This is a genomic window from Bradyrhizobium sp. CCBAU 45394, assembly GCF_028128655.1.
Taxonomy (GTDB): domain Bacteria; phylum Pseudomonadota; class Alphaproteobacteria; order Rhizobiales; family Xanthobacteraceae; genus Bradyrhizobium; species Bradyrhizobium diazoefficiens.
The window spans coordinates 1-57,671 of the sequence record NZ_LBIX01000156.1 but is presented as its reverse complement, the minus strand read 5'-3'; the positions used below and the strand labels follow the sequence as shown (position 1 = coordinate 57,671).

General features: G+C 64.0%; 48 protein-coding genes, 1 tRNA gene, 1 other RNA gene and 1 pseudogene (1 of these 51 running past the window's edge). 25 read left to right on the top strand and 26 right to left on the bottom strand.

The window, feature by feature from the left end; translation table 11 throughout:
- The 3 genes from WN73_RS17550 to WN73_RS17540 form a co-directional block, all read right to left on the bottom strand.
- On the bottom strand, window positions 1-805 hold the 5' portion of the coding sequence (locus WN73_RS17550) for a DUF2493 domain-containing protein (protein ID WP_271553983.1). It extends 125 nt beyond the left edge of the window; the window shows 805 of its 930 coding nt (coding positions 1-805); it begins with the start codon at window positions 803-805; the stop codon falls past the left edge of the window.
- A 327-nt stretch (window positions 806-1,132) separates the two neighbouring features.
- Window positions 1,133-2,197 carry a DUF7146 domain-containing protein gene (locus tag WN73_RS17545; RefSeq protein ID WP_271553982.1) on the bottom strand — a complete coding sequence of 355 codons (1,065 nt, stop codon included), beginning with the start codon at window positions 2,195-2,197 and terminating at the stop codon, window positions 1,133-1,135.
- Window positions 2,197-6,528, bottom strand: a complete 4,332-nt coding sequence (locus tag WN73_RS17540) for a strawberry notch family protein (RefSeq protein ID WP_271553981.1) — start codon at window positions 6,526-6,528, stop codon at window positions 2,197-2,199. The genes WN73_RS17545 and WN73_RS17540 overlap by 1 nt, the downstream gene beginning before the upstream one ends.
- A gap of 179 nt (window positions 6,529-6,707) precedes the next feature.
- Here WN73_RS17540 and WN73_RS17535 point away from each other — a divergent pair, with 179 nt between their 5' ends.
- On the top strand, window positions 6,708-7,196 hold the full coding sequence (locus WN73_RS17535) for a hypothetical protein (RefSeq protein ID WP_271553980.1): 489 nt from the start codon (window positions 6,708-6,710) through the stop codon (window positions 7,194-7,196).
- 40 nt (window positions 7,197-7,236) lie between these two features.
- Here the strand turns inward: WN73_RS17535 and WN73_RS17530 are convergent, their stop codons facing one another.
- The 9 genes and pseudogenes from WN73_RS17530 to WN73_RS17490 form a co-directional block, all read right to left on the bottom strand.
- Window positions 7,237-9,375: a ParB/RepB/Spo0J family partition protein gene (locus tag WN73_RS17530; protein WP_271553979.1), complete on the bottom strand. Its 2,139-nt coding sequence runs from the start codon at window positions 9,373-9,375 to the stop codon at window positions 7,237-7,239.
- Between the two features lie 174 nt (window positions 9,376-9,549).
- The gene (locus WN73_RS17525) at window positions 9,550-10,746 is read right to left on the bottom strand and encodes a DUF932 domain-containing protein (RefSeq protein WP_271553978.1); all 1,197 of its coding nucleotides are present in this window, start codon (window positions 10,744-10,746) and stop codon (window positions 9,550-9,552) included.
- Between the two features lie 973 nt (window positions 10,747-11,719).
- A complete protein-coding gene (locus WN73_RS17520) occupies window positions 11,720-12,436 on the bottom strand; it encodes a Fis family transcriptional regulator (protein ID WP_271553977.1) in 717 nt (238 codons plus the stop codon).
- Window positions 12,433-15,522: an N-6 DNA methylase gene (locus WN73_RS17515; protein ID WP_271553976.1), complete on the bottom strand. Its 3,090-nt coding sequence runs from the start codon at window positions 15,520-15,522 to the stop codon at window positions 12,433-12,435. The genes WN73_RS17520 and WN73_RS17515 overlap by 4 nt, the downstream gene beginning before the upstream one ends.
- A gap of 984 nt (window positions 15,523-16,506) precedes the next feature.
- Complete coding sequence (locus tag WN73_RS17510) at window positions 16,507-17,622, bottom strand: hypothetical protein (RefSeq protein ID WP_271553975.1); 1,116 nt, start codon at window positions 17,620-17,622, stop codon at window positions 16,507-16,509.
- Entirely contained in the window at window positions 17,606-19,033 is a 1,428-nt protein-coding gene (locus tag WN73_RS17505; RefSeq protein ID WP_271553974.1) for a DEAD/DEAH box helicase family protein, read from the bottom strand. Before WN73_RS17505 ends, WN73_RS17510 begins: the two co-directional genes overlap by 17 nt.
- Before the next feature lie 171 nt (window positions 19,034-19,204).
- Window positions 19,205-19,646 (bottom strand): annotated as a pseudogene (locus WN73_RS17500) (PIN domain-containing protein).
- A 173-nt stretch (window positions 19,647-19,819) separates the two neighbouring features.
- Window positions 19,820-20,620 carry a hypothetical protein gene (locus WN73_RS17495; RefSeq protein ID WP_271553973.1) on the bottom strand — a complete coding sequence of 267 codons (801 nt, stop codon included), beginning with the start codon at window positions 20,618-20,620 and terminating at the stop codon, window positions 19,820-19,822.
- Window positions 20,610-22,154, bottom strand: coding sequence for a hypothetical protein (locus WN73_RS17490; protein ID WP_271553972.1), 1,545 nt, complete (start codon window positions 22,152-22,154; stop codon window positions 20,610-20,612). Before WN73_RS17490 ends, WN73_RS17495 begins: the two co-directional genes overlap by 11 nt.
- A 265-nt stretch (window positions 22,155-22,419) precedes the next feature.
- On the opposite strand from WN73_RS17490, the gene WN73_RS17485 reads away from it, so the two are divergent.
- Window positions 22,420-22,557 carry a hypothetical protein gene (locus WN73_RS17485; RefSeq protein WP_271553971.1) on the top strand — a complete coding sequence of 46 codons (138 nt, stop codon included), beginning with the start codon at window positions 22,420-22,422 and terminating at the stop codon, window positions 22,555-22,557.
- Between the two features lie 281 nt (window positions 22,558-22,838).
- Here the strand turns inward: WN73_RS17485 and WN73_RS17480 are convergent.
- A tRNA-Arg gene (locus tag WN73_RS17480) sits at window positions 22,839-22,915 on the bottom strand.
- Between the two features lie 264 nt (window positions 22,916-23,179).
- The gene (locus WN73_RS17475) at window positions 23,180-24,679 is read right to left on the bottom strand and encodes a sensor histidine kinase (protein ID WP_028175987.1); all 1,500 of its coding nucleotides are present in this window, start codon (window positions 24,677-24,679) and stop codon (window positions 23,180-23,182) included.
- Between the two features lie 379 nt (window positions 24,680-25,058).
- On the opposite strand from WN73_RS17475, the gene rpmH reads away from it, so the two are divergent.
- The 11 genes from rpmH (at window position 25,059) to dapE (ending at window position 34,834) form a co-directional block, all read left to right on the top strand.
- Window positions 25,059-25,193: a 50S ribosomal protein L34 gene (gene rpmH / locus WN73_RS17470; RefSeq protein WP_008542748.1), complete on the top strand. Its 135-nt coding sequence runs from the start codon at window positions 25,059-25,061 to the stop codon at window positions 25,191-25,193.
- 27 nt (window positions 25,194-25,220) lie between these two features.
- On the top strand, window positions 25,221-25,619 hold the full coding sequence (gene rnpA, locus WN73_RS17465; RefSeq protein ID WP_271553970.1) for a ribonuclease P protein component: 399 nt from the start codon (window positions 25,221-25,223) through the stop codon (window positions 25,617-25,619).
- A gap of 17 nt (window positions 25,620-25,636) precedes the next feature.
- Window positions 25,637-27,484, top strand: coding sequence for a membrane protein insertase YidC (gene yidC / locus WN73_RS17460; protein WP_038966085.1), 1,848 nt, complete (start codon window positions 25,637-25,639; stop codon window positions 27,482-27,484).
- 112 nt (window positions 27,485-27,596) lie between these two features.
- Complete coding sequence (gene yihA / locus WN73_RS17455) at window positions 27,597-28,250, top strand: ribosome biogenesis GTP-binding protein YihA/YsxC (protein WP_011090821.1); 654 nt, start codon at window positions 27,597-27,599, stop codon at window positions 28,248-28,250.
- A complete protein-coding gene (locus tag WN73_RS17450; RefSeq protein WP_038966082.1) occupies window positions 28,250-28,615 on the top strand; it encodes a DUF423 domain-containing protein in 366 nt (121 codons plus the stop codon). Before yihA ends, WN73_RS17450 begins: the two co-directional genes overlap by 1 nt.
- Before the next feature lie 108 nt (window positions 28,616-28,723).
- Window positions 28,724-29,611 carry an acetylglutamate kinase gene (gene argB, locus WN73_RS17445; RefSeq protein ID WP_011090823.1) on the top strand — a complete coding sequence of 296 codons (888 nt, stop codon included), beginning with the start codon at window positions 28,724-28,726 and terminating at the stop codon, window positions 29,609-29,611.
- Window positions 29,612-29,793: 182 nt separating this feature from the next.
- Entirely contained in the window at window positions 29,794-30,780 is a 987-nt protein-coding gene (locus WN73_RS17440) for a DUF1036 domain-containing protein (protein WP_028175983.1), read from the top strand.
- A gap of 190 nt (window positions 30,781-30,970) precedes the next feature.
- Entirely contained in the window at window positions 30,971-31,663 is a 693-nt protein-coding gene (locus WN73_RS17435; protein ID WP_271553969.1) for a pyrimidine 5'-nucleotidase, read from the top strand.
- A gap of 254 nt (window positions 31,664-31,917) precedes the next feature.
- A complete protein-coding gene (gene dapD, locus WN73_RS17430) occupies window positions 31,918-32,763 on the top strand; it encodes a 2,3,4,5-tetrahydropyridine-2,6-dicarboxylate N-succinyltransferase (RefSeq protein ID WP_011090826.1) in 846 nt (281 codons plus the stop codon).
- A gap of 254 nt (window positions 32,764-33,017) precedes the next feature.
- Complete coding sequence (locus tag WN73_RS17425; protein WP_271553968.1) at window positions 33,018-33,671, top strand: DUF805 domain-containing protein; 654 nt, start codon at window positions 33,018-33,020, stop codon at window positions 33,669-33,671.
- Window positions 33,668-34,834 carry a succinyl-diaminopimelate desuccinylase gene (gene dapE, locus WN73_RS17420; RefSeq protein WP_028175979.1) on the top strand — a complete coding sequence of 389 codons (1,167 nt, stop codon included), beginning with the start codon at window positions 33,668-33,670 and terminating at the stop codon, window positions 34,832-34,834. Before WN73_RS17425 ends, dapE begins: the two co-directional genes overlap by 4 nt.
- 170 nt (window positions 34,835-35,004) lie before the next feature.
- Here dapE and truA read toward each other — a convergent pair whose 3' ends face one another.
- From truA to def, 3 genes are all read right to left on the bottom strand, one after another.
- Window positions 35,005-35,742 (bottom strand): tRNA pseudouridine(38-40) synthase TruA, encoded by a 738-nt coding sequence (gene truA, locus WN73_RS17415; protein ID WP_028175978.1) that lies wholly within the window; start codon window positions 35,740-35,742, stop codon window positions 35,005-35,007.
- 120 nt (window positions 35,743-35,862) lie between these two features.
- The gene (gene fmt, locus WN73_RS17410) at window positions 35,863-36,798 is read right to left on the bottom strand and encodes a methionyl-tRNA formyltransferase (protein ID WP_028175977.1); all 936 of its coding nucleotides are present in this window, start codon (window positions 36,796-36,798) and stop codon (window positions 35,863-35,865) included.
- A gap of 143 nt (window positions 36,799-36,941) precedes the next feature.
- The gene (def, locus tag WN73_RS17405; RefSeq protein ID WP_011090831.1) at window positions 36,942-37,466 is read right to left on the bottom strand and encodes a peptide deformylase; all 525 of its coding nucleotides are present in this window, start codon (window positions 37,464-37,466) and stop codon (window positions 36,942-36,944) included.
- A 171-nt stretch (window positions 37,467-37,637) separates the two neighbouring features.
- On the opposite strand from def, the gene WN73_RS17400 reads away from it, so the two are divergent.
- The 3 genes from WN73_RS17400 to WN73_RS17390 all read left to right on the top strand — a co-directional run bounded on the left by WN73_RS17400 (window position 37,638) and on the right by WN73_RS17390 (window position 40,847).
- The gene (locus WN73_RS17400) at window positions 37,638-38,840 is read left to right on the top strand and encodes a DNA recombination protein RmuC (protein ID WP_028175976.1); all 1,203 of its coding nucleotides are present in this window, start codon (window positions 37,638-37,640) and stop codon (window positions 38,838-38,840) included.
- Between the two features lie 133 nt (window positions 38,841-38,973).
- Window positions 38,974-39,276, top strand: a complete 303-nt coding sequence (locus WN73_RS17395; protein WP_028175975.1) for a GIY-YIG nuclease family protein — start codon at window positions 38,974-38,976, stop codon at window positions 39,274-39,276.
- Window positions 39,277-39,473: 197 nt separating this feature from the next.
- Window positions 39,474-40,847: an AmpG family muropeptide MFS transporter gene (locus WN73_RS17390; protein ID WP_028175974.1), complete on the top strand. Its 1,374-nt coding sequence runs from the start codon at window positions 39,474-39,476 to the stop codon at window positions 40,845-40,847.
- Window positions 40,848-40,993: 146 nt separating this feature from the next.
- Here the strand turns inward: WN73_RS17390 and WN73_RS17385 are convergent, their stop codons facing one another.
- The 5 genes from WN73_RS17385 to ffs all read right to left on the bottom strand — a co-directional run bounded on the left by WN73_RS17385 (window position 40,994) and on the right by ffs (window position 44,445).
- A complete protein-coding gene (locus tag WN73_RS17385) occupies window positions 40,994-41,431 on the bottom strand; it encodes a hypothetical protein (protein WP_028175973.1) in 438 nt (145 codons plus the stop codon).
- Window positions 41,432-41,461: 30 nt separating this feature from the next.
- Window positions 41,462-42,064 carry a recombination mediator RecR gene (recR, locus tag WN73_RS17380; RefSeq protein WP_011090836.1) on the bottom strand — a complete coding sequence of 201 codons (603 nt, stop codon included), beginning with the start codon at window positions 42,062-42,064 and terminating at the stop codon, window positions 41,462-41,464.
- A 1-nt stretch (window position 42,065) separates the two neighbouring features.
- Window positions 42,066-42,386, bottom strand: coding sequence for a YbaB/EbfC family nucleoid-associated protein (locus tag WN73_RS17375; RefSeq protein ID WP_011090837.1), 321 nt, complete (start codon window positions 42,384-42,386; stop codon window positions 42,066-42,068).
- Between the two features lie 26 nt (window positions 42,387-42,412).
- Window positions 42,413-44,254, bottom strand: a complete 1,842-nt coding sequence (locus WN73_RS17370) for a DNA polymerase III subunit gamma/tau (RefSeq protein ID WP_028175972.1) — start codon at window positions 44,252-44,254, stop codon at window positions 42,413-42,415.
- A 94-nt stretch (window positions 44,255-44,348) separates the two neighbouring features.
- An RNA gene (gene ffs / locus WN73_RS17365) (signal recognition particle sRNA small type) lies at window positions 44,349-44,445 on the bottom strand.
- A gap of 182 nt (window positions 44,446-44,627) precedes the next feature.
- Here ffs and WN73_RS17360 point away from each other — a divergent pair.
- From WN73_RS17360 to WN73_RS17320, 9 genes are all read left to right on the top strand, one after another.
- Window positions 44,628-45,482: a transporter substrate-binding domain-containing protein gene (locus WN73_RS17360; RefSeq protein ID WP_271553964.1), complete on the top strand. Its 855-nt coding sequence runs from the start codon at window positions 44,628-44,630 to the stop codon at window positions 45,480-45,482.
- 137 nt (window positions 45,483-45,619) lie between these two features.
- On the top strand, window positions 45,620-46,282 hold the full coding sequence (locus WN73_RS17355; RefSeq protein ID WP_027547482.1) for an amino acid ABC transporter permease: 663 nt from the start codon (window positions 45,620-45,622) through the stop codon (window positions 46,280-46,282).
- Window positions 46,279-47,073 (top strand): amino acid ABC transporter ATP-binding protein, encoded by a 795-nt coding sequence (locus WN73_RS17350; protein WP_271553963.1) that lies wholly within the window; start codon window positions 46,279-46,281, stop codon window positions 47,071-47,073. Before WN73_RS17355 ends, WN73_RS17350 begins: the two co-directional genes overlap by 4 nt.
- The gene (locus tag WN73_RS17345) at window positions 47,073-47,828 is read left to right on the top strand and encodes an SDR family NAD(P)-dependent oxidoreductase (RefSeq protein ID WP_271553961.1); all 756 of its coding nucleotides are present in this window, start codon (window positions 47,073-47,075) and stop codon (window positions 47,826-47,828) included. The genes WN73_RS17350 and WN73_RS17345 overlap by 1 nt, the downstream gene beginning before the upstream one ends.
- Window positions 47,825-48,952, top strand: a complete 1,128-nt coding sequence (locus WN73_RS17340) for a muconate cycloisomerase family protein (RefSeq protein WP_271553960.1) — start codon at window positions 47,825-47,827, stop codon at window positions 48,950-48,952. The genes WN73_RS17345 and WN73_RS17340 overlap by 4 nt, the downstream gene beginning before the upstream one ends.
- A 266-nt stretch (window positions 48,953-49,218) precedes the next feature.
- A complete protein-coding gene (locus WN73_RS17335) occupies window positions 49,219-49,638 on the top strand; it encodes an HIT family protein (protein WP_038966071.1) in 420 nt (139 codons plus the stop codon).
- A gap of 11 nt (window positions 49,639-49,649) precedes the next feature.
- A complete protein-coding gene (gene nudC / locus WN73_RS17330) occupies window positions 49,650-50,594 on the top strand; it encodes an NAD(+) diphosphatase (protein ID WP_011090845.1) in 945 nt (314 codons plus the stop codon).
- Between the two features lie 13 nt (window positions 50,595-50,607).
- The gene (locus tag WN73_RS17325; RefSeq protein ID WP_271553957.1) at window positions 50,608-51,555 is read left to right on the top strand and encodes a sugar kinase; all 948 of its coding nucleotides are present in this window, start codon (window positions 50,608-50,610) and stop codon (window positions 51,553-51,555) included.
- Between the two features lie 67 nt (window positions 51,556-51,622).
- Window positions 51,623-52,132, top strand: coding sequence for an Lrp/AsnC family transcriptional regulator (locus WN73_RS17320; RefSeq protein WP_011090847.1), 510 nt, complete (start codon window positions 51,623-51,625; stop codon window positions 52,130-52,132).
- Between the two features lie 148 nt (window positions 52,133-52,280).
- Here the strand turns inward: WN73_RS17320 and WN73_RS17315 are convergent, their stop codons facing one another.
- The 4 genes from WN73_RS17315 to WN73_RS17300 form a co-directional block, all read right to left on the bottom strand.
- Complete coding sequence (locus WN73_RS17315; RefSeq protein WP_011090848.1) at window positions 52,281-53,780, bottom strand: phosphomannomutase/phosphoglucomutase; 1,500 nt, start codon at window positions 53,778-53,780, stop codon at window positions 52,281-52,283.
- Between the two features lie 194 nt (window positions 53,781-53,974).
- Window positions 53,975-54,487: a TIGR02281 family clan AA aspartic protease gene (locus WN73_RS17310; RefSeq protein WP_271553952.1), complete on the bottom strand. Its 513-nt coding sequence runs from the start codon at window positions 54,485-54,487 to the stop codon at window positions 53,975-53,977.
- Window positions 54,488-54,616: 129 nt separating this feature from the next.
- On the bottom strand, window positions 54,617-57,091 hold the full coding sequence (gene hrpB / locus WN73_RS17305; protein WP_271553951.1) for an ATP-dependent helicase HrpB: 2,475 nt from the start codon (window positions 57,089-57,091) through the stop codon (window positions 54,617-54,619).
- A gap of 122 nt (window positions 57,092-57,213) precedes the next feature.
- A partial coding sequence (locus tag WN73_RS17300; protein WP_271553950.1) for a UDP binding domain-containing protein occupies window positions 57,214-57,671 on the bottom strand: 458 nt, incomplete at its 5' end.

The window sequence follows — 57,671 nt, the reverse complement described above, 5'->3', positions numbered from 1 at the left end:
TGCGCTTGAACGGAGCGGCCTTGGCATGCTTCGTCCAGTCGGGCTTGAAGGCGATCTGAGGGACCTTGCGGTTGTCGGCCCACTTGGCGGCGATCAGCTCGGCGCCCTTGGGGGATCCGCCGTGCAGCAGCACCATGTCCGGGTGCTTCGCGTACACCTGGTCGAGCTTAGCCCAGATTAGCTGGTGGTTGTTGAAGTCGAGACCGCCGGTCAGCGCGATTTTCGGACCGCGCGGCATGAGCACCTGATTGTCGGCGCGCTTCTTCGCGGCCAGGAAATCGCGGCTGTCGATCATCGCCGAGGTCAGATTGCGACGGTTGACCTTCGACCCGTTGCGCGGCCGCCAGGCGGAATAGGTGTGGCGTTCGAACTCGTCGGCGGCCTGGTCGCGCATCAGCTCGAAGGCGTTGCGGCGCTCGATCAGCGTTTGCCCTTCTGCCGTCAGACGCTCCAGCTCGACGGATTTGATTTCGCTGCCGTCCTGCTCCCGCTGCGAGCGCTGCTGGGCCAGCTCGTTATCGTCGAGCTCGCGCTCGATCCTGTCGATCGCACGATGGAAGACGTTTACCATCGACCAGAGCAGGTCTTCGAGGTCGGGCTCAAGACGGGTATCGGACAGCGCCACCACCAGGGCATCGAAGATGTCGGCGACGCTGCCGGCGAGGATTTGCGCTTCAGGAAGCCCGCGGGGATCGGGCTCATCGTGGAAGGGACGGTAGCCATGGAGCTGGAGTTCCTGGAGGACCTGGTCGGTCGGGGATGAGCTGTGGTGCGGCTCGAAATCGTTGTCGTGGTCGGCGGTCATTGCGGTTTTCCCTCGTCGGATCGACCGCGCCCATCGCGGCCTTCATGGCGACGAAAGCGGCAGGCGGAACGGACTTGCACCCGCAGCGCAGCGGAGGGCCGGAGCCTTGGCGGAGGACCGAAGGGGGCCGACTATTTTGTCTCGCGATGTAAAGGCGGCTCTGCCGCCGACGGAAAATAGTCGGCCCACGAGGTTGCCGGTCCGGGCCGCTTGCCGCCCGATCGCCCTTTCAGAAGGCCGTGGGGCGGTCCTCTCCGACGCCGAGGGGAAGCACGATCACAGGCCTCGCGATAACGAAGCGGTCGCATCGCCCTCATCCCGTTCCGGCTATGCCGCCAGTTCCATAAAGCGCGCGACGTCCCGCACCGCGATCTGCACGCGGCTCGCGGCGCGAAGGGCGTCAAATCCGAGCAGACGAAGATCCTCGTTGAAGTCGCCAAGCCGTGGCGAGATCACGATTGCCTCGATCCCGGCCTCCTGCGCCCGATCGATCAGGGTTGCCATGGCGCCGTCACCGGCAGGATCGTCGTCGCGGGCGATGTAGAGCCGACGGAGCGTGTCCGGAAAGAGGATGGCGGCGAGATGCGCCGCCGAGAGGGCCGCGACCATCGGCATCGTCGGCAGAACGCTGCGGAGCGACAGCATCGTCTCGATGCCCTCGCCGGCCGCCATGACTTCACCAGCGACGCCAAATCGAACGGCGTGACCAAGCAGGTCGCCCATCGCCCGCTTCGGCGTGTCGATCCGCGCCTTGCCGAGCGTCGTCTCGCTGAAGCCTTCGGGGTCAAGCCAGGTGCGATGCGCGCCGGTCAGGTGACCGTTCAGATCTGTGACGGCGGCGATCATTGCCGGCCAAGTCTCGGTCGGGCTGTGGTCGTCGGGCCGGTAGTAGCAACGTGGATGAAAGCGTAGACTTCCGGTTTCGTGCAAAGCCGTAATGCCGCGGTTGCGGAGATAGGCTTCTACGAGTGTACCTGCGATCGACCGCGACATGCCGAAGAGCCGCCGCGCCGCTTCTGGTGATCCGAGGAGTACGGGCGATTTTCTCCACCAGCGATTCGGCTCAGGCTCCAGTTCTGGACGCGGCAGACTTAGAAAGCGTCGTGCCTCATTGGCGACATCGCGAAAGCTCGTGAAACCGCAGCTTTCGCGGATCACGTCGAGGAGATCGCCATGTTCGGCCGAGGCAGCATCTCGCCAATGCCCGGCAGCGCCAGGTCCGGACTCCGGTCCGCTGAGTCGGACGAACATCGAGCGGCCAGTCGTATTGCGGACGTCGCCCACAGTCCAATAGCGGCCCTGGCGCCGCCCGTTGGACAAATAATGGCGGCACACCGCCTCCGCGTCACGCGCGAGACGGCGGGCCAGTTCGGATGCGTCGTCGCGGGCCATCAGGCGGCCTCACGCTCGCCGATGCGCACGACCGGATAGTGGTCCAGCACCTTTGCCAACACCGCAGCACCAGTCGCATCTGATGGCACGAACATGCGCAGCTTCCACGAGATGATCTCGCTGAAGAGGCCGTAAGCGCGCAGCCGCTCACGCATCGCATCGGCGAAGCCGGACAGCTCGATGCGATGGGCGCCCATCACGCGGACACGACGGAGCTGCAGGTCCTCGGCGAGGTCGAGGATGGTGCGCCCCTCTAGCAGCGCGGAGAACGCTTCGTCTGGGATCAAGCTACAGGTCGCGGTCGCGCAAGCGTTTGCCGCCCAGGCCGGCGAGACCCTGCGACCGATGATGCGTTCGCCGTCGTCGGTCTGAAGCCGATAGACCCGGGTCGAGTCGTTCGGAAGCCGCTTCCAAATCGGCAAAAGCAAGCCGGCGACGATGTGGAGGGTACTCTCAGCGAACTCGGGGACGTCGACGAGTTCGGCGTTCCATGCTGCGGCGAATGTCTCGCGATCCGCAGGTTGCCAGTGGCTTTCGTCCATCATCTTCATCGAAGCGTGATGGTGCTCCATGGGACGGATCAGCCGGACGCGACGTTCGATCTCGCCGTCATCGAGCATGAGGCTCGGCGCCGGGATCTGCACCGCGGCGCGCCCCGAGCGCTCATTGAGCAGCAGCACCGCCCGAGTATCGGCGAGATAATCGAGGGCTTGATCCAGCGTCATGGGGCGATTGCGCCGGCGTTCTGTGATCGTGAGCAGCCGGGTTTCCGCGCCGGTGGTAGGGTGCGTGTAGATCGGGCGCCGATCGGCGACGATGAAGCTGTCGGCCTGCAGGGTCTCCAGGCCGATGTCGTAGACGCCGCTGGCAATAGCGCCCTCGACCTTGGCGTTCAGCAATTGCTCGAAGGCCGTGAACAGCACACCTTGCAGGTCGATGGTGAGCGCGAGCAGCCGGTTCAGGAACGTCGTGATGGGCGGGAGTTCGTCCTTGATGCCGTTGTCGTCCACGAGCTTCAAGCCCGTGGCGTCTTCGAAGATCTGGAGCGAGCAGCCTTCGACCTTGCCGCGCGCGAGCAGCAGATAGAGTTGGCGCAGCGCATCGCGAGCGTAGTGGCTCTCAAGATTGTCCTCCGGCCGGAACAGGCCCTGGCCGCCGGTCTGGCGCTGGCCGCGCGTGATCGCGCCCAGCGTGTCGAGCCGGCGGGCAATGGTTGAGAGGAAGCGCTTCTCCGCCTTCACGTCGGTCGCAATGGGGCGGAACAGCGGTGGCTGCGCCTGGTTGGTGCGGTTCGTTCGACCGAGACCCTGGATGGCAGCGTCGGCCTTCCAGCCCGGTTCGAGCAAATAATGGACGCGAAGCCGGCGATTCCGCGCCGAGAGTTCGGCGTGGTAGCTGCGACCCGTACCGCCAGCCTCCGAGAAGATAAGCACGCGCTTTGCGTCATCCATGAAGGCGGCGGTCTCGGCGAGATTGGCGGAGGCCGAGCGGTTTTCGACGGCAAGGCGGTCCCCCTTGCGCACCACGCGCCGCGAACGTCCGGTCACTTCCGCAACAAGATCCGTGCCGAAACGCTGCACGATCTGGTCGAGCGCGCCGGGAACGGGCGGAAGCGATGCGAGCCGCTCGATCAACTCATTGCGGCGGGCGACCGCCTCGCGGCTCTCGACCGGCTGGCCATCGCGGAAGACGGGCCGGGAGGAGAGATTGCCGTCGCTGTCAGTGAAGGGCTCATAGAGCTGCACCGGGAAGGAATGGGCGAGGTAATCCAGAACATACTCGCGCGGCGTGATGTCCACGCGCACGTCGTTCCATTCCTCAGGTGGAATCTCGGCGAGGCGGCGCTCCATCAGCGCTTCGCCGGTCGACACGATCTGGATCACCGCGGCATGGCCCTCGGCCAGATCGCGCTCGACGGAGCGGACCAGGGTCGGCGTCTTCATGCTGGTGAGCAGATGGCCGAAGAAGCGCTGCTTGGCGGACTCGAAGGCCGAGCGCGCGGCCGACTTGGCCTGGCGGTTGAGCGTGCCGGTCTCGCCGGTGATGTTGGCGGCCTGCATCGCCGCGTTGAGGTGATTGTGGATGACGCTGAAGGCGCCGGCGTAGGCGTCGTAGATGCGCCGCTGCTCGTCGGTGAGCTGGTGCTCGACGAGCTCGTATTCGATCCCGTCGTAGGAGAGCGAGCGGGCGGTGTAGAGGCCGAGCGAGCGAAGATCGCGGGAGAGCACCTCCATCGCCGCGACGCCGCCCTCCTCGATCGCCTCGACGAATTCAGCGCGAGTGGCGAACGGAAAATCCTCGCCGCCCCAGAGCCCGAGCCGTTGGGCGTAGGCGAGATTGTGGACGGTGGTAGCGCCGGTCGCCGACACATAGACGACGCGGGCATTGGGCAGCGTATGCTGCAACCGCAAGCCCGCGCGCCCCTGCTGCGAGGGCGCGACATCGCCCCGCTCGCCCTTGCCGCCGCCAGCATTTTGCATGGCATGGCTCTCGTCGAAAATGATGACGCCGTCGAAGTCGGAGCCCAACCATTGAACAATCTGCCGGACGCGCGAAAGCTTCTCGCCGCGGTCGTCGGACCGCAGCGTAGCGTAGGTTAAAAATAGGATGCCTTCGGCCAAGCGGATCTCACGCCCCTGAGGGAAGCGCGAGAGCGGCGTGACCAGCAGACGCTCCATGCCGAGCGCCGACCAGTCGCGCTGCGCGTCCTCAAGCAGCTTGTCGGACTTCGAGATCCAGACCGCCTTACGCCGGCCCTGCAGCCAGTTGTCGAGAATGATACCGGCGGACTGGCGGCCCTTGCCGGCACCGGTCCCGTCGCCGAGCATAAAACCGCGACGGAAGCGAACGGCGTTCGGTGCATCATCGCGGGCACCAGCGACGAGGTCGAACGTCTCGTCAACTGTCCAGGCGCCGGAGAGATAATTACTATGCGCCTCCCCGGAATAGATGACCGTCTCGAGTTGGGCGTCTGAGAGGACGCCGTTGCTGACGAGGTTGGCCGGCAGGCGCGGCCTGTAACTCGGCTTCGGCGGCGCGACCGAGGCCATCGCGGCCGACTGCACCAGCTTGGTCGGATGCGCCTGCGCGGCGGGGATCCGGATCGATTGGAGCCGGTATTCCTCGTAGATGGCGTCGCTGAGTCGCGCGCCATCGGGCGGCGTCCAATCGGTCGTCTCATAAACGAGTTCAACCGCTTTGGGATCGGTGACCGAGGCCTTGACCGGGTGTGCGGCGGCCCGCCCCAGATAGCCGCGCACGGTGCGAGGCGCCCGCGAGGCCGACATGGGAAGCACGCGGGTTGATACGACGCTCAGGCGAGGTGGAACGTGTTCGCCGATCCAGCGGAGCAGTGTCGCGACGTCGGGCGCCATTCCCGGCGACTCCGGGAAAGCGTGCGAGTCGTCGGCAGGCACCTTGTCGATGATCGTGAGGCGTGTCTCGATCGTGGTGCCGTGCTTGGCATAGACCGCGCCGGCGATCGCGGCGGTGAACACCACGCGGCCGCGTTCCTGCAATCGGGCGAAGGCGTCGCACCAGGCTAAGGCTTCGGGTGAGAAGTTTGAGCCGGTAATCGTGACCAACCGGCCGCCATCGGCGAGACGCGCCAGGGCCGAGGCGATGTGACGGTACGTCGTGTCGGCCATACGGCCGGAAACGTTCGCCATCGCCGAGAACGGCGGGTTCATCAGCACGACGCTCGGGACAACGGTGGGGTCGAGGTGGTCGTCGATTTGGGCCGCGTCGAAGCGCGTGACTGAAATGGCCGGAAAGAGGGAAGAGAGCAACCTGGCCCGGGTCTCGGCCAGTTCATTCAGCATGAGCCCGCTGCCGGCGATCTCGGCGAGGATAGCGAGCAGCCCGGTACCCGCGGACGGCTCCAGCACGCGATCCGCCGCCGAGATGGCGGCCGCGGTCAACGCAGCCAAACCGAGCGTGATCGGCGTCGAGAACTGCTGGAAAGCCTCGCTCTCGGCAGAGCGGCGCGTGTGGGTCGGCAGAAGCTGCGCGACCTTGTCCAAAGCGGAAAGTCGTGAAGCCGCAGAGTCGGCTTTGCGGAACAGTGCCTTCCCGTATTTGCGCAGGAATAGGACGGTGGCGACCTCGCAAGCGTCATAGGCCGTCTTCCAATCCCATGCGCCCGTCGCATCGGACGCGCCGAAGGCCGCTTCCATCGCGGCGCGTAGAATTGCGCTGTCGATGCGTCGACCACGTTCGAGATGCGGGAGGAGCTGCCCCGCAGCGGCGAAGATGGCGTTGGCGCCCTCGGGTGCGCGCGCAAGCGAGATTTGGGCGGACTCGTCGGCCGCGGTCGAGAATTGGTGGTTCATGAGGGGAGCCTTAAGGAGAGCGGGAACGAGCGAGCCGGCCGGTGCTCTCTCTCGGACCGCACCGGCTCAAACCCGTCCAGGCCTCCCTCTCACTCTCTGCCCGATGCCTTGAAACGTTGCGGGCAGGACATTATCTTCGCTGCGTCAGGGTCGCTGCGCGCTCGCGCAGCAAGAACCGCTTGTGGCGCGAGCCTCAAGAGCTGAACGGCCTAGTTAACAGGCTGCCGCTGACCTGCCCCCGCGCTTTTGCGCAGGGCGCGGGTCTCGGCATGCGGTTCACGGGCCCCGACAAGACCATCGAACCGCTTCACACAACGAAGGAGGATTTGATGGCTCAAATTCTGAAGTTTCCCACCAAGAAGATCGAACCGGTCACCGTTCGCAGCGGGAGCAAGCACCGTATCAGCGTCGAAGTGCTCGATCATGTTCGGCTGCGACGCACGCGGTGGAGGGTTCAGTTCGAGATCCAGGAAGCGGCAGGGTTTGCTGCTTTGAAAGGCTTTACCGATCGCGCCGTAGCCCAAGGCTTTCGACATCGCTTCGAAGTCAGCAACACTGGGGCGGTACGGCGGTTCGTGGCAGAAACGTCCCGCCTCGTCGCCGCCGGCAGGATCGCGATCTGGATCGACGGCCTAAAGGTGCAGCCACTCGTGGCTCGCAGCGCATAAAAATAGGCTGGGGCGAAGATCGTCGCCCCAGCCAGCGTTTCTACTCGGCAGCAATCATGCGCGGCTCGTCCGCTTCATCGGCCGGAGTTTCCTCGCCGTCGCCGGAGAGGAATTCCGGCAGCGCCTCGCCCTCGGACTCCGTGGCGTCGACGGTCGCCACCTGGTCGACGTCGGCCATTCGCAGGGGTTCGGGCAACCAGCCGGTCTCGGCCAGGAGCCGTTCGGCCTCTTTGGCCATGTCGCCTTTCTTCAGATGCTCGATGAGCTGGGCGGCCCGCTCGCCGACACCCTCGCGCACCGCCTCGAGGATACGACGCTTTGGCACGCGGCCGAGATAGTTCTCGACGGTTGGGCGCCAACCGGATTCCACCATGTCGAAATCGACGGCCCGGGCGATGCGATCAGCGTCCGCGATGCGCTGCTCGACTGTGTGCGGGGTAGCGCCGCCGCCGTAGCGGTCGCCCTTCTCGTAGAGCGCGTTGACGCCGAACGAGGCGCAGTGCGCAAAGAGCGCCGCCTGCTCGTCGCCCGTGAGACCGGTGAGCCAGTCCCAGAGATCGGCCTTGTCCTTCGGCAGACGCTCCTCCCAAGTCTTGTGCCGGGCGTTGATCGCCTTGGCCGCCGGTGTGTCCTTCAGCCCCTGCGCTTGCACCGGGAAGCTGGCGCCGCGCACGGAGACCTCCATCGCCGAACCAAAGGAGGAATAGCGGGAGAACACGTCCAGGCAGAATTTGTGCAGCACCGATTGGAATGCGACCGAAGGCGTGATCGCCAGCTTGTCGCGCAGCGCCAGCGTCCGCTCCGCCGTGAGCTCGGTCAGAAGACGGTCGGGCAGCGGCTTCACCGCATCGTCATCCTCCTCGTCGGGCTCCGCGACCTGCCCGCCGATGGTGATGACGGCGCGCTGGACAACGGGCGCTGATGGTTCGGCGCCGTCCAGGGCCGCGGCACCGGGTTCGCCGCCCCTGCCCTGCTCCGGTTCGGTCACGGGCACTTCGTCCTCGGGCCGGACGTAGCCGCGATCAACCAAGAGCTTGCCCTCGGCGTCGATGCCGACGAACACGCCCGCGCGGGCGATGTGGGCCGGCTGATAGATGACGGGTCGATCGTTGAAGGCGGCGAGAGCCGTCTCAATTTCGCCAAGGCGCTGGTCAACCTCATCTGGAAGCTCATCCGCGCCGTCATGCTCGGCTTCGAGCGTTGCATATTCGGCCTCGAGCGCCTCGATCGTCGCCTGCTCTTCGGCCGAAAGATCCGCAGGCGCGCCGTCCAGCTCGCGCAAGCCGCGCGTATGGCCGTAGGGGAAGTCGATCGCGACCTCGATCCACTTCCAACCTTCGGCGGCGATCGTTTCCGCCTCTGCCTTCAGCTTCTCAGCAACAAGACCGTCGAGCAGGGCGACGTCCTCGAGCCAGCCGCCATCGTCGGACTGGAACAGGTCGCGCAGCACCACACCACCAGCGGCCTCATAGGTGTCGAGACCGACAAACACGGCGCGCCGGTCAGAGGCACGCACCGTCTTTTCCGTCAACATGCGGCGGATCTGATAGGGCTCCTTCTGCCAAGAGCCGGAGATGGCCTGCCAGACCTGCTCCTGGCGTCCATGATCTGCGCTGACGGTGAAAGCTATCAACTGCTCGAGCGACATGCCATCGTCGGCATAGATGTCGAGCAGCGCTGGCGACACCGCGGCGAGGCGCAGCCGCTGCTTCACGACATTGACCGACGTGAAGAAGGCAGCGGCAATGTCCTCCTCGGACTGCCCTTTCTCGCGCAAAGCGAGGAATGCCCGGAATTGGTCAAGCGGATGTAGCGGCGCGCGCTGAATATTCTCCGCAAGCGAGTCGTCCTCGGCGAGAATGGTGGTTGCTGGATCGCGTACTACGCAGGGCACCGGCGCGGTCTTGGCCAGGCGCTTCTGCTTCACCAACAACTCCAGCGCACGGTAGCGCCGTCCGCCGGCTGGGATCTCGAACATGCCGGTCTCGGTGCCCTCGGGGTTAAGGACCGGCCGGACGTTGAGGCTCTGGAGCAGGGTACGCCGGGCGATGTCCTCGGCCAGCTCCTCGATGGAGATGCCGGCCTTCACACGCCGGACGTTCGACTGGCTGAGCACCAGCTTATTGAAGGGAATGTCGCGCGAGGACGACAGGGTGATCTTCTGAATGGCGTTAGCCATGGGTGATACTCCGCGACGGGCGGCCCAAAGACTCTCTCTGGGCCTCCAACCCGTCACGGAGCGCAGCGCGGCCCTCTTCCTCTCAAGGGCCGCGCCGCAAATGGACGATCAGTACGAACGGAAAGGCACGAAGCCGCCAGACACGCCGTTCCATATCTTTCGGCTTTCCGGGTATCAGGCTGCGCGATCGAGCAGCTTCTTCGCGCGCGTCTCAAGATCAAGCCGTGCATCCTGATGGGTCTTGCCCCGCGCAACCGCTGTGATGCCTTGCACAAAATCGAAGACGCTCTCGGGCTTGCGACCTTCCTCGGACAACACCTTTTCGATGATCTTCGCTGTCTCTGTCTTCGAGAAGCCGCGCTTGCGCAGGAACTCGCTGCGGTCGTCGTCGGTGCGGGCGACGATCTTTTCCCGTGCGACCTTGATGCCGTTGACGAAGGGCATCGGTGAGGAATTGGCAAAGCTGGCCAGCGCCGGGGCTGCCTCGTGGGCAAACCGTGAGGCGGCGTATTTGGAGTGGCGGATGGTGATCTCCTCAAAATCCTCGACGCCCCAAAGATTGCGGTTCTGGCAGACGGCGCGAAGATAGAAGCTCGCCATGCCGAGCGTCTTCGCGCCCACCTCGGAATTCCAGCAGTAAAAGCCACGGAAGTAGAGGTCTGGCGAGCCGTCGCGAAGCCGGCCGGCCTCGATCGGGTTGAGATCGTCGACCAGGAACAGGAAGACATCGCGATCGGAGGCGTAGAGCGTCGTCGTATCCTGGGTGATGTCAACGTTCGGATTGTAGACGCCAGTCGACCAGTCGAGCACGCCAGGGATCTTCCAGCGCGTGTCGCCCGTGCCATTGCCGGCGATGCGCTGAACGGCCGCCACAAGTTCGTGGTCAAATATGCGCCCGTATTCGGGACCCGTAACGGCGCGAAGCTCGACGCGACCATCCTCTATCTCAAGCGTCTTCACCTGCTCGGCGGAATGAGAGGTCAGGCCGTACTGCAGATTGATGCCGGCCAGCGGTGCCGGAAGCTGCCGGAGGTAGGCCGCCGGAGCTCCGACCAGGCCGGCGAGTTGGCCGAAACTCCAGTGGGTCGGTGCAATCGGCGTGTCAGAGCCGGGCAGCACCAGAGCCAGGCGCTCGGCATCGTCGCGGCTGGCCTCAACCCGGATTGCAGCGCTCTCGACGGTTCGGGTCCGACTTCGCTCGGTCCGTCCACGCACTGCGGCATAGAGGTCCGACAGGGACAGATAGCGCTCGTCCGCTGGCCGCGAGAACCATTCCGACGATACTCGGCAGACGCGCGTCCCGCGGGTCACGTCCACCTTGTAGCCACCCACGCGATCGCGGCCGGCGCTCAAAACTTCGACTTGGGTCATGGGTCATCTCCACGACAGGCGCCGGAGGCCTCTCCTCCGTTCTTCAACCCGTCACGGCGAAGCCAGTCCGCCCTCTCACTCTGATGGGGGCGTTGCGGGCAGAAGGGGTCGGCCGAGACCACAGGCTCGGGCGCAGAGGAAGGCTTTCCCCTCAAAAGCGTAACGCCAGAATTCAGGATGTCAGGACCGACGTATCTCCGTCTTCCGGCCGTTTCAGTCGGGTTGGCTTGGCCATTAGTTTAGTTCATCGCAAGAGAATTCAAGACCTCAATCTTGCGGATACTCGTCAGGCGGATCGAACTCTGTAAAATCAGTCAGCGTGTCGCAGCGGATGCAGTAGTACATTTGTGAGGCGTCCTGAGAATGCATGCCACAGAAGGGGCAGCACTCGTCGATCTCATGATCAGCCCATTCCCACACACCAGAGATATTTAGGCACCGCGTCGCGATCATATCCGATGATTCGAAAGGCATCGGCGTTTTTGGCGACGAATCCGTCGCGACCGGCTCGCACGAGGAAGGGCGGGATATCGGCCGGTTCGATATCGAACCATTCCCCACGCAGGCGGGCTGCGTGGAAGTGCTTCTTCAGATTTCCTTCGAGCTGGACGTCCTTGAGGTGTCGCGATCCAGCCGAGAAACCGTAACTTCAGCGGATTTCCGGTCTGAAGATTTCGCGTGCTCGCCTCAATCTTCCTCGCTACCCCGATCTTGATCGGGGAGCATCCATTTTTCATCCTTGCCAAGGAAATACACCGACACGTTACTCTCGTTTCTGCGTCAACGGAGCGGGTCGAGCCGTAATTCCACCGGTTCCTGATTTGAGTTTACAACAAAATCGAGCGGTCGCCTTTCGTGACGCATTAGCGAGATCAACAGGCGAGCAGTGAACCGCCAGAAGGGCGAGCCGGCCGCAACATTGTAGCCGCTGATGATCGCCGTCCGTCGCTCAACTATCGTACGCGATAAATGGCTACATCCCAGCTCCGTTTTTCGGCTTCTGCGTGGTGGTCGGATATCCAAAGGGGAGAAAAAAATGCGAGACTCGGATCGTGCCATGTGTAGGCGCCAAACTGGCGTCGCGTTCATGCTCGGTATCGAAGTCTGCTCCTGCGAACAGAATAGACGGTCGAGCATAGGGCTGCCCATCCGGGGTTTGGCACAAACGCAAAGCGGTCCCGAGAGCGGCGTCCTCAAGCGCTTTCCTAATGGGCGGCACGACATCATCTTCTGGGTCGAGTAGAATGCCAACCATTGCAGCTACGGCCTGTTTCCGGCTGTAGATCCCAGTCACAAACCGGCCCAACCCCTGGTCTCGCAGATAATGGTCGCGGTGTTTCTTCTGTTTACCGAGGCGCTTGAACTCGAAGACGAGCTTCATGGCTTGAACGTCGTTATTCCAGCCATAAACGATATCGGTGCGCCGCTCTTCGACCATCGCGCCGGTTTTTGGGTCGACGTCACCAATAATGTCCTCTGCAGCCCACATCCCGAGTAGTCCCCGTTCCCGAGCGACATGGTTTTCGACATAGACCTTGAGGCGTTTGGTAAGACCGTCTTCCTTAGTCTTGGGATTGAAGTCCGGCCGAGGTCGTGCCGCCAGTTTGGACCATCCTTCGCGCAGGGCCTCGACAGCCTCTGTCGCTGGCTGGATCGGGAAAGCCTTTAGCCAATCAATAGGTGCCGTCACGCTGTCGCCACCTTCTTGGGGGACTGAACGCTGCGCACGATGTGTTCCGCGTCCCGCAGCGCCTGGCGAACCGTCCAACTTCTCCGTGTGAGTGGTCGTACGAGATAGAATGTGTCGTGGATCCAGAGGTGAACGTCTGGCATGAGGGCGAGGAAGTCGCCGGAGGCGATGACGCGAAGACCCGCCTCTCGCAAGTGCGCGAGTGTTTCTAGGACCAACTCATCGCTCACTGAAGTGCTCACCTCGGGCGAATCTGTAGATTGAGTGGAATAGGTAACACGCACAATCCCCGACGGCCCCGAGCGCGCCGGATCATTCGCGACAACGTTCACACGGAAGCGGCCGCGGCCTCGTGTCTTGGTTCGCCAGGAAGTCAAGGATTCCGCAAGCGCTCTGGCGTATATGCCGAAATCTTTGTCGTCGGCTCGATGCTGTGCGGGAGTATCGAGGCTCTTGAAACTTCGTGGACGAATCGAGGGCATTAGAATCTCGACGGTTTCGCGGACGAGCGTCCGCTCCTCCACGGTTAGACCAAAATATTCAAAAATTGCATTGTCGAGTTCATCACGCAGTTCAGCGTATCGACGACCTTGTTCCAGTTCGGGCAACGCGGTGAGAGCGGCCATGTGCATTTGAACAGTTTCCAGTGCGGACGCGGCGGCCGCTGCATCCGGAGCATCTTCAGGTCCAAAAAACGGAAAAGCCTCGACTTCGGTGAGATGCACGCCGTTCCGCTCGCAGAGCATCTTCCAGCCACGCATCATCAAGAAGTAGCGCGCGAGCGTCGAACGCAGATAGACCGCGGCAAACTGCAGGAGCGCAGCATCCTCATTCTTACCTGCGATCACTCCGATGCTGTGAGTAAAGCTCGCTGGTCCGTCATAGTAAACCGCGCGAATATTTTGCTCCCCCCTGGAGAAACCATCTGGGAACAATACGCGTGGGCCGTCGAACACCGAGAGTATCGCATCGTTCAACCCGACGACGGAATCCTGTGTGTTAGGCCATTTAGACAGCAAGACGGGATGAAGCACTGGCGAGCCAGCGCTCAAGGCTGCAATCGGCACGAAGGGCTTCTCGCGCAATTCACCTGGATCAACGGCCTCGCGGCTTTTGTCGTTGAGATGAATGCCCTTGCGATAAACCCAGCGTCGGAACTCGCGTGGTCCTCGCCAGAAGTCAGCAAAGGTGCCTAACAGGGTTAGCCTAGTCCAAATGGCAAGATCGCTGGCATCCCCCCACATCATGGTGACGAGCAGTTGTGGATCGTCGGCTACGGAACGCGTCTGCAGCGCGTGTCGATCGGCAGACTGCATAGTCAGCCGACCGAGCGCCAAGCTAAGATCGGCCTTTGGAACGAGATATTCGAAGGTCTCATCAAACGGGATACGCGCGGACTCCTCAGCTCGATACTCACCGAGGAAGACGTGGCACGTGTTTTCGGCCGTTGGAAATAGCAGTCCCTGCAAGTCACCGAAGTTGATCAAGCGCGTCGGACGATAGGCGCTAAACGCGCGCGAAACGAAAGTCGCGCTTGAGGCTCCAAGGAATTGGCCAATCGGCAGGATGAGGCATACTCGTCCGGTATCGGACAGGAATTCGCGCGCACGCAGGGCATAGGCGCCGGCAATCTGGCGGCGAACGTACGGGGCGCCGGCCCTATCAGCCCAGTCGTCGGCCGAGGTACGATCTTCCCCTTCCGGCTCAGCCCATGGCGGATTCGAGATAATCAACGAGAAGCGGCGACCGTGGAAGCTGTGCGAGTCTTTGAAAAAGTCAGCGTTCTCATGTCCATGAACAAGGTTGCTCCCGTTGAGTGAGGGGAGTTTCGTCCCGTCGAGCTCCTGGGCCGCAAGGATGTCAGCAGGATCCAATCCTTCGAGCAGCGATAGATAAAGGCTGAACGCCGTGACGCGGCACGCCATGAAGTTTATGTCGCCACCGAAAATGCTACGCTTCAGAAGTTTGCTGCGTTCGGCGAATCCGAGACGTCGCTCTTCCTTCGCTTCCGACAAGGCGATGAGTCTGCGATAAGTCGTGGTGAGCAAAATGCCCGAGCCGCAGGCACCATCGAAAATGGTTTCGGCGAGCGGGTCGGACGCTGCCGCGAGTGCTTGATCAACCGCGAGCATCGCGAGGTTACGGGGTGTGTAATAGGCACCCTCCTTCGCCTGCTGCTCTGGTGTTAAAAACTTTTCGTAAAGACCCGATAGCAGTTCTACAGGGATGTAGCTGAAATCGTAGTTCCAGAAGTCCCCCTGTCCTGTCTGCATATCGGTTCGACGAAGGAACTGGTTGAGAAGGCTGAACCCTTCATCGGAAAGCGCGATCCACGGATCGTGTCGATCATCCCCGAGAAAATCGCCATTGAAGTCGCTTCTCAAGCAGTCGATCAGCGCTCGGACTCCTTCGCGGTCGTGCTGTGCGACTAGACCATGCAGCTCCGCGACAGCTCGGCGCTCGCGATACGTCGCACCAATGATTTCCCGGTGTTCGAGGTAGGAAAGGAATAGCACCTGCCCCATTAGCAATTCAGCAAGCCGCCTGGGAATGCTGCCCGGCGCTATCCCAGTGAAGCCGCTATCGGTCAGCTTCGCCACAGTCGCGGACAGATTTGCGAGTAGCTTACGATCTACGCGCGCCTTCACGTCAAACCACTTCGGTAACCTCCTGGAGAGGTTGGCCGTCGCGACATCAAGAGCTGAGAATGGGCCATCCGGGCGCGCTTCATTGAGGTGCAGGCGCTCGCCGGCTTGGTTAAGCTTTCGAGCAGGAAGCGCGAGCGCCTCCTCGCCTTTCAACTCGATCACGACTGTTGCTAGATTTTGGTTCCAGATGCGTTTGCGCGCATCGTTCAAAGCGCCTGGCTGAAGTGGTTTCTCGTCGTCGCCAACGAAGACAACCGTGGGAACGCCCTCGACGTCGAATACCGCCTGGGCACGGATAGCGCCGTCCGGCCTGAGAAGCGCGTTGATCTCGAGAGCGTAGGGATGGGTCTCGCGTACTGCCGCCCCGCGGACGTGCAACACGGCTGACTCCGCCGAGTAGCCAAGCTTATCGAGCCATTTCTGGACGTTCGCTGTCACGGTGCTATGCCTCCGCGCGAGAACATAACAGGAACGGGCGCGTGTGTGAAATCGAGCCGGCCGCCCCCCTAGCCAGGTGGCTGATCATGCCGACCGCCTCCGGTTAGCCGCAGGTGATCGTTGATGCTGCGGGGCGCGCACTTGGCTGTGCATCGTCGGCAATGAGAACAGATCGAATTGTCCGGCCGCCGTGGCGGCATCGGGAAGGGCAAAGCCGTCCCGTATGACAGCGAGATGTGGATCCAGATGGACAATAAGAGCGTCGACATCGGAAGCCGGGGTGTCTTCGTCCAGGAAGAACCACTTCCCCCTTGGGGCTAGGGCCAAGCGACTCCCCCAAAGCCCTATGAATGAGGTGGACCGCAGATCCTTGCGCAAAGCGGCGAAGGCCGCCTTGTGTGCCTGAAGTTCGACAGCGAATTGGTCGCGCAGCAGCACCGCTAATCTGAGAACCAGAATGGTTTGCCACGTGAACTTCGCGGGAGATCCCTTTTGCTTCGGGCGTACGTCCGCTGGAATTAAGGCACGACGACTCGTCCACTCGCGAAGCTTCTCCGTCGAGAGGCCCGTTAGTCGTGAGGCGACCGGAGTGGCAACTAACCGCAGGACCGCCTCCTCTCAAAATCGGGTACAATACCCGACCTTCTTAAAAAAACGGGTATCATACCCGACTTCTCGGGTAAAGTGTGTTGCCCAGTGAGGCGGTGAGAAGTCGGCCTTGCATCCTACCCAGCGGACCAATCCAGCAAGCTGAGAGCCGGCGGGTTCGCTGTGAAAGGTCAGCCACATGGGGATGCGCGTCGGCGCGACCGGCCATAAGCCAGAACCAGCCATGTCGTGATGACCACGATCGGCCATGGCAACTGACATGCCTCTTGGGTTGCGCCGCTCAAGTGCTTCCTCTGGGACCTGGTTCGCCAAAGGCCCCTTTCGAGCGCGAAGATTCTAGGCGCAACAATCCAGTGTCTAGACGCAATTACGCGGCTAGGCCCCCTTCGTCATTTTGCCGAACGGCTTGAGGAAACTAGCCTTGATCCCTTCAGGCTTCAGACATGCCTTCACAAGTGCAGATTCGCATCGTTCTCGCAGAGCGTCCGATTTTCCAGAACTGGACACTAGTTCGAGCAGAACTCCTCGCAGAGCGCCCACTAGTTTCGTGATCTCATCGAGACGCAGGGCGAAGCTGCCCACGGGCGTCGCCTTAGCGTCGGCAACCGCCTCAGGGAGCGCCGAGACGCGAAGCGCAGCGCGGCCTGGATAGGCATTCTTGAACCAATGCTCGGCTTCCAAGAGCTGGGCATGGTCTTTTTTGTACAGAGGATTGCCTTCTTCCTTCTCGCTTTTCGCCTCGATCACGAAGTCGAAGGCGCCATCTGTTCTCCAGAGAACGTCGGGGCCGACGCCATGGATCTTCTCGGGCCTTTCCGCTTCAAAGCCAAGGAACGCGCCGAGGTTAGCAAGAGCTTCCTCGTACCGGCTGGCCGAGGCCTCCGGCACTAGCTCGGCCACCGCTTCGTCGAATTCGGCGATCATGGCGCCGCGTTGATCGTACTCGAGCATGCGGCTGACGATCGCTGCCGACTGCCTGCCCGGGACCGGACGCGGCACGTAGGCAGGCCTGATCTTCGGCGGCGAATGATTGTTGTTGACCGTGTAAGCGCTCGTTTGAAGTTTCTGACCGCGACTTTCGTCTTCCATTTGATAGGCAATACGTGCAGTTAACGCGCAGAGCCAGGCCCGACGCTCCGCGTCGTCAGCAAGCTCTTTATCGGCGATCAGCTTCTCCAGAGTCTGGATAGCGTTTTCGAACTGTCCGAGTCGCTGTTGGCGAAAAGCACGCCTTTCGATGCCGGCGACCTTGAGCGCCAGCTTATCGACCGGGGCCGCATGCGCCGCATCGGCCAATTCAGACGCGTGATAAGCGACCCAATCGGGATCACGATTCAGGCATTTCAATATAGTCTGGCCGACTTCTTGAGAGTTTCCAACTGCTTCGCTGACCTCCTGACCCATCTTGAGTTGAACGCGCGTACTCGCGGTCAAATGCGCCAGATTGTTTTTGCGGCCGATCCAGGCAACGAGCTTACTGCCGATCAGCATAACAACGCAGTGATCGCCGCCTCCACGCGCCGCGACCAATACCCTGCTCGATCCGTTGGGCTAGCAGGGATGCGACGGCGGAATCGGCAACGACATTCATTCGGAAAACGTCGTAGTTCGAGGAGCCCTGTGGAAGATTGTCCATCACGAGGAAACGGCACGAGTCGCCCGCGAGGTCTATCCCGTCATACCGGTTGGCAAGGACGATGGGGCCGAAAGATGAACCTGACTGCATCTCCGCGATTCGCTCCGTGACCGCCTTTGTCGTCTCTGGATAGGTCGCCACATCCGTCCAGGTTTTTGCCACAGGGCCTGACGGCGCGAGAATTGCGACGCCTTTCTTGTGTTGCGCAAGCCAGGTCGAAATGCCTTTGACCATCGGAGTGATGGCAGCGCCCCCAAGCTTCATTAGCTCCGGGACGAGGATCATTCGCTCGCCGACGCCGGCGAGTGACGTCGATGTGATGGGCTTGGCGACGGCCTCCGGCGAAGCGCCGAATGTGCGCACGATCTCGCTGTCGTCGGCGATCGTGGCGGACATGTAGATACGGCGCGGACAATCTTCAAAGGTGGGAACAAGATCGACAGGGGGGAAAATCGGTGTGATCGCCACAGCAGTGCGGCTGAAGAGGCAATGGCAGAACGCGAGATTGTCGCGCAGGAACGGCCAGACATAGGGATCGATCCCGTCAACACGTTGCGAGAGGTAGTGCTGCACTTCCGGGAGTTTGCGGTTCCATGCCCAGCTTGGCACCTCGACCACGCCATAATCTTTGCCGTTCGTAATGTCGGAGAAGGTGCCGCTGCGCCCAACATCACGAAAGGCAACACGAAATCGCCCGGCGAGGTCGGCATAGACGTCGGCATGATCCTTCACTGGAATGGTCAGAGTGAAGGCTTCGCGGACCGAGGTCAGGGCAACATGCGCATCGTCAAGGACAATGGCGCCGACTTTGACCGGCGGCCGTCCGTCCCCGCGGACACCAAACTTGCTGCGGCCGGTAAACAGTGTTTCATAGGCGCCGACGAGCACGCTCTTGCCATCATAGAAGTCGGCGGGCAGCGGCTGCCCCTTCGTGTAGGGCTGCGCCGAGATACCGTACTCACGACTCTTGGCAAGGACCTGGCCGACGAGTTGGTTTGTCGGCGCTAAGTAAAGCACCGGTTCGCCGATCTCGTTCATCACTGATTGCGCCATCAGCAGCGCGACAAGCGTTTTGCCGCCGCCTGTGTGGAGTTTGACGACGACATCCTGCTCGTTCCGGCGCGCGAACCAGTTGTCGAGCACCTCTGCCTGGCTGGCGTAGAGATCGTTGATCCCTGGAGGCTTGGGCAGGGCATTAAAGATTTCGCGCGGGTTGATGGGCTTTGGCTTCGCCTTGCTTTCCCGCAGCTTCTTAAAGTCGACCATTCAGCCCCCCTGCCGCGTATGCGGTCTGTATGAATTATTTCCCGTCGAGAAGACCCTCGGCTCTGGATATAACCCGCGATCGTCTTGGCCGCCATGATGTCGGCGAATACGAGGCGCTCGAACTCGGTACCGCTGAATCCTTGAAGTGAAGCCGGACCGTTCGAGCTAACGTCACCTGCCTACCTGCTGGCTTCCAGAGCTACGGAGCGGATTGATGATCTGAACGTCCTCGAAGTCCTTTTCATTGTCGGTTAGGATAATCATTGGCTTCAGCTACAGCGGCAATATTGTGTCCAGCGCAATTCGCAAACCGCCTTGGGCTTTGGAGTTGGCCGTGAGCCGCGCCCACACGCGGCCAGCTTTCTCGTCGGACGATAGGACTCCCGGCGAACAGCGCTTGCGGACCTTTCCGGGTGCGCGAACCAAGTTTCAAGGCTGCTGCGCCTCTTTCCCTTCGGTTTCTCTAAGAGCCTCGGCGGATTTCGGCGACTGTGAGCGAAGCAATGAAGAGGTCATCGTCTTTCTGCGCCCTCATCAGAGCCAATAGCGTGTCTGGTGGATCCCGCTTTATGATGTTCCTGATGATATTGGTATCAAGGTGGTAGCGCGTCACAGATCGACCTTGCACCGCTCGTCTCGCGGACGGCTGAGGTCGAGATCGGCGCCGACCATAGATGAGCGACGCGAAGCTCGTCGCCGAGAAACTGGCAACACTTCAGCGGGAAAATCAGGTTTTCCTCGAGAATTTGCAGTCGCGGGATACTTTCGCGGTGCCTAGTGCGCTTTTTACTTGGTCCGGTTCTTTTCGGCCGCGATGCGAACCTTAGGCCAATCTTCTCCGAACGTAACGAACGAGAGCGACTGCTCCTTCGTCAACTCCTCCACAGGGAGGATCAGATTTTCGCGGGTATTGCGACCAACGATGAACCCCGACAATGCTCCGGATTTCGATATGACCGGGGCGCCGACACTTTGCTTGTTCGCAAATGGACGACCACGAGAGGTGGCGAGGCCACAATACGGGAGGAGGAGATCCTCTTCCTTCCCATCTTTGATCCGCACTTTGAAGAGCTCCCCGGTCAAGCGGCCGAGCTTGTTGTTTTTTGCTCTGGTTATCTGATTGCGACGAGAACCCGAGGCGATCGGAAGAACTTCTTCCGCATTGACGCGTCTAATCCGGAAATTCGGCCGATCCCACAGATTGTTGCGGAAGTCACGGACCGTAACCATCTTCTCAGACGACTGGACGGGATCGTTGAAAAGCGGGGATGCCTCGAGCTGGACCGCCTGGAAACCGATGTCGGGAGACTTGGCACCCAGCACTTCGACGACCGGTACGAAGTGCCCCACCCGTACGTTAGAACGCCCCGACCCACGGACCAGCTCGCAAAGGCCGGAATGAACCTTGCCGACCCGGGAATGCGGCGTCATGAGTGCGAATACCGCCGGTCCTTTTCGGACCAAAGCGGACAGCATCATCTTGGCGTCCCTCTTGCCGTCGATCCGAACCTTCACCAGCGTGCCTATGCGCAAGGCATTCGAGCTCACGCTCGACGGTTCGCGCAGCCCCCTCAGCTCAGTCTTCATAGTCGATGTCTCTCGTAGTGTCGGGCTCGCCCAGCTCCACCAGAACAGGCCCAACCATCAACGGAAATAGATCGAAGCTTTCGGCTCGTTTAGTATCAGTTGGAGGTAAATTTACTTTGATGGGCTCGCCCTCGATGTTCATCCGCGTGAGGCGAACGTTCGAGAAATCCAGATCGTAGGCCCGGGAAATCGAATGGAGCGAACGCTCGAGCGAATCCACCAGCACTTTCATGCTGAGGGCCGCCTTTCCTACTCCTTTACGCGTCCACCCGTATTTCGCGGAGTCGTACCCAGGCAGTATGGCCGCATCGAGATGCGCGAAGGACAGCTCCCCAAGACGGGCCAGATCGGCGTCATCGAGGATACGTGCCGCAGCCGGTGGGGCACCGTGCCGCACCATCACTTTCGCGAACCGCGTCGTCGGAGGCTCAATGCATTCGGAACCGCCGGCGTCCGGCACCATGGTCGCGCGGTTATCGACGGTCCGAAGGCTGCCCTTCACGTGGGTCACGCAAGCGGACGGACCATTGCTGAAATGGGAAAGGAGAAGCTTGTTGATGGGTGCGGCCGAAAAAGAATAGGCACTATTGCTCTCGTGCAATAGCGTGATAGCAGGCGCTGGATTGCGCTTTATGAAAGGCCTGATCTCTTCCGCATCTTCTTCTTCGAGATGTACGGCCGAGTAGAACGGGCACAGATCCTGGCTGTCTTTTGTGCCGGGGATGACGCGTGCCCGCCGCTCGTCTTCGATAGCCTTCACATCCGCCTTCATCGGCTTTTTCGATAGCCGGGCCGCGAGAATGTGCGCCGCCCTGGTCACGTCCTTGCCGAGTATCGGGGAAAGCGCGTCGATGAGGCCGCCGTCGCCCGATCCGCTAATCATGAACTCCCTACCGCTCTCGATGATCGATGAGGGCGACCAATAGGGAGGGGTCTGCAGTTCGCCGAACTGCCTTTCGGCTGCGAAGCCCGTAGCAAGGACGCAGATATCGGCCTTTAATACTGTCCTCTTGGCGTCCGCGAGCATGATCTCGATCGGATTAGCCCTACGATCGATAGCGTCCACTTCCGCGTGGATGAATGCAACGTGCTTGGCGAACCCCTCTTCCCATTCCTTCTTGAGCGCGTCGACGACTTCCGTGACCGGCGCCTGTGCCCAGTTCATGAACGGCAATTCGGTGGCTGGTGTTGGCTCCTGAAAGGGCCAAAAGATGATGTTCGGATGGAGCTCGCGATGCGTCGCGTTCGCGTAATGCCTGAAGTCGACCACCTCCTTGTCGACGATGGTGACGCCGGCTCCCAGGCTGCGGAAGGCGGCCGCGATGGTTCTGCCAGCCACGCCTGCCCCAACGATGCACACGCTGCGATGACCGGGGGCAAGATGCCGATCTGAAATCTCTGCCGCCAGCGCAAGCGCCCGTAACTGCTGCGAGTAGAAGTTCTGCTGCGGCAAATACGGATTAAACACGAAGAGGTGGTCAGTAAGTCTGCACGCCTCGTAAACGTGCGCGCTGCGTTCTGGGTCGATCGGCATGCTTCTTCGATGCTGGCACTAGTACCGCCGCCCAGGCGAGCGACGATTGATAAAAATGAAGTTTTGAAATAGGTAGACGATGACTGTCACGGCACAGGTGCATGCCGCGTCCTCAGGAATAGCGATGGCCGTCTCCGTCCCCGAAGACACGCGCCCACCCCGTTCGATTGGCCCGTGACAAGATAGTAACAACTGCCAGTTGCGTAAAGCGGTTTGTTGGTTTCAAGGCCCGAATAAGGCAGATGCGTACACACGAGGGATTCGGATGCGTGAAGCCAATGTCTCCTCGATCTCGCCTTATTCAATGGCCGCGCTTGAGGATGTCGCCGAGCTTGGGCGCGACGCGCTCGTCGAAGTCCAGCAAGCGCACCCACTTGTCAGCCGCTCGCCGACTTTCTTGTGATGCGGATTGGAATCCTTGCCGCCCAGCTGCGTCGATTAGAACAGTAACCGCGCGCCGCGTATCTCGACGTACTCGAGTGATCTCGAGACGCGGGCCTCGAATGCGCAAGGCTCCGGGACTGCGGCTGCGCGCCACTGTTCATCTCGACGCTGATTTTATCGAAGACCAGTGTGGCCGACCATCCGAACACTTCCCCAGACTAAAACCCAGACTAAAAGGGAATTTTAATCTGGGCTACTCCCAAAGGATCCGCAAAATGATCGCCTGATCAAAGGGTTAGATGGCGCGCCCGGAACGATTCGAACGTCCGACCCTCAGATTCGTAGTCTGATGCTCTATCCAGCTGAGCTACGGGCGCGTTTTTCGCGGACAGTGCGGGCTGGGCCCGCAGGCAGCCTCCGGACAGCGCCGGAGGGGTGCGAAAGAGCGCTCTGACTAACCGCTCTTGTCCCGATTGGCAAGGTCCGGGATGGGGAGATTTTGTAGAGAAATGACGACTTCGCCCGGGTCATTCCGGGCTCGCCAAGCGAGACGTGCGGAATCTCGGCCCCAAACCTCTGGATTCCGGGTTCGGCGCTTTGCGCCGCCCCGGAATGACGCCGTTGCTCGGCCGCTGACCGACTTACGCCCGCGCCCGTTCGTTGCGGATGGAGAGCAGTTCCACGGGACGGTCGGGGATGACGATCCGGAAGGTGGCGCCGATGGTGCCTTCGACCAGGTGGATGTCGCCGCCATGGGCACGGACGAGCTCGGCGGCGATGGCCAAACCAAGCCCGCTGCCGCCGGGACGGCCCGATGTCTGGAACGCCTCGAACAGATGGTCCCGGGTCTTCTGGGGGACGCCGGGACCCGTGTCGGAGACCTCCAGGATGGCGACGGCGCCCTCGCGCTTGCCCGTGATCCGGATCTGCTGCGCGCCGCCGTCGCCGGAGGAATGACTTTCCAGCGCCTGGGCGGCGTTGCGGACGAGGTTGAGCAGCACGCGGAACAGCTGGTCGGGGTCGGCATCGACCGCGAGCCCGCGCTCGATCGCGGCGACCCAGGCGATCGAGGCATCGCTGGCAAGGCCGGCGGTCTCGCGCACCTCGAGCACGACAGGCTCGATCAGGATCATGCGGCGGTCGGGCGAGGCCTCCTGGGCGCGGCCGTAGGACAGCGTCGACTGGCAGAAGGCGATGGCGCGCTCGAGCGAACGCACGAGCTTGGGCGCAAAGCGCTGCACCCGCGGATCCGGCACGCTGGCAAGCTGGTCCGACAAAAGCTGCGCCGACGCCAGCAGATTGCGCAGATCGTGGTTGATCTTGGAGACGGCGAGGCCGAGGGCGGCAAGCCGGCTCTTCTGATGCAGCATCGACATCAAATCGCGCTGCATGTCCGACAATTCGCGTTCGGCGACCCCGATCTCGTCGCTGCGCTGGCTCGGCACGATGATCCGCGCCGAGCTCTCGGGGTTTTCGTGGAAGCCGACCAGGCTCGCGGTGAGCCGCCGCATCGGCCGCACGAAGAGATAGTGGAGCGCGAGATAGACGAGGCCCGCGGTCAAGACCCCGATGATCAGCGCGACCACGACGACATTGCGGGAGAAGCGGTACATCGACTGCCGCAGCGGCAATTCGTCGGTCACGATCTCGACGAACTGGGCGTTGCCGACGCCGGGGCCGACGATGCGGATGGCCTGGTTGCCGGTCTCCAGCATCATCTGGATCGAGCCGGTGATCGCCTCCCATACGGTCATGTCGCGGAGATCAACGTCGTGCTCGATCGCGGCGGGCAAATTGTCGCTGGCGAGCAGCCGGCGCTGCTGGCCCATCTTGATGGCGACGGCGCGGGCATTGATGCTTTTCAGGATCTCGCGCGACAGCGAATCGGGAACCATGCCGAGCGGGGCGGCGTCGAGCACCAGCGCCGCCGTGTTGGCGGCGGCCACGCGGTCGTTCAGCCGGTTGACCCAGAAGTTGGCGATGGCGGGCACGTAGAGCAGGATGGCCGCGATCATCACCAGGGGGACCGTGAGCAGCAGCAGCTTGCCTGACAGCCCCAAGCCGGCAGGCCCACGCGGCCGCATCGCCGGCGGGTCCCGCTGATCCGTATCCTGGATCGGCTGGAGGTCTGTCGCTGCCACGAAATTCGTCCTCACTGACTTGGCCCGACTGAGTTGGCCGGTGAACGATCTGGCGGAGGAAGGATGCGGCCCGCCCCCGGTCCGGTCAAATTACGGATCGCTAATCTCCCAAGGTGGGATGTAGGCGCTGATAAGGCGAGTCGCCACCTCAACGATTAAAAACCCCGCACAATCAGCGATATTCAGCGCAATCCTGCGCTCTCGCGGCGTTGACGAAAAGGGAGCGCTCGCATATAAGCCGCCCGAATTGTCCGCGATGACCCGGTGTGACGCCGGGAGCGGCTCTCTTGGGGCCGAAAAAGGGCCCGTTTTGGGCCGCATCGTTGGGACTTTACCATCAATTCTACAGGCAAATTGCCCGGTCAGCGGAGAAAAACCCGTGAAGCGGACTTATCAACCCAGCAAACTGGTGCGCAAGCGCCGTCACGGTTTCCGTGCCCGTCTCGCCACTGCCGGCGGCCGCAAGGTTCTCGCCGCCCGCCGCGCCCGCGGCCGCAAGCGTCTGAGCGCCTGAGCCAGACCCCCTTTTTGGGATTTCATCATGGATCGGCTGAGGCAGCGGGCGGATTTCCTCGCCGTTGCCAATGGCGCGCGGGTGAATAGTCCCGCGTTCGTCCTGCAAAGCCGCCCCCGCGACGACAGCGGCCCGATCAGAATCGGCTTCACCGTCACCAAAAAGAACGGCAACGCCCCCGAGCGCAATCGCATCCGGCGCCGGCTTCGCGAACTCGTGAAGCGGCTCGAGCCGGTGTTAATGCAGCCCCATCATGATTATGTGCTGGTCGGCCGAAGGGACGCGTTGTCGCGCCCCTTCGCCACCATGCTCAACGATCTGCGCATAGCGTTCTCGAAGCCCGCGCGGCATACGGCCAAGGAACAGTCAAAGGGACGCGGCCAGAGGCCCGGCACCGCTCCTGCTGCCAGCCGCAAAACGGATTGATGACGAGACATTAGATGATGACCGACAATCGCAATACCATCCTCGCCGTCATTCTATCGGGCCTCGTGCTGATCGCCTGGCAGTATTTCTACAACGTGCCGGCGATGGAGAAGCAGCGCGCCCAGCAGCAGGCGCAGGCCGAGCTCCAGAAGACCACGCCGCAGCCGACGGCCTCCGCGACGCCGGGGGCCACGCCGCAATCCGGCGGTGCCGCGCAGCCGTCAACGCCGGCAGCAGGCCAGCAGGCTCAGCCGGTCGTTGCCCGCGACGCCGCGATTGCGGCCAGCCCGCGCGTGAAGATCGACACGCCGCGGATCGCCGGCAGCATCTCGCTGAAGGGCGGCCGCATCGACGATGTCGCGCTGGTGCAGTATCGCGAAACGGTCGATCCGAAGTCGCCGCCGATCGTCCTGTATTCGCCCTCGGGCACCGCTGAGCCCTATTACGCCGAGTTCGGCTGGGTGCCGGCCACGGGCGTGACGGCGAAACTGCCGGACGCGCAGACCCTCTGGCAGCAGGACGGCAGCGGCAGCCTGACACCGACGACGCCGGCGGTGCTGAAATGGGACAATGGCGAGGGCCTCACCTTCCGCCGCACCATCTCGGTCGACGACCACTATCTCTTCACCATCAAGGACGAGGTGAGCAATGTCGGCAACGCGCCGGTCACGCTCTATCCGTTCGCGCTGATCTCGCGTCACGGCACGCCGCAGGTTTCCGGCTACTACATCCTGCATGAAGGCCTGATCGGCTATCTCGATGGCTTGCAGGAATACGCCTACAAGAAGATCGACGAAGCCAAGTCGGTGAACTTCAAGGCCACCAATGGCTGGCTCGGCATGACCGACAAGTACTGGGCCTCGGCGCTGCTGCCGGACACCAGTGCCCAGCTCCAGGCGCGCTTCTCGTCGAACCCGGTCGGCAACGTCCACACCTACCAGACCGACTATCTGCTCGATCCCGTCACCGTCGCGATCGGCGGCAGTGCGACGGCGAATGCGCGGCTGTTTGCCGGCGCCAAGGAAGCCGGCGTGGTCGGCATCAACTTCCCGCTCGCCGGCCACGGCGGCTACAACAAGGAACTCAACCTCAACCATTTCGACCTGTTGATCGACTGGGGCTGGTTCTACTTCATCACCAAGCCGATGTTCCTCGGCCTCGACTTCTTCTACCGCTTCTTCGGCAATTTCGGCATCTCGATCCTGCTCGTGACCGTGATCGTGAAGCTCTTGTTCTTCCCGCTGGCAAACAAGTCCTACGCCTCGATGGCGAAGATGAAGTCGATCCAGCCGCAGCTTCAGGCGCTGAAGGAGCGCTACCCTGACGACAAGGTGAAGCAGCAGCAGGAGATGATGGAGATCTACCGCAAGGAGAAGATCAATCCGGTCGCCGGCTGTCTTCCCGTCGTGATCCAGATCCCGGTGTTCTTCTCGCTCTACAAGGTGCTGTTCGTCACCATCGAGATGCGGCAGGCGCCGTTCTACGGCTGGATCAAGGACCTCTCCGCGCCGGATCCGACCAATCTGTTCAACCTGTTCGGGCTGATCCCGCTCGATCCGACCACGATTCCGGTGTTCGGCCACTACCTCGCGCTCGGCATCTGGCCGATCATCATGGGCATCACGATGTGGTTCCAGATGAAGCTGAACCCGACGCCGCCGGATCCGACCCAGCAGATGATCTTCAACTGGATGCCGCTGATCTTCACCTTCATGCTGGCGGGCTTCCCGGCGGGCCTCGTGATCTACTGGGCCTGGAACAACACGCTCTCGGTGCTCCAGCAGAGCTTCATCATGCGCCGCAACGGCGTGAAGGTGGAGCTGTTCGACAATCTCAAGGCGACGTTCGCGAGGAAGGCGACGTAAGTCACCCACTCCGTCATTCCGGGATGGTGCGAAGCACCAGACCCGGAATCTCGAGATTTCGGATTCGATGCTTCGCGTCGCTCCGGAATGACCGCGAAACAAAGAGCTTCGCATGACCGACGACAAAGATGCGAAGCTGATCGAGGCCGGGCGAAAGCTGTTCGCGCGCGACTGGCAGTTCATCTGGGCCTCGCCCTCGATCCAGACGCTGCCGCCGATGGACGGGGTGGAGATCGCCTTTGCCGGCCGCTCCAATGTCGGCAAGTCGAGCCTGATCAACGCGCTCACCGGTCGCAACGCGCTGGCGCGCACCTCGCACACGCCGGGCCGCACCCAGGAGCTGATCTTCTTCGAGGTCCCCGGAAAGAAAGACCTGCGCCTCGTCGACATGCCCGGCTATGGCTACGCCAAGGCACCGAAGAGCCAGGTCGCGTCCTGGACCGAGCTGATTCATAAATTCCTGCTGGGGCGCGCCAGCCTCGCGCGCGTCTATGTGCTGATCGACGCGCGGCACGGCCTGAAGGACGTCGATCTCGAGATCCTCGGGACGCTCGACCGCTCCGCCGTCAGCTACCAGATCGTGCTGACCAAGGCCGACCAGGTGAAGCCCTCCGAGCTTGCCTCGCGCATTGCCGAGACCGAGGCCGCGCTGGCCAAGCATCCGGCCGCGTTCCCGAACGTGCTCGCGACCTCGTCGCGGAGCGCGACGGGCATGGCCGAGCTGCGCGCCGCGATGGCGAAGCTGCTGGAAGAGCGGAGCTCGTGATGGCCGCGCATCGCCTGTTGATTGGGCTTGCCGGCTTGATGGGCGCCGCCGGCGTCGCGCTGGCCGCCGCCTCCGCCCATGGCGGCGACGCGAGCCGGCTTGCCTCCGCCAGCGCCATGCTGCTGTTTCATGCAACTGCCATACTTGCGACGGTCGCGCTGCTCGCGCGCGGCCTTCTGCACGGCGGAATTGGCCTCATTGCCGCGTGCGGCTTCGTAGGCGGCGCCGCGCTGTTCGCGGGCGATCTCACCTTGCGGCAATTTGCCGGGCACTCGCTGTTTCCCTACGCGGCGCCGACCGGTGGGACGGTGATGATCTTGAGCTGGCTGGCGGTGACGCTGGCGGCCGTGGTGGCGCAGAAATAGCGCTCGATCTTCCCCTCCCCTGGAGGGTAAGAACCAACACCCACTTTGCGCTGCCCCCGCCAATCGGATAGAACGCGGCCCGACAGTCCCGCCAGCGAGATCCGCCTCATGACCGACATCTCCCCGCTCGACCAGGCCCGCATCCTGTCCGAAGCGCTGCCGCACATGCAGCAGTATGACGAGGAAACCATCGTCATCAAATATGGCGGCCATGCCATGGGCGACGAGGAGACCGCGAAGAACTTTGCCCGCGACATCGTGCTGCTGGAGCAGACCGCGATCAACCCGGTGGTCGTGCATGGCGGCGGGCCGCAGATCGCGACCATGCTCAAGCGCCTCGGCATCCAGTCGGAATTCGCCGCCGGCCTGCGCATCACCGATGCCGCGACCATCGAGATCGTGGAGATGGTGCTGGCCGGCTCCGTCAACAAGCAGATCGTCGGCTATATCAACGAGGCCGGCGGCAAGGCCGTGGGACTATCCGGCAAGGACGCCAACATGGTGAAGGCGTCGAAGACGACGCGCACCATCGTCGATCCGGGCTCGAACATCGAGAAGGCGATCGATCTCGGCTTCGTCGGCGACCCCGAGAAGGTCGACCTCACGCTGCTCAACCAGCTGATCGGCTACGAGCTGATCCCGGTGCTGGCGCCGCTCGCAACCTCCAAGGAAGGCCAGACGCTGAACGTCAACGCCGACACCTTTGCCGGTGCCGTCGCGGGCGCGCTGAAGGCCAAGCGCCTGTTGCTGCTCACCGACGTGCCGGGTGTGCTCGACAAGTCGAAGAAGCTGATCCCGCAATTGTCCGTGAAAGACGCGCGAAAACTGATCGCCGACGGCACCATTTCCGGCGGCATGATCCCCAAGGTCGAGACCTGCATCTACGCGCTCGAACAGGGCGTCGAGGGCGTCGTCATCATCGACGGCAAGATGCAGCACGCGGTGCTGCTGGAGCTGTTCACCAACCAGGGCACGGGAACGCTGATACATAAGTGAGGCGCGAGCGAACAAAGAGCGGCGTCATGGCCGGGCAACAGCGCGAAGCGCGTCTTCGCGAAAATGTCCCGGCCATCCACGATCTTTCGCCCCGCGCCAAGAACGTGGATGCCCGGGACAAGCCCGGGCATGACGAGCCGAGAGAGCGACGGCATCGTCGCTCGGTCGTGACCCGTTTCCTGATGACGCTGCCGGCTGCGGCCGTGTCATTCGTCTTCTCCTCCGCCCCCGCCTTCGCCGACCTCAAGATCTGCAACCGCATGTCCTATGTCGTCGAGGCCGCGATCGGCATCGACGACAAGGCGGCGACCGCGACGCGCGGCTGGTTCAGGATCGATCCCGCCACCTGCCGCGTGGTGGTGCAGGGCACGCTGACCGCCGACCGCATCCTGCTCAATGCCCGCGCGCTCGGCGTCTATGGCGCCTCGCCGATCCCGCAGAACGGCAACGACATGCTGTGCGTCGCCCAGGACAATTTCGTCATTGCGGCCGCGCGGCAATGCCGCAGCGGCCAGACGCAAGTCCCCTTCACGCAGGTGACGCCGACGCAAGGCGACGACGGCAATCTGGTGACGTATCTCGCCGAGGATTCCGAATATGACGACGAGCAGGCGCGCCTCGCCGGCATCCAGCGGCTGCTGGTGATCATCGGCTATGACGTCGGCGCGATCGACGGTGTCGACGGACCGAAGACGCAAGCAGCGCTGGCTGCGTTCCTGAAGAGCCGCGGGCTGCCGTCCGACGCCGTGTCGTCGCCAAATTTCTTCAAGACCATGGTCGACGCGACGCAGACGCCGTCGCCGAGCGGCCTGACCTGGTGCAACGACACCCCGCACAAGGTGATGGCGGCGATCGCCACCGACGACGGCAAGTCGGTGACGAGCCGAGGCTGGTACCGCATCGACCCCGGCAAATGCCTGCACCCCGACGTGAGCGGCCAGCCGAAGCAGATCTTCAGCTTCGCGGAAGCCGTCGATGCCGACAACCGCGCCGTCAAGCTGAAGGACAAGCCGCTGAACTGGGGCGGCGAGAAGCAGCTCTGCACGCGCGAGACCAAGTTCGAGACCGTTGAGCAGACCGATTGCGGCGCGCGCGGGTTTGCGGCGACGGGTTTTGGCGCGGTCGACATGTCGAGCGGCGGCAGGACGCTGCGGTTTGCTATGCCGTGATGTGATGATGGCGCTACACATTGCGCCGTCGTCCTGGCGAAACCCAGGACCCATTGCCCCAGGATCGGGTTTGGCGAAGAACGACGACCAGATTGCCCCAATGATCGGTCGCGGAGTATGGGTCCTGGCTTTCGTCAGGACGACGATTGAGGGCGGGGCCGCGGCCTCGGTCAACGGATAGAGAGTTGCAATGAACCCACCCCGCGCCTTCACCCATGTCGACACCTGGGTGTTCGACCTCGACAACACGCTGTATCCGCATCACGTCAATCTGTGGCAGCAGGTCGATACGCGGATCGGCGAGTTCGTGTGCAACTGGCTGAACGTCAGCCCTGAGGAAGCGCGCCATATCCAGAAGGACTACTACCGACGCTTCGGCACCACCATGCGCGGCATGATGACCCTGCACGGCGTGCGTGCCGACGACTATCTCGCCTATGTGCACAAGATCGACCATTCGCCGCTGGAGCCGAATCCGGCGCTCGGCGCGGCCATCGCAAAACTGCCGGGACGCAAGCTGATCCTGACCAACGGCTCGGTCGACCATGTCGGTGCGGTGCTGGCGCGGCTCGGCCTCGCCACCCATTTCGACGGCGTGTTCGACATCATCGCGGCCGAGTTCGAGCCCAAGCCGGCCCCGCAAACCTACCGGAAATTCCTCGGCGACCATGCCGTCGATCCCAGCCGCGCCGCGATGTTCGAGGACCTCGCCCGCAACCTCACCGTCCCGCACGAGCTCGGCATGACCACCGTGCTGGTGGTGCCCGACGGCACCAAGGAAGTGGTGCGCGAGGACTGGGAACTGGAGGGCCGCGACGCCGCCCATGTCGACCACGTCACGGATGATCTGGCGGGGTTTTTGGCGGGGTTGTCGCCTCACTGACCGCCGTCGTCCTGGCGAAAGCCAGGACCCATTACCCCAGGGGGAGGTTGCGGCGCGAGACTGACAACCACGAGTCGTCGTTAAACTCCTCGCTGGGGTAATGGGTCCGGGATCGCCGCTCCGCTTCGCTGCGCTGGTCCAGGACGACGGTGGGGGATGGAGGACGACAGCGGAGTATGCCTTGACTCTCCGCTGCCAAATCCCGAAAAAGCGCCCCAATCCGTCAAAATTCCCGTTCCGAAGAGGAAATCCCGATGTCCCTGTCCGCCCTCGAATCCACCATCAACAGCGCCTTCGATGCGCGTGACGGCATCTCGACCTCGACCAAGGGCGAGGTGCGCGAGGCCGTGGACCAGGTGCTGGAGACTCTGGACAAGGGCGAGGCACGCGTTGCCGAGCGCGGGGCCGACGGCAAGTGGAAGGTCAATCAGTGGCTGAAGAAGGCCGTGCTGCTGTCCTTCCGCCTCAACGACATGGGCGTCATTCCCGGCGGTCCGGGCCAGGCGACCTGGTGGGACAAGGTGCCCTCGAAGTTCGAAGGCTGGGGCGAGAACCGTTTTCGCGATGCCGGCTTTCGCGCGGTGCCGGGCGCGGTGGTGCGCCGCTCGGCGTTCATCGCCAAGAACGTCGTGCTGATGCCGTCCTTCGTCAATCTCGGCGCCTACGTCGATGAGAGCACGATGGTCGACACCTGGGCCACCGTCGGCTCCTGCGCGCAGATCGGCAAGCGCGTGCACATCTCCGGCGGCGCCGGCATCGGCGGCGTGCTCGAGCCGCTGCAGGCCGAGCCCGTGATCATCGAGGACGATTGCTTCATCGGCGCGCGCTCCGAGGTCGCCGAAGGCGTGATCGTGCGCAAGGGCGCGGTGCTGGCCATGGGCGTGTTCCTGGGCGCCTCGACCAAGATCGTCGACCGCGACACCGGCGAGGTCTTCATCGGCGAAGTGCCTGAATATTCGGTCGTCGTGCCCGGCGCGCTGCCCGGCAAGCCGATGAAGAACGGCCATATCGGCCCGAGCACCGCCTGCGCCGTGATCGTCAAGCGCGTCGACGAGCGCACGCGGTCGAAGACCAGCATCAACGAGCTGCTGCGGGATTAAGACTCTCTCCTCCCCCTGTCCCCGTTCTTACGGGGAGAGGGTTGGGGTGAGGGCCTCTCTCCACGGATGAGATTGCCGTGAGACCTGTACCCCCTCACCCGGATCGCTCCGGACGATGCTTCGCATCGCCGAGGCGATCCGACCTCTCCCCGCAGGCGGGGAGAGGTGAAGAGCCCCTTGCGGCACCTATCGAACCCTCCCTCCCTCCATCGCGACCAATTCCCGGACGGCCTCCGCCGCCCGGAACCTTCGCCATGGACTGGACCTGGTACCTCTTCCGCTTCGACGGCCGCATCAACCGCGCCCTGCTGTGGCAGGCGCTGCTGATCGTCGCGCTGCTGGCGGGCTTGCTGGAGATCGTCGGTCAAGTCATCGGGATCCTCGGAGGGACCAGATCCACCTTGAAGCTCGCCATCGACCTCGATTTCGACTTCGGTCTCGACGACCTGTTCAAGCTGGTCGATCCCCGAGCCTCCCGCTCGCTGGCATCCGCCGATCGCGCGACCTCGATCCTCAAGGCGTCCTGCATGGCGCTGTTCTTCTGGATTTATCTCGCGACTACGATCAAGCGACTGCACGATCGCGACAGGAGCGGCTGGTGGATCGTTCCGTTCTTCGTCGTGCCCGGCCTGTTCAGCCAGTTCGCGGACCTGCTGCCCAACTCAAACTGGATGCTTCCGCTCAGCCTGGCCGCCTCGCTCCTGTGGCTGTGGGGCCTCGTCGAAATGTTCTGCCGGCCCGGCACCTCGGGCCACAACCGGTTCGGCCCCGATCCGCTCATCGAGATCGAGGACAGTTCGGCATCGGCCGCGTCGCCTGCGCAAGGCTGGGACCAGAGCCGCGAGATCGAAATTGTCCCGCCCAGTGCTAGCCCACCCGGCGGCATGCATGTTAAGCGGGGCGCATGACCGATGCTCTCTCGATTGCCCGCGATCTCATCCGCTGCCCCTCGGTAACCCCGGCCGATGCCGGCGCACTCGGGGTGCTTGAAAACGCCCTCAACGCCGCCGGCTTCACCTGCCAGCGCGTGACGTTCAGCGAGCCCGGCACCGCCGACGTCGACAATCTCTATGCGCGGATCGGCAGCGAAGGGCCGCACATCACCTTCGCCGGCCACACCGACGTGGTGCCGGCTGGCGACGAGAGCGCCTGGAGCGTCGGCGCATTCTCCGGCGAGGTGAAGGACGGTTTTCTGCACGGCCGCGGCGCGGTCGACATGAAGGGCGGCATCGCCTGCTCGGTCGCAGCCGTGCTGGAGCATCTCGCCGCCAACGGCGGCAAGCCGCGCGGCGACGGCACGGGTTCGATCTCGTTCCTGATCACCGGCGACGAGGAAGACGTCTCCATCAACGGCACCATCAAACTTCTGAAGTGGGCCGCCGAGCGCGGCGAAACATTCGATCATTGCGTGCTGGGCGAGCCCTCCAATGTCGAGACGCTCGGCGACACCATCAAGGTCGGCCGACGCGGCTCGCAATCCGGCACGCTGTATGTCGACGGCGTGCAGGGCCATGTCGCCTATCCGCACCGCGCCTCCAATCCGGTGCCGGACATTTCGCGATTGATCGTGGCGATCTCCGACGAGCCGCTCGACCATGGCAGCGCGCAATTCCAGGCCTCCAATCTCGAATTCACCTCGGTCGACGTCGGCAACAAGGCCAACAACGTCATCCCCGGCGAGGCCCGCGCAAAATTCAACATCCGCTACAACGACAACCATACGCAAGCGAGCCTGCGCGAGCTGGTCGAGACGCGGCTGGCAAAGGCTTGCGGCAACCGCATCAAGGCTCGCATCGTCTGGGAGCCGTCGAACTCCAACGTGTTCGTGACCAAGCCGGGTCCGTTCACCGATCTCGCCGTGTCCGCGATCGAGGAGATCACGGGGCGGAAGCCGGAGCTGTCGACGAGCGGCGGCACCTCGGACGCGCGCTTCATCTCGAGCTACTGCCCGGTGATCGAGTTCGGTCTGGTGGGACAGACCATGCACCAGGTCGACGAGCGCGTGCCGGTGAAGGATCTGGAAAAGCTGACGAAGGTGTATCGGGGGATACTGACGCGGTATTTTGGGTGAGGCGATAGCGCCTCCTGGAATTCCGCTGTCATCGCCCGCGAAAGCGGGCGATCCAGTATTCCAGAGACAGCCGTGATTGAACCGAGAGGCCGCGGCGTACTGGATTCCCCGCCTTCGCGGGGAATGACAGTGGCGGGTGTCGCGAGAGTTTCCCGCCTCCCGTCTCTCTTCTAATAATCTACCTTCACCAGATACAACCCGTCCGGCGGCGCGACGATGCCGCAGGCGGCGCGGTTGCGGGCGGCCAGCGCTGCGGAAAGATCGTCCGCGGTCCAGCGGCCTTCGCCGACCCAGACCAGCGACCCCACCATCGAGCGCACCTGGCTGTGCAGGAACGAGCGCGCCGAGGTGATGATGGTGATCTCGCGCCCGTCGCGCAGCACGTCGAGTTGGTCGAGCGTCTTCTCCGGCGATTTGGCCTGGCACTCGGTGTCGCGAAAGGTCGTGAAATCGTGCTTGCCGAGCAGGCGCTGCGCGGCCGCATGCATCGCCTCGGCATCGAGCCGGCGCGGCACGCGCCAGGCGTGGCCGACGTCGAGGGCGAGATTGGCGCGGGTGTTGACGATGCGGTAGCGATAGTGGCGCTTCACGGCCGAGAAGCGCGCTTCAAAAGTATCGGGTACGATCTCGGCCTCGAGCACAGCGATCGGATGCGGCCGCAGATGCGCATTGAGCCCGTCGCGAAAGCGGCCCGGCGGAAACTGCTTCTCGATATCGACATGCGCGACCTGACCGCGCGCATGCACGCCGGCATCGGTGCGACCCGCGCCATGCACCCGCAGATCCGCACCGGTCATCGCCTTCACCGCCGCTTCCAGTGCGCCCTGCACCGACGGCAGCGTGTCCTGCACCTGCCAGCCGAAGAACGGCGCGCCGTCATATTCGATGGTGAGCTTGTAGCGGGGCATCGTTTCCAATTCTGCCGTCATCGCCCGGCTTGACCGGGCGATCCAGTACGCCGCGGCCTATCCGTTCGACCGAGAAGCCTCGGCGTACTGGATACCCCGCCTTCGCGGGGTATGACAGTGTCAGGTGAATTTGGCGCCCGCCTTCAGCGGCACACCACGCAAGAAGTCCGTGGCCTGCATCCGCGCCTTGCCTTCGCGCTGCAGCTCGATGATGCGGATCGCGCCCTCGCCGCAGGCGATGGTGAGCCGGTCGTCGAGCACCTCGCCCGGCGCGCCCGAGCCCTTGGCGAGCTCGCAGCGCAGGATTTTGACGCGCGCGTTCTCGCTGACGCCTGCGAGCTCGGCCCAGGCGCCGGGGAACGGCGACAGGCCGTGGATGTGGCGCAGCACCGCCCGTGCGGGCTTGGTCCAGTCGATCCGCGCCTCAGCCTTGTCGATCTTGGCCGCATAGGTGACGCCGTCCTCGCTCTGCTTCTTGAGCTGGAGCCCCCCGCGGTCGAGCGCGGCCATGGCGCGGACCATCAGGTCGGCGCCGAGGCGCGAGAGACGATCGTGCAGGTCGGCCGCGGTCATGGTGTCCGTGATCGCCAGCCGCTCGGCCATGGCGACATCGCCGGTGTCGAGGCCGACATCCATCTTCATCACCATCACGCCGCTTTCGGCATCATCAGCCATAATCGCGCGGTTGATCGGCGCGGCGCCGCGCCAGCGCGGCAAGAGCGAGGCGTGCAGATTGTAGCAGCCGAGCTTCGGCGCATCGAGGATGGCCTGCGGCAGGATCATGCCGTAGGCGACGACGACGGCGGCATCGGCGTCAAAGGCGCGAAATTCTTCCAGCGCCTCCTCTGTCTTCAGCGTCTTCGGCGTCAGCACGGGAACGCCGAGTCTTCGCGCGGCTTCCTCGACCGGGGTCGGCTGCAACTGCAGGCCGCGCCGCCCGCCCGGCTTCGGCGCGCGGGTATAGACGGCCACGATCTCATGGCCATGCGCGACGAGCTCGAGCAGCGTCGGCACGGAGAAATCGGGCGTGCCCATGAAGATCAGGCGAAGGGGCATCGGAAAAACCTGCGAGGAACGTGATCCAATTACGGTCATTCCGGGGCGGCTCGAAGAGCCGAACCCGGAATCTCGAGATTCTCAGGTGCGCAATTGCGCACCATAGTTCGATGCTGCGCATCGCCCCGGAATGACGGAGAACCTCACTCCGCGCGCTTGGCGGCTTTCTCGAACTTCTTCAGCACGCGGTCGCGCTTCAGCTTCGACAGATAGTCGACGAACAACACGCCGTTGAGGTGGTCGATCTCGTGCTGGATGCAGGTGGCGTAGAGGCCTTCGGCGTCCTCCTCGTGCACCTTGCCGTCGAGATCGGTGAAGCGCACGCGCACCTTCGCAGGCCGCTCGACCTCCTCGTAATATTCGGGGATCGACAGGCAGCCTTCCTCGTAGACCGACAATTCCTCGGACGAGGCGATGACTTCCGGATTGATGAAGACGCGCGGCTCCGGCTTGGTCTCGCCGTTCTCGTCGCGCTTGGCGAGGTCCATGGTGATCAGCCGCAGCGGCTGGGCGATCTGGATCGCCGCCAACCCGATGCCGGGCGCGTCGTACATGGTCTCGAACATGTCGTCGGCAAGCTTGCGGATCTCCGTCGTGACCTTCTCGATCGGCTTGGAGACCAGACGCAGCTGCTTGTCGGGCAGGATGATGATTTCTCTGAGGGCCATGGCGGGCGATTTAAGCCGGGCGCGACAAGCGGTCAATGAGGCCCGGAACGCGTTAACGATCCGCTAACCATAAAACTTCAGCTTTTGTTAACCATAAAAATTAACGGGGCATTTACCATAAATGTTCGCTATTCGTTCGTGCCAGCAGCCGAATCGGCTAGAAGGACAGGCATGAACGAGATCATTTTCGTGGCTGGCGACTGGCCGGTGCGCACGATCGACGCGCTGATCGGCTTCGGCGTCCTGGTCCTCATCCTGCTGGTTGTGATCGCCGTGGTCATTGCACGCTCGGGGCGGCGCGGGGCGGAACTCGCGATGGCCAATGCGATCCGCGCCGACGAGCTCGAGGAGCGCATCAGCCAGATGCTGCACGCCCAGAGCGAGGCTTCGGGCCGGGTCGATGCCATGACCCAGGCGCTGGCCGGCCGCCAGGCCGAGATGGCACGGGCGGTCAACGAGCGGCTGGATTCGGTCACCCATCGCGTCGGCCAGTCCATGGAGCACTCGACCCGCAACACCATGGAGAGCCTGCACGCCCTGCACGAGCGGCTCGGCATCATCGACAACGCGCACAAGAACCTCACCGACCTCACCACGCAGGTGACGACCTTGCGCGACGTGCTCGCCAACAAGCAGTCGCGCGGCGCCTTCGGCCAGGCCCGGATGGAGGCGATCGTCCAGGACGGCTTGCCGAAGGGCGCCTACGAGTTCCAGTTCACGCTCTCGACCGGCAAGCGGCCGGACTGCGTCGTGTTCCTGCCCGACCAGCGCCCGCTCTGCATCGATGCGAAGTTTCCGCTCGAGGCGATGACCGCGCTGCACGACGCCCGCACCGACGAGGAGAAGCGCATCGCCACGCAGCGGCTGCGCGGCGACGTGATGAAGCATGTCAGCGACATCGCGGAAAAATATCTCGTCACCGGCGAGACCCAGGAGATGGCACTGATGTTCGTGCCGTCGGAATCGGTCTACGCCGAGATCCATGACGGCTTCGACGACGTGATCCAGAAGGCCTATCGCGCCCGCGTCGTGCTGGTGTCGCCCTCGCTGCTGATGCTGGCGATCCAGGTGATGCAGCAGATCATGAAGGACGCGCGCATGCGCGATGCCGCCGACCAGATCCGCACCGAGGTCATCAAGCTCGGCGACGATCTCGGCCGCTTGCGCGACCGCGTGCTGAAGCTCCAGAAGCATTTTGCCGACGTGAACGAGGACGTCCGCCAGGTGCTGATCTCCGCCGACAAGATCGAGAAGCGCGCGGGGCGGATCGAGGAGCTGGATTTCAGCAAGGCGGACGCGCCCGCGGAGGGCCCGCACCTGGTGGCGACGGGCGCGGCCGAGTTGTTCCCGAGGAAGCTCCAGGCGGGGGAGTAGATTTTTTAGCACACTGTCATGCCCCGCGAAGGCGGGGCATCCAGTACGCCGTGACAGTCGTTGTTGAGCCGAAACGCCGCGGAGTACTGGATCGTCCGCCTTCGCGGACGATGACACCGGTGAGATGGTCTGTATGGGCGCACACCATTACTATGTGTATATCCTCGCCAGCAAGATCGGCGGCACGCTCTATATCGGCGTGACGAATGATCTCATCCGCCGCGTGGCGGAGCACAAGTCAAAGCTGATCGAGAGTTTCACAGAGAAATATGACGTCGCGAGGCTTGTCTATTTCGAGCAATTCGACGACCCCGAGAATGCGATCAAACGAGAGAAGCGGCTCAAGAAGTGGAACAGGGCCTGGAAGATCCGCTTGATCGAGCAGCACAACCCGAATTGGGATGATCTCTATCCTGAGATAGCCGGACCACCATGACACCGTCATGCCCCGTAACTGTCATGCCCCGCGAAGGCGGGGCATCCAGTATTCCGCGGCGGTCGTGAATGAACCGGGACGCCCGTGAGTACTGGATCGTCCGCCTTCGCGGACGATGACGCCGAGGATGTTGGAGGCTCTCCCGCCTCACGGCTACCGCGAGAGTCTTTTCCCCCAGAATCTGCTAACACCCCCCCATGACCGCACCCGACGCGACCTCCGGAACCGTCCAAACCAGCGCTGATGCCCCCGCCGCCTCCTGGCGCGACAGCCTTGCCGTGTACCTGCAACCGCGGGTGCTGATCGTGCTGTTCCTCGGCTTCTCGTCCGGCCTGCCGCTGGCGCTGTCGGGCTCGACGCTGCTGGTGTGGATGCGCGAGGCCGGGGTCGATCTCGGGACCATCGGGCTGTTTGCGCTGGTCGGCACGCCCTACACGCTGAAATTTTTGTGGGCGCCGCTGGTGGACGCGCTGCATGTGCCGCTGTTCACGCGCGCGTTCGGACGGCGCCGCGGCTGGCTGCTGTTCTCGCAGCTGCTGCTGATCATCGCCATCCTGCTGCTGGCGCTGACCGATCCCGCGCGCTCGCCGTTCTACGTCGCGCTCGGCGCGTTGCTGGTGGCGACGACGTCCTCGACGCAGGACATCGTGGTCGACGCCTTCCGCGTCGAGAGCCTGCCGGAGAGCGAGCAGGCCGCCGGCATGGCATCCTATGTCGCGGCCTATCGCATCGGCATGCTGGTCTCGACCGCGGGCGCGCTGTTCATCGTCTCCGGTTTCGAGAGCACCGGCATTTCGCGCACATCAGCCTGGATGTGGGGCTATGTGGTGATGGCGGCGATGGTGCTGATCGGCACGATCACCGCGCTGGCCGCGACCGAGCCCGAGCAGTCGGTGCGGGCGGAAGCCGCAACGCAGGCCGATACGGCGTTCGCGCGCGTGCTGCACGCGGCGATCGGCGCGTTCTCGGAATTCCTGGCGCGCAAGGACGCGCTCGCCGCGCTTGCCTTCGTCGTGCTGTTCAAGTTCACCGACGCCTTCTCCGGCACCATGACGGCGCCGTTCGTGATCGACCTCGGCTTCTCCCGCAACGATTATGCGGCGATCGTGAAGGGCGTCGGCCTTGCGGCGACGCTGATCGGCGGCTTTGCAGGCGGCTTCCTTGCCCGACGCTACCCGCTGGCGACGTGCTTGTGGATCGGCGGCGTGGTGCAGGCGCTCGCCAACCTTTCCTTCTCCTGGCTGGCCTTCGTCGGCACCAGCCAATGGGCGCTCGCCTTCGCCATCACAGCTGAGAATTTCACCAGCGCCATCGGCACCGTGATCTTCGTCGCCTACCTCTCCGCGCTGTGCCAGAACCCGCTGCACACGGCGACGCAATACGCACTGCTCACCGCGCTCGCCGCGGTAGGACGCACCTATCTGTCGTCGGTGGCCGGCTATGTCGCCAAGGCGACCGGCTGGCCGCTGTTCTTCGTGATCTGCGTGCTGGTGGCGATCCCGAGCCTGGTCCTGCTGACATGGCTGCAGAAGCGCGGGCATTTCGAAGAGCTGGGGCCGGTAAGGGTGTGACCACCACTGCTGTCATGCCCCGCGAAGGCGGGGCATCCAGTATTCCAGAGACAGTTGTGATTGACCGAGAAGCCGCGGGGTACTGGATCGCCCGCCTTCGCGGGCGATGACACCGGAGTTGTGGAGAAGGCGTCGCGAATCACCCCCTACTGCTTCTTGATGATGCTCCACTTCGTGACCACGGCTTCGCTCATCTGGCCGGGGTCGCTGGCGCAGGCGACTTCGTCGACCTTGATCGAGATTTCCTTGCCGACGAAGGTCTTCAGCTGCGTGGCCTGCGCGTCGCCGCTCGGAACGAGCTGGAAGGTCTCTGGGCCGGTTTCGAGATTGCAGAGCCCGTTCGGCGCCGGCAGGCGGCGCGGCTCGGAGGTGATTTGATACATCGCGATCCGCTTGCCGGCGTTCTTGACGTCGCGCACCTTCATTGCGTTCAGCTCGCCCGAGAGCACGTCACCGGTGTTGATCGGCTTGCCGGGCTTGGGCGCCGGCGGCGCCGCGTCGTCCTGCTGCGCGGAGATGGCCGGCGTCACCAGCAGCATCATCGTCGCGGCCAAAGCCAATCGAGTGGCGAAAAGTTTCGTCATGTCGTCCGTTCCGTGGGGTCTGTAGGATAGCTAGAACAGGGTCCGCTGCCGCATCGCGGCCGATAGCGTACCTTCATCGAGATAATCAAGCTCGCCGCCGACCGGCACACCATGGGCGAGCCGGGTTACTTTTACGTTGGCGTCCTGAAGCAGGTCGGTGATGTAGTGCGCCGTGGTCTGGCCGTCGACCGTCGCGTTCAGCGCCAGGATGACTTCGTGGACCTCGGCAGCATGTGCGCGCGCGACCAGCGCGTCGATGGTGAGATCCTGCGGGCCGACGCCGTCGAGCGGCGACAATGTCGCACCCAGCACATGATAGCGCCCTTGAGTGGCATTGGCCCGCTCCAGCGCCCAGAGGTCGGCGACATCGGCGACGACCACGATGATCGCGGGATCGCGCTTCGGATCGGTGCAGACGGTGCAGGGGTTTTGCGTGTCGATGTTGCCGCAGGTCTTGCAGACCTGGACCTTGTCGAGCGCGACCTGGAGGGCCGAGGACAGCGGCATCATCAGCGCCTCGCGCTTCTTGATCAGATGCAGCGCGGCGCGCCGCGCGGAGCGCGGACCGAGGCCCGGCAGCCGTGCGAGAAGCTGCACCAGCCGCTCGATTTCGGGACCTGCAACCGCGCCCATGTTACTGGCCGAACAGCCCCGGCGGCAGGCCGAGCCCGCCGGTGAGCGACTGCATCTTCTCCTGCACGGCGGCCTCCGCCTTGCGGCGGGCATCGCCGAGCGCGGTCACGAGCAGGTCCTCGAGCACCTCGCGCTCTTCCGCCTTCATCAGCGAGGGATCGATCTTCACGCCCTTGACGTCCATCTTCGCGGTCATACGCACCACGACGAGGCCGCCGCCGGAGATGCCTTCGACCTCCACATTGCCGAGCGCGTCCTGCATCTCCTGCATCTTGGATTGCAGCTGCGCCGCCTGCTTCATCATGCCGAGAAAGTCAGCCATAGTCCCGTGTCCTTGGAAAGATAGGCTCAGAGATCGTCGTCGGTATCGGAACCGTCGGGCGGATCGTCACTGCCATAGTCGGCGTTAATATTGGATTCCGGCGTCTCGGGGGCAAGCCTGCGGACCTCGACGACCTTCGATCCGGGGAAGCGCGACAGTACCTCCTGCACGCGCGGATCGGCCTCCGCGGTACGCGCATGCTCCTGCTTGGCGGCCTGGTTCACCGAACGCAGCGTCGGCTGGCCCTGCTCGTTGGAGACGATCACGGTCCAGCGCCGGCCGGTCCAGAGTTCGAACTTGCGCGCGAGCTCGGTGATCATGGTCCTGGAGGCATTGGGCTCGAGCGCGACTTCCAGCCGGCCCTCCTCGAAACGGACGAGGCGCATGTCGGCTTCGAGCGCGGCCTTGGTCATGATGTCGCGCTTCTGGCCGGCAAGCGCGACGAGCTGGGTGAAGCTCGTGATGCGCAGCTGGGGTGCCGCGGCCTGCGGATCCGGCGCGGGCGCCGCCATCTGCGGCCGGGCAGCACCGCCGCCGAACGATGACGGCGATGAGGTCGGCGCGCGCATGGGCGCGGCCGAGGCGACAGGCGCAGCAGACGCAACCGGCGCGGCCGGCGCGCTACGCGCCGCACTGCCGCCGCTCACGACCGGCGAGCCGCCGCCGTTCTGCTCCAGCATCCGGATCGCCTCGTCCGGCGTCGGCAGGTCGGCGACATAGGCGATGCGCACCAGCACCATCTCGGCGGCGGCGGCGGGGCGCGTCGCGGCCTGCACCTCGGTGATGCCCTTGAGCAGCATCTGCCACATCCGCGACAGCACGCGCATCGAGATTTTCGAGGCGAAATCCCGCGCGCGCACCCGCTCGGTCTCGCCATAGGCGACGTTGTCGGCGGTCGCCGGCACGATTTTCACGCGGGTGACGAAATTGACGAACTCGGCGAGGTCCGAGAGCACGACGATCGGATCGGCGCCGACGTCGTACTGGTCGCGGAACTCCTTGAAGGCGGCGGCGATATCGCCACGCGCCAGCGAATCGAACAGGTCGATCACACGCGTACGGTCGGCGAGGCCCAGCATCTGCCTGACCGCATCGGCTTTCACCGTGCCTGCCGCATGCGCGATCGCCTGGTCGAGCAGCGACAGCGAATCGCGCACGGAGCCTTCCGCGGCGCGCGCGATGATGCCCAGCGCCTCGGGCTCGATCTCGACGCTTTCCTTCGCCGCGATGTTGGCAAGGTGTTTCATCAGCACGTCGGCCTCGACCCGGCGCAGGTCGAAACGCTGGCAGCGCGACAGCACGGTGACCGGAACCTTGCGGATCTCCGTGGTCGCGAACACGAACTTGGCGTGCTCCGGCGGTTCCTCCAGCGTCTTCAGGAAGGCGTTGAACGCCGCCGTCGACAGCATGTGGACTTCGTCGATGATGTAGACCTTGTAGCGGGCGCTGGCCGGCGCGTAGCGCACGCTGTCATTGATCTGGCGAACGTCGTCGACGCCGGTATGCGAGGCCGCGTCCATCTCCAGCACGTCCATGTGCCGGCTTTCCATGATCGCCTGGCAATGCACGCCCAAGGTCGGCATGTGGATGGTCGGGCCCTTCACTGAGCCGTCCGGCATCTCGTAGTTGAGCGCACGGGCAAGAATTCGCGCGGTGGTGGTCTTGCCGACGCCGCGGACGCCGGTGAGGATCCAGGCCTGCGGGATACGCCCGGTCTCGAATGCATTGGAGACGGTGCGGACCACGGCCTCCTGGCCGATCAGGTCGTCGAACGAGGAGGGGCGGTATTTGCGCGCCAGCACCCGGTAAGGCGCGTTGCCAGCCTGGCTGGCGCTATCGGGGTTAGGAGGGGCGCCAGCGTCGGTCATCGGTCGATCCGCAATGAAATCTCTCTCGGCCGGCTCTTGCGGAAAGGAGCGCGCTGGCGGCAGGGCCGCCGGCGCAATTCGCTCGGAAAAACAGGTAGGAGACTGACGAGCGACCCGATCCGGACCTCGTTAGGGCTGCTTCCTTCCGGACCTGACCCGGTTGGCGAGTGGCTCGTCCACCGCCAATCTCCCGGTCCCTATTTGGGGCCAAAAGGTCGGGAAAGCAAGCGGGTATCAGCTTGAACCGGTTGAGTTTGCCCAGCATCCGGGCAATTCCCGGTCTGCCCAGCCGACAGGCTGTGCTTTCGCTGATGAGACCACCTTGCTAGAACCTTGCCGGAACCCCATCCAACCAGAAAAGCGATTGATCCCAATGGTTACACGTCGTGATGTTGCATCGATTGTCGGACTTGGCGCCGTTGGCGCGATGGCCGCGGGCGCACTGGCGTCCCCGGCCGTGGCCCAGGCCGCCGATCCGAACGAATCGACCTTCGCCCGCATCCGCCGCACCAAGAAGATGCGGATCGGCGCGGTCGGCGGCGGCGCACCCTATTACATGAAGGACCTCGCCAGCGGCCAGTGGAAGGGCTTTTACGTCGACATCGCCAAGGCGCTCGCCGACGACATGGAAGCCGAGCTCGAGATCACCGAGACCACCTGGGGCAATTCGGTGCTCGACCTGCAGTCCAACAAGATCGACATCTTCTTCGGCCTCAACCCGACCCCGAAGCGCGCGCTGGTGGTCGATTTCTCGGTGCCGGTCTTCAACAACGCCTTCGGCATCCTGTGCAAGAAGGACTTCAAGCCGAAGACCTGGGCCGAGCTGAACTCGCCCGACGTCAAGATCGCGGTCGACCAGGGCTCCTCGCACGACCAGGTCGTCAGCCGCCTGATACCGAAGGCGCAGATCTCGCGCCTCAAGACCGCCGATGACGCCACCGCCGCGCTCCAGACCGGCCGCGTCGACGCGCAATGCCTGATCACCATGCTGTCGCTGACCGTGCTGAAAAAGAATCCCTCGCTCGGCCAGTTCGTGCTGCCGACGCCGATCTTCGCCACCACGTCGAACGCCGGCTTCCGCCGCGAGACCGACAAGACCTGGCGCGACTACGTCAACACCTGGATCGACTTCAACAAGGGCCTCGGCTTCATCCGCAACGCGATCATCACCAACATGGAGCTGGTGGGCGTGACCGAGGCGGACATTCCGCCGGGCGTTTCGTTGTAAGCTCCCACTGTCATTCCGGGGCGATGCGAAGCATCGAACCCGGAATCTCGCACTGCAATCTCTGGATTCCGGGTTCGCGACTTCGTCGCGCCCCGGAATGACGGTGCAAACGGCACCCGCGACGAGTAAACGCACGCATGTATCACTGGGACTTCGGCATTCTCTGGAGCTATCGCTGGCTCTTTCTCAACGGGCTCGGCGTCACCGTCGGCTTCACCGTGGTCATCGTGGTGCTCGGACTGGTGTTCGGCCTGTTCGGCGCGTTCGGCAGCCTGTCGCGCTTCAAGGCGGTGCGCCTCGTCGCCCTCACCTTCATCGAGGCGTTCCGCTGCACGCCGATCCTGGTGCAGCTGATCTGGTTCTATTACGCGCTGCCGATCCTCGCCGGCGTCGAGATGACGCCGATCACGGCCTCGGCGCTGGCGCTATCGCTCTATGGCGGCTCGTTCTATTCGGAGATCATCCGCGGCGGCATCGTCTCGATCGACAAGGGCCAGTCCGAAGCGGGTGCCGCGCTCGGCATGACCCCCGGCCAGGCGATGCGGCGCATCGTGCTGCCGCAGGCGATCAAGCGCATGATCCCGGCGCTGATGAACCAGTCGATCATCCAGTTCAAGAACACCTCGCTGGTCTCGGTGCTGGCGGTGCCTGACCTCGTCTATCAGAGCCAGGTCGCGGCCCATGACAGCTACCGGCCGCTGGAAACCTACACGGCGGTCGCGGTCGCCTATGCCGCGATCCTGATTCCGCTCACCATCATCGTCCGGCGCGGCGAGAAGCGATTGGCGGTCGGCGAATGAGCGACACTTCGAAAATCGAAATCCGGGAATTGCGCAAGAGCTTCGGCAGCAACGAGGTCCTGAAGAACATCAGTCTCGACGTCGCCAAGGGCGGCGTGGTGGCGCTGATCGGCCCGTCTGGCTCGGGCAAGTCGACGCTGCTCCGCTGCGTCAATCTTCTGGTGACGCCTGATGGCGGCAGCGTTCGCGTCGGCGATACACGCTTCCAGTTCGGCGAGGGCGCAAAGCTGCCCGACGTGAAGACACTCGCAAGATTCCGCGCCACCACCGGCATGGTGTTCCAGCACTTCAACCTGTTCCCGCACATGACCACGCTCCAGAACGTGATGGAGGGACCGGTCACGGTGCGCCGCATGGCCAGGGCCGACGCCGAGAAGCTCGCGCGTGCGCAGCTCGCAAAGGTCGGCCTTGCCGAGAAGGCGGACCAGTATCCGGCGACGCTCTCGGGCGGACAGAAGCAGCGCGTCGCGATCGCGCGGGCGCTGGCGATGGAGCCGGACGTGATGCTGTTCGACGAGGCCACCTCGGCGCTCGACCCTGAACTCGTCGGCGAGGTGCTCGCCGTGATGCAGCGGCTGGCCTCGGAGGGCATGACCATGGTGATCGTGACCCATGAGATCGCCTTTGCCCGCGAGGTCGCCGACCGCCTCATCTTCATGCGCGACGGTGTCGTCGTCGAGGAAGGCCCGGCGCGGCAGGTGATCGACAATCCCCAGGAAGCCGCGACGCGTGCCTTCCTCAGCCATTTCCACCGCACCGGCGCGCTGCCGCCGGCCAACGCAACATCCTGATGTCCGATATCAATCGCGTCTATCTCGTCACCGGTGCCGCCAGCGGCATCGGCCGCGCCACCGCAAGACTGCTCGCGGCGCCCGGCACCGCGCTGCTGCTGCACACGCGCTCCAATGCGGCCGGCCTCGATGCCGCTGCGGCGGAAGCCGAAGCGCAAGGCGCTGTGGTCGCAAAATGCCTCGGCGACCTCGCCGGGGAGGCCGCCGCCACCGACGCCGTCGCCGCTGCGCAAACCGCCTTCGGCCGACTTGATGGGTTGATCCTCGTGGGCGGCCATGCCCGCCGCGGCAGCGCGATCGGCACGCCGGCGGATGAATTCCGCCAGGCGATGGACGAATCCGCGCTGGCCTTCACGCGTCTGGTCGACGCCGCGCTGCCGCTGCTGCGCGCCGGCCGCGATGCACGGATCGTCGCGGTGTCGTCCTTCGTGGCCCACGCGATCCGCCCCGAGTTTGCGCCGTTCGCGGCAACGGCCGCCAGCCGCTCCGCTCTGGAGGCGCTGGTGCGGCTCACTGCGGTCGAACTCGCGAAAGACGGCATCACCGTCAACGCCGTCTCACCGGGCCTCATCGTCAAGGACAAGCCGAGCGAGAGCCGGCTGTCGCCCGAGCAGATCGCTGCGACCGAAGCGCTGATTCCGATGCGCCGCCGCGGGCGGCCGGAGGAAGTGGCCGAAATCATCGCCTTCCTGGCGTCCCCCAAAGCATCCTACGTCACCGGCCAGGTCTGGCACGTCAATGGAGGCCTGACATGACCGAAGCGACCGTCGAACGCATCAGGCTGTTCCTGATCGAAAGCCCGATCAAGATGGCGCGCCTGCAGGGCGTCGGCAACGTCAAGGGCACGGTGAAGCGCGTGCTGATCGAGCTCACGTCAAGCGACGGCGTGATCGGCTGGGGCGAGGCGGCACCGTGGGAGGTCTTCACGGGCACGCCGGAAGCCGCGTTCTCCGCGCTCGACATCTATCTGCGCCCGATCGTGCACGGCAAGCCGGTGCGCCGCATCCGGGCGCTGATGGCCGAGCTCGACCGCGCGCTGGTCGGACATGGCGAAGCCAAGGTCGGAATCGAGATGGCGCTGCTCGACATCGTCGGCAAGTCGTCGGGGCTGTCGGTCGCCGATTTGCTCGGCGGCCGCGTGCGCGACACCATCCCGCTCTCCTTCTCGATTGCCGATCCGGACTTTCCCGCCGATCTCGAACGCATGCGAAAAATGGTTCCGGACGGCAATGTCATCTACAAGGTCAAGACCGGCGTGAAGCCGCACCGCGAGGATCTCGATCATCTCGAGGCAATCCGGAAGGAATTCGGCGACAAGGTCGACCTCCGCGTCGACTACAACCAGGCGCTGGCGCCGTTCGGCGCCATCAAGATTTTGCGCGATGTCGAGGAGTTTGCGCCGACCTTCATCGAGCAGCCGGTGCCGCGCAAATATCTCGACGTGATGGCGCAGCTCACCGCGGCGCTGGAAACGCCCGTGCTCGCCGACGAAAGCTGCTTCGACCGCCGCGACATGATGGAGGTGGTGCGACGCGAGGCGGCCGACGCCGTCTCGATCAAGCTGATGAAGGCCGGCGGCCTGTTCGAGGCGCAGGCGATCATGGCGATCGCCGACATTGCCGGCCTGCCCGGCTATGGCGGCACGCTGTGGGAGGGCGGCATCGGCCTTGCCGCAGGTACGCAGCTGATTGCGGCCACGCCGGGCATCTCGCTCGGCTGCGAATTCTACATGCCGCATCATGTGCTCACCGAGGACGTGCTGGAAGAGCGCGTCGCCAACCGCGCGGGTCACGTGGTGGTGCCCGACGGCCCCGGTCTCGGCATCCGCGTCAGCGAAGCCTCGGTCCGCGCCAATGCGCGGGTGCTCGCGGAGGCGTAGTTTCTGTCATTCCGGGGCGCGCAAAGCGCGAGCCCGGAATCCATAACCACAGGAAGAGGTGGTGGCAGGGGCTGGCAACTGCGAGTCTTCGCCAAATCTCTCCCTGTGGTTATGGGCCCCGGATCAGCGCTCCGCTTCGCTGCGCTTGTCCGGGGCGACGACCGTGTATGCAGTAGCGGCGGAGCCCCGATCCTTCCCCTATCGGAATCGGTATCGTATGGTCGAACCCAACAAGCCCGTCCCACCGGGCCATCCGGAAAACCTTCATGTCCGAACCCGCCTGGTCGCTGCACTCCCGCCTGAAAGAGGACACCATCGACATCGGCGACCTGCCGCTGTCGAAGGTGCTGGTCATCAAGGACGCCAATTATCCCTGGCTGTTGCTGGTGCCGCGGCGCCCCGATGCGGTCGAGATCATCGATCTCGACGAAGTGCAGCAGGCGCAGCTGATGACCGAGATCTCCCGCGTCTCGCGCGCGCTGAAGGAGATCACCAAATGCGACAAGCTCAATATCGCGGCGCTCGGCAACCTCGTGCCGCAGCTTCACGTCCACATCATCGCCCGCCGCACCGGTGACGCCGCCTGGCCGCGGCCGGTCTGGGGCGTGATGCAGCCCTTGGCGCATGACGCCACAGAGGTGCAGAATTTCATCAGCGCGCTTCGCCGAAAAATCTGGTTGGGTTGAAAGAACAAGAAATGTCAGCATTCGACGCATTTCCGCTGGGACAGCCGGCCTTCGTCACCAACATCCTCGACCGCGCCGCGCATCTGCGCCGCGACGACGAAAAGCTGTTCGCGCTGGAGCAGAAGCCGTCCTCGCGCGCCTATGTCGTCCACCGCGACTCGCTGCTGGTGAAGCGCGAAGGCGAAAACGTGCGCGCGCTGCTGGGAATCGACGAGGCGCTGAAATGCGGCGCCAATCCCGGCACGATCTTCTTAGGCTTACGCGACGGCGCCGCTGTGTTCGGCATGGGCCTGTCGCAGGCCGCCGCCGAGAAGCTGGTCGGCCGCGAGGACTACAGCCTCACCGAGCTGCGCGGCATGGCCATGCAGGGCGCGATTCCCCCCGACGAGCTTTCGGCGATCGCGATGGCGAAGTCGATGGTGAGCTGGCACCAGCGCCACGGCTATTGCGCCAATTGCGGCACGCGCAGCGCGATGAAGGAAGGCGGCTGGAAGCGCGATTGCCCTGCCTGCAAGGCCGAGCATTTTCCGCGCACCGATCCGGTCGTGATCATGCTGGTCGCCTCCGGAGAAAAATGCCTGCTCGGCCGCCAGAAGCAGTTTCCGCCGGGCATGTTTTCCTGCCTCGCCGGCTTCGTCGAGGCCGCCGAGACCATCGAGGACGCGGTGCGCCGGGAGATCCTCGAAGAATCCGGGATCCGCTGCACCGACGTGCAGTATTACATGACGCAGCCGTGGCCCTACCCGTCGTCGCTGATGATCGGCTGCAGCGCGCGGGCGCTGAACGAGGACATTGTCGTCGATCATTCCGAGCTGGAGGATGCGCGCTGGTTCACGCGCGAGGAGGCGGCACTGATGCTGACGCGGACGCATCCCGACGGGCTCGCCGGCCCGCATCCCTTCGCGATCGCCCATCATCTGCTCGGCCGCTGGGTGCACGACAAGAGCGGCGCTTGAGCTGAGGCCAGCGATGGCCGGGACCGCGCCGCGCATCCTCTGCATCGGCATTCCCGTGCGCGACCTGACCTTTCGCCTGGAGGCCGTGCCTGCGCGCGGCAGCAAGGCGAATGCCACGCATCTCGCCGAGATCTGCGGCGGCAACGCGCTCAACGCCGCGATCGCGATGGCACGGCTTGGTGGCCGCGTCTCGTTCGCAGGTCCCATGGGCGATGTGCGGGAGACGTCGAGCGGCTTCATTCTCGAACGGATGGCGCAGGAAGGTATCGACCCAAGCCATATCGTGCGCATGCCCGATGTGACGACGCCCGTCTCCGCGATCATGATCGAGCCCTCCGGCGAGCGGACACTCACGATCTATCGCGATCCCGGCCTGTGGAGCGTGGAGCTGCCCGATGCCGACGCCCTGCTCGCCGATTGTCGGGCGGTCCTCGTCGAAAGCCGCTGTGCAGGGTTCGCGACCTCCCTCTGCGCCGAGGCACGCCGGCGCGGCATTCCCGCCGTCGTCGGCGTGGACCGCGCGATGTCTTTGCAGGACGGCCTGCTCACGGCGGCCTCGCATCTTCTGTTCGCCAGTGAACAGGTGCAGGAGACTGCCGGCATCGCCGACGACGGCGAAGCATTGCGGCAGCTGGCGAGGTTGACGTCGGCCTTCCTCGCCGCCACACGCGGTCCCCTCGGTACGATCTGGCTGAACGATGCAGGCGAGCTTGAGGAGACACCGGCCTTCCCGGTTCAGGCGGTCGATACGCTCGGCGCCGGCGACGTCTTCCATGGCGCCTTCACGCTTCGCCTGGCCGAGGGCGCGGTGGTACGGGAGGCGCTGCGATTCGCCGCGGCTGCCGCAGCGCTGAAATGTACCCGCCATGGTGGCGGCCTGGCTGCCCCGCAACGCGTTGAAGTTGAAAGGCTTTTAGACGGACCGCAAGCGGGGGCGCCGGGCGGGTCGCCAAGATTATAGGCTTGTCGTGGAAAGATTTTCTCTATATCAGGGAAATCGACCCCTATAATGAAACAAAGTTCTTCAAATGACTGACCTCGCCGTCCAGATCCCCGAGACCAGCCGCCGCCTCGACGCCATCGACCGCAAGATCCTGATGGTACTCCAGGAGGATGCCTCCCTGTCCGTCGCCGAGATCGGCGATCGTGTCGGCCTGTCCTCGACCCCCTGCTGGAAACGCATCCAGCGGCTGGAGGCCGACGGGGTGATCCTGAAACGGGTCGCCCTCGTCGACCAGAACAAGATCGGGCTCGGCATCTCCGTGTTCGTCTCGGTCGAGAGCTCCGATCATTCCGACGCCTGGCTCAAGAAGTTCGCCGAGGCCGTCAGCGCCATGCCCGAGGTGATGGAGTTCTACCGGATGGCCGGCGACGTCGACTACATGCTGCGCGTCGTGGTCGCGGACATGCAGGCCTATGACGTGTTCTACAAGAAGCTGATCAGCGCCGTGCCGCTGAAGAACGTCACCTCGCGCTTCGCGATGGAGAAGATCAAGTCGGTCACCGCGCTGCCGATTCCGGCGGTGGTGGCGGCTTAGAGCTCACCACTCGAAAAGTGTCATCGCCCGGCTTGACCGGGCGATCCAGTACTCCGAGACGCCTGCGATTGAACCGGGAGGCCGCGGCGTACTGGATGCCCCGCCTGCGCGGGGCATGACGCAGTGCATGTGGTGATACCGGCCCCTCTCAGATCGTCTGATTGTACGCGCCGACTTCGGGATGCGTGCGCAGCACGCTGTTCACCATCTCGAACATGTCGTGCATGCGCTGCTCGGAGACCGGGCTCTCGACCACGACCACGAGCTCGGGCTTGTTGGAGGAGGCGCGCATCAGGCCCCAGCTGCCGTCTTCCACCGTGACACGCACGCCGTTGACGGTGACGAGATCGCGGATCGCCTGGCCGCCGATCTTGGCACCCTTGGCCTGCAAGCCTTCGAAATGCTTCACCACGGCGTCGATGACGCCGTATTTGACCTCGTCGGCGCAATGCGGCGACATGGTCGGCGACGACCAGGTTTTTGGCAGCGCGTTCTTCAGGTCGGCCATCGACTTGCCGGGGGCGCGGTCGAGCATATCGCAGATCGCAATCGCCGAGACCAGGCCGTCGTCATAGCCGCGTCCATACGGCTTGTTGAAGAAGAAGTGGCCCGACTTCTCGAAGCCGGCGAGCGCACCCGTCTCGTGGGTGCGGCGCTTCATGTAGGAATGGCCGGTCTTCCAATAGGTGGTCTTGGCGCCCTGCTTCTGCAACACCGGATCGGTGATGAAGAGGCCGGTCGATTTCACGTCGACGATGAACTGCGCGTCCTTGTGGATCGCCGACATGTCGCGCGCCAGCATCACGCCGACCTTGTCGGCGAAGATTTCCTCGCCGGTGTTGTCGACGACGCCGCAGCGGTCGCCGTCACCGTCGAAGCCGAGGCCGACATCGGCCTTGTGCTGCAGCACCGCGTCGCGGATCGCGTGCAGCATCTCCATGTCTTCAGGATTCGGATTGTATTTCGGGAACGTGTGGTCGAGCTCGGTGTCGAGCGGGATCACCTCGCAGCCGATCGCCTCCAGCACCTGCGGCGCGAATGCGCCCGCGGTGCCGTTGCCGCAGGCCGCGACGACCTTGAGCTTGCGCGTCAGCTTTGGTCGGCTGGTGAGATCGGCGATGTAGCGCGCCGGATAATTCTCGTGGAATTGATAGGAGCCGCCGACCTTGTTCTTGAAATCGGCGTTGAGCACGATCTCTTTGAGCCGCGTCATCTCGTCCGGGCCGAAGGTCAGCGGGCGGTTGGCGCCCATCTTCACGCCGGTCCAGCCATTGTCGTTGTGCGAGGCCGTGACCATCGCGCAGCAGGGCACGTCGAGATCGAACTGCGCGAAATAGGCCATCGGCGTCACCGCGAGCCCGATGTCGTGCACCTTGCACCCCGCCGCCATCAGGCCGGAGATCAGCGCATATTTGATCGAGGCCGAATAGCCGCGGAAGTCATGGCCGGTGACGATCTCCTGCTTGACGCCGAGTTCCGCGATCAGTGCGCCCAGCCCCATGCCGAGCGCCTGGATCCCCATCAGGTTGATTTCCTTCTGGAACAGCCAGCGCGCGTCGTATTCGCGAAAACCCGTAGGTTTCACCATCGGCTCGGATTCGAAGGCGTAGGTGTTGGGCAACAAGACGGATTTCGGCTTGGGAAACATTGAGACGGTCTCGTGAAGAAGGGGGGCAGGATTTGATGCAGCCTTAGCGAATGCCAGGCCGCAGCGGAAGGCGGGAATGGCAGCTTGTGGCTTATAATTGCGGCAGTTTAGCAACGGGGGAAATCCGACCGCGAGAGCGGTCGAAACAACGACGCTTTTTGAAATATACGGTCGCAGGAGCCTTTGGGAGGCTCTTACTGCTCCAGCACCATCTGCCCGTTGGCGTACTCAAAACGCTTCAGCCGGGACAGGAAGGAGAGGCCGAGCAGGTTTTCCGACAGCGCCTCGTCCGGCAACACCATGGCGTCGACGTCGCGCACGACGAGGCCGCCGACCTCCAGCATGGCGATGCGGGTGCGCGCGGCCTTGATGGTGCCGTTGGCGGTGGAGACGGTGGCGTTGTACTCGCCGCGCGAGGGACGCAGGCCGAAGCGGGCGGCCGAGGTCTCGTTCAGCGCAACGACGGAGGCGCCGGTGTCGACCAGGAAGCCGATGCGCTGGCCCTCGATCCGGCCCTCGGTCTGGAAATGGCCACGGCCGTCGCGGCCAATGGCGAGGCTGCGGCCACCGACCGGCGCCGTGGTTGCGACCGCGACCGTCGGGCGCGGCGCTGACGTGGCGGAAGCGGAGCTCATCCTGTCCGCCATCTGCGCCATGAAGGTGCCGAGGCCGATCATGATGGCCGCGAGGATCATTATGTTACGCATCACACCACTTCCGAGCCGGAAAGCTCGATTTCACCACGCGACACGACCGTCCGCGAGCGACGCCGCGGCCGGGCCAGTCCCATTTTGACGAAAAGGATGAGCGGACGGTTAATGCGGGTTCGTGATTTCTCAGGTGCCGCGCGGTTTGACCCGCCGGGTCGGCAATGCATTCGCCGGATCTTCCGGCCAGGGATGGCGCGGGTAGCGGCCGCGCAGGTCGGAGCGTACCGCAGCGTAGCTGCCGCGCCAGAAACCGGGTAGATCCCGCGTCACCTGCACCGGGCGCTGCGCCGGCGACAGCAATTCCAGCACCAGCGGCACCTTGCCGGCCGCGATCGACGGATGGGTGTTGAGGCCAAACAACTCCTGGAGCCGCACTGCGATGGTCGGCCCCTGCTCGGCCTCGTAGTCGATCGCGAGCACGGTCCCGGTCGGCGCCTCGAAATGCGTCGGCGCCTCGCGGTCGAGCCGTGCGCGCATCTCCCACGGCAACAGCGCCATCAGCGCATCGGAGAGATCGCCGGCGGAGATATCCTTGAGCGCTATCTTGTCGTAGAGCGCGGGCACCAGCCAGTCGTCGCGCCGCGCGATCAGCCCGTCGTCGGACAGGTCAGGCCAGCTGTCGCCTTCGGCCTTGCGCAGGAACATCACGCGGTCGCGCCATTGCTTGGCCGCCTTCGACCAGGGCAACCGGTCGAGGCCCGCGGCGATCAGACCATCCGCGAAGATGCGCGCGGTCTCCTCCGACGGCGACACAGCCAGCGTAGCTTCAGAGAGCGTGATCGCATGCAGCGCGCGCTTGCGCCGTGCACGCAGCGCCATCGCGCCGCGATCGAACGAGATCTCGTCAACGGTCTCGATATGCTCGGCGAAATGCCGCTCGATGTCGTCCTCGCTGATTTGCGCGGCGAGCAGGATGCGGCCGCTCGCCGCCGTGCCCGTCATTTCGCCGATCGCGATATAGGGCGCGCGGGCGAGCGACGAGGTCTGCTCGACGGCGGCGCCGCGACCGTTGGCGAGCACGAAACTGCCGTTGCCGCGATTGCGCGCAACGCGGTCCGGGAAGGCATACGCGAGCATCAGGCCGGTCGAGAGATCTTCCTGCGGCCCCTCCTGCTCTGACGCCGCGACCTGCGAGGCCCAGCGCCGGGCAAGGTCGCGCGCACTCGATGCGCGCGGTGAGCGGTCGCGGCGGAACTGGTCGCGCCGGTGCTCGAGATCGGCGCTGTCGCCGCCGAGCCCGCGCTCGGTGAGTATGGCCGCGATCTCCGCGGCGTCTTCGCCCGCGCCGGCGCGATGCGAATCGACGATCATGCGCGCCAGCCGCGGCGGCAATGCCAGCGCGCGCAGGCTCTTGCCTTCCGCGGTGATGCGGCCGTCGCCATCCAGCGCGTTGAGCTCGCTGAGAAGGCTCTTGGCTTCCTTCCAGGCCGGCTGCGGCGGCGGGTCGAGGAACGACAGCGCGGCGGGGTCAGTGACGCCCCATTGCGCCAGGTCGAGCACCAGCGAGGACAGATCGGCGCTGAGGATTTCCGGCTGGGTGTAGGGCGCGAGCGAGGCCGTCTGCGGCTCGTCCCAGAGCCGGTAGCAGACGCCCGGCTCGGTGCGGCCGGCGCGGCCGCGGCGCTGGTCCACCGCCGCGCGCGAAGCGCGCACGGTCTCGAGCCGGGTCAGGCCGATATCAGGCTCGTAGCGCGGCACGCGGGCAAGACCGGAATCGACCACGATGCGGACGCCTTCGATGGTGAGCGAGGTCTCCGCGATCGAGGTCGCCAGCACCACCTTGCGCGTGCCCTTCGGCGCGGGCGCAATGGCGCGATCCTGCACGGCGGCATCGAGCGCGCCGAACAGTGGCACGATCTCGATACTGGCGTCCTGGACGCGCTCGCCGAGAAAATTCTGGGTGCGGCGGATTTCAGCGGCGCCGGGCAGGAACGCCAGCACCGAACCGCTATCGGCGCGAAGCGCAGACGCGATCGCATCCGCCATCTGCCGCTCGATCGGCGCGTCCGCCTTGCGGCCGAGATAGCGCGTCTCGACCGGAAAGGCGCGGCCCTCGCTTTCGACGACGGGCGCCTCACCGAGCAGCTTTGCGACGCGGGCGCCGTCGAGCGTTGCCGACATCACGAGAATGCGCAGATCCTCGCGCAGGCCGGTTTGCGCGTCACGCGCCAGCGCAAGGCCCATGTCAGCGTCGAGCGAACGCTCGTGGAATTCGTCGAACAGGACGGCGGCAACGCCGGAGAGCTCGGGATCGTCCATGATCTGGCGGGTGAAGATGCCTTCGGTCACGACCTCGATGCGCGTCGCGCGCGATATTTTCGAGCCGAAACGGACGCGGTAGCCGACGGTCTCACCTGCCCGCTCGCCGAGCGATTTGGCCATGCGATCGGCGCTGGCGCGCGCCGCGATGCGCCGCGGCTCCAGGACGATGATCTTCTTGCCCTTGGCCCAGGGCGCATCGAGCAACGCCAGAGGCACGCGCGTGGTCTTGCCGGCGCCGGGCGGGGCCACTAGCACGGCCGCATTGTGTGCCTTGAGCGTGCGCGACAAATCGTCGAGCACGGCATCGATCGGGAGGGGCGTGTCGAAGCTGCGGGGCAAAGGTCTCGGTCCGTCATCACCCGCGAAGGCGGGTGATCCAGTAAACTCAGGTCCCAATCATCACGAAGATCGGGGTTACTGGATACCCCGCCTTCGCGGGGTATGACAATCGTGTGTCGCTATCAGCCCTGCGCCGACGGACGGCCGACGCTCTCATAGGTGAAGCCGGCGGCGCGCATGTCTTCGGGGCTGTAGATGTTGCGGAGGTCGACGACGACGGGCTGCGCCATGACACTCTTCAGCCGGTCGAGATCGAGGCCGCGGAACTGCACCCATTCGGTGACGACAACCAGCGCATCGGCGCCTTGCGCACAGGAATAGGCGTCCTCGCAATAGGTGATGCTGGGCAGCTCACTCTTCGCCTGCTCCATGCCGACGGGATCGAAGGCCTTCACCTTGGCGCCCATGTCGATCAGGCCGGTCACCAGCGGGATCGACGGCGCATCGCGCATGTCGTCGGTGTCGGGCTTGAAGGTGAGGCCGAGCACGGCGATGGTCTTGCCGCGCAGCGAGCCGCCGAGCGCCTGGCTGACCTTGCGCGCCATCGCGCGCTTGCGGTTCTCGTTGACGGCCAGCACGG

What these genes read in the sequence shown, in the direction of transcription:
- WN73_RS17545 (WP_271553982.1), bottom strand. Translation starts at nt 2,197, where the DNA reads ATGGCCCGCGACGACGCATCCGAACTGGCCCGCCGTCTCGCGCGTGAC.
- WN73_RS17540 (WP_271553981.1), bottom strand. Translation starts at nt 6,528, where the DNA reads ATGAACCACCAATTCTCGACCGCGGCCGACGAGTCCGCCCAAATCTCG.
- WN73_RS17530 (WP_271553979.1), bottom strand. Translation starts at nt 9,375, where the DNA reads ATGGCTAACGCCATTCAGAAGATCACCCTGTCGTCCTCGCGCGACATT.
- WN73_RS17525 (WP_271553978.1), bottom strand. Translation starts at nt 10,746, where the DNA reads ATGACCCAAGTCGAAGTTTTGAGCGCCGGCCGCGATCGCGTGGGTGGC.
- WN73_RS17510 (WP_271553975.1), bottom strand. Translation starts at nt 17,622, where the DNA reads ATGCTGATCGGCAGTAAGCTCGTTGCCTGGATCGGCCGCAAAAACAAT.
- WN73_RS17505 (WP_271553974.1), bottom strand. Translation starts at nt 19,033, where the DNA reads ATGGTCGACTTTAAGAAGCTGCGGGAAAGCAAGGCGAAGCCAAAGCCC.
- WN73_RS17495 (WP_271553973.1), bottom strand. Translation starts at nt 20,620, where the DNA reads ATGAAGACTGAGCTGAGGGGGCTGCGCGAACCGTCGAGCGTGAGCTCG.
- WN73_RS17490 (WP_271553972.1), bottom strand. Translation starts at nt 22,154, where the DNA reads ATGCCGATCGACCCAGAACGCAGCGCGCACGTTTACGAGGCGTGCAGA.
- WN73_RS17485 (WP_271553971.1), top strand. Translation starts at nt 22,420, where the DNA reads ATGCGTGAAGCCAATGTCTCCTCGATCTCGCCTTATTCAATGGCCGCG.
- rnpA (WP_271553970.1), top strand. Translation starts at nt 25,221, where the DNA reads ATGGATCGGCTGAGGCAGCGGGCGGATTTCCTCGCCGTTGCCAATGGC.
- yidC (WP_038966085.1), top strand. Translation starts at nt 25,637, where the DNA reads ATGACCGACAATCGCAATACCATCCTCGCCGTCATTCTATCGGGCCTC.
- yihA (WP_011090821.1), top strand. Translation starts at nt 27,597, where the DNA reads ATGACCGACGACAAAGATGCGAAGCTGATCGAGGCCGGGCGAAAGCTG.
- WN73_RS17450 (WP_038966082.1), top strand. Translation starts at nt 28,250, where the DNA reads ATGGCCGCGCATCGCCTGTTGATTGGGCTTGCCGGCTTGATGGGCGCC.
- argB (WP_011090823.1), top strand. Translation starts at nt 28,724, where the DNA reads ATGACCGACATCTCCCCGCTCGACCAGGCCCGCATCCTGTCCGAAGCG.
- WN73_RS17440 (WP_028175983.1), top strand. Translation starts at nt 29,794, where the DNA reads ATGACGCTGCCGGCTGCGGCCGTGTCATTCGTCTTCTCCTCCGCCCCC.
- WN73_RS17435 (WP_271553969.1), top strand. Translation starts at nt 30,971, where the DNA reads ATGAACCCACCCCGCGCCTTCACCCATGTCGACACCTGGGTGTTCGAC.
- dapD (WP_011090826.1), top strand. Translation starts at nt 31,918, where the DNA reads ATGTCCCTGTCCGCCCTCGAATCCACCATCAACAGCGCCTTCGATGCG.
- WN73_RS17425 (WP_271553968.1), top strand. Translation starts at nt 33,018, where the DNA reads ATGGACTGGACCTGGTACCTCTTCCGCTTCGACGGCCGCATCAACCGC.
- dapE (WP_028175979.1), top strand. Translation starts at nt 33,668, where the DNA reads ATGACCGATGCTCTCTCGATTGCCCGCGATCTCATCCGCTGCCCCTCG.
- truA (WP_028175978.1), bottom strand. Translation starts at nt 35,742, where the DNA reads ATGCCCCGCTACAAGCTCACCATCGAATATGACGGCGCGCCGTTCTTC.
- fmt (WP_028175977.1), bottom strand. Translation starts at nt 36,798, where the DNA reads ATGCCCCTTCGCCTGATCTTCATGGGCACGCCCGATTTCTCCGTGCCG.
- def (WP_011090831.1), bottom strand. Translation starts at nt 37,466, where the DNA reads ATGGCCCTCAGAGAAATCATCATCCTGCCCGACAAGCAGCTGCGTCTG.
- WN73_RS17400 (WP_028175976.1), top strand. Translation starts at nt 37,638, where the DNA reads ATGAACGAGATCATTTTCGTGGCTGGCGACTGGCCGGTGCGCACGATC.
- WN73_RS17395 (WP_028175975.1), top strand. Translation starts at nt 38,974, where the DNA reads ATGGGCGCACACCATTACTATGTGTATATCCTCGCCAGCAAGATCGGC.
- WN73_RS17390 (WP_028175974.1), top strand. Translation starts at nt 39,474, where the DNA reads ATGACCGCACCCGACGCGACCTCCGGAACCGTCCAAACCAGCGCTGAT.
- WN73_RS17385 (WP_028175973.1), bottom strand. Translation starts at nt 41,431, where the DNA reads ATGACGAAACTTTTCGCCACTCGATTGGCTTTGGCCGCGACGATGATG.
- recR (WP_011090836.1), bottom strand. Translation starts at nt 42,064, where the DNA reads ATGGGCGCGGTTGCAGGTCCCGAAATCGAGCGGCTGGTGCAGCTTCTC.
- WN73_RS17375 (WP_011090837.1), bottom strand. Translation starts at nt 42,386, where the DNA reads ATGGCTGACTTTCTCGGCATGATGAAGCAGGCGGCGCAGCTGCAATCC.
- WN73_RS17370 (WP_028175972.1), bottom strand. Translation starts at nt 44,254, where the DNA reads ATGACCGACGCTGGCGCCCCTCCTAACCCCGATAGCGCCAGCCAGGCT.
- WN73_RS17360 (WP_271553964.1), top strand. Translation starts at nt 44,628, where the DNA reads ATGGTTACACGTCGTGATGTTGCATCGATTGTCGGACTTGGCGCCGTT.
- WN73_RS17355 (WP_027547482.1), top strand. Translation starts at nt 45,620, where the DNA reads ATGTATCACTGGGACTTCGGCATTCTCTGGAGCTATCGCTGGCTCTTT.
- WN73_RS17350 (WP_271553963.1), top strand. Translation starts at nt 46,279, where the DNA reads ATGAGCGACACTTCGAAAATCGAAATCCGGGAATTGCGCAAGAGCTTC.
- WN73_RS17345 (WP_271553961.1), top strand. Translation starts at nt 47,073, where the DNA reads ATGTCCGATATCAATCGCGTCTATCTCGTCACCGGTGCCGCCAGCGGC.
- WN73_RS17340 (WP_271553960.1), top strand. Translation starts at nt 47,825, where the DNA reads ATGACCGAAGCGACCGTCGAACGCATCAGGCTGTTCCTGATCGAAAGC.
- WN73_RS17335 (WP_038966071.1), top strand. Translation starts at nt 49,219, where the DNA reads ATGTCCGAACCCGCCTGGTCGCTGCACTCCCGCCTGAAAGAGGACACC.
- nudC (WP_011090845.1), top strand. Translation starts at nt 49,650, where the DNA reads ATGTCAGCATTCGACGCATTTCCGCTGGGACAGCCGGCCTTCGTCACC.
- WN73_RS17325 (WP_271553957.1), top strand. Translation starts at nt 50,608, where the DNA reads ATGGCCGGGACCGCGCCGCGCATCCTCTGCATCGGCATTCCCGTGCGC.
- WN73_RS17320 (WP_011090847.1), top strand. Translation starts at nt 51,623, where the DNA reads ATGACTGACCTCGCCGTCCAGATCCCCGAGACCAGCCGCCGCCTCGAC.
- WN73_RS17315 (WP_011090848.1), bottom strand. Translation starts at nt 53,780, where the DNA reads ATGTTTCCCAAGCCGAAATCCGTCTTGTTGCCCAACACCTACGCCTTC.
- WN73_RS17310 (WP_271553952.1), bottom strand. Translation starts at nt 54,487, where the DNA reads ATGCGTAACATAATGATCCTCGCGGCCATCATGATCGGCCTCGGCACC.